This window comes from Candidatus Omnitrophota bacterium, from assembly GCA_028712255.1.
Taxonomy (GTDB): domain Bacteria; phylum Omnitrophota; class Gorgyraeia; order Gygaellales; family Profunditerraquicolaceae; genus UBA6249.
Map to the genome: position 1 here is coordinate 1 of JAQTQJ010000002.1, position 56,873 is coordinate 56,873.

General features: G+C 39.6%; 65 protein-coding genes, 3 tRNA genes and 1 other RNA gene (1 of these 69 running past the window's edge). 62 read left to right on the forward strand and 7 right to left on the reverse strand.

Going from position 1 to position 56,873, the window contains the following annotated elements:
- The first annotated feature begins 52 nt into the window (after positions 1-52).
- The 7 genes from PHC29_01105 to PHC29_01135 all read left to right on the forward strand — a co-directional run bounded on the left by PHC29_01105 (position 53) and on the right by PHC29_01135 (position 4,329).
- Positions 53-229: a hypothetical protein gene (locus tag PHC29_01105; protein ID MDD5108098.1), complete on the forward strand. Its 177-nt coding sequence runs from the start codon at positions 53-55 to the stop codon at positions 227-229.
- On the forward strand, positions 226-633 hold the full coding sequence (locus PHC29_01110; protein MDD5108099.1) for an ACT domain-containing protein: 408 nt from the start codon (positions 226-228) through the stop codon (positions 631-633). The genes PHC29_01105 and PHC29_01110 overlap by 4 nt, the downstream gene beginning before the upstream one ends.
- Positions 634-666: 33 nt before the next feature.
- On the forward strand, positions 667-1,674 hold the full coding sequence (locus PHC29_01115; GenBank protein ID MDD5108100.1) for a bifunctional methionine sulfoxide reductase B/A protein: 1,008 nt from the start codon (positions 667-669) through the stop codon (positions 1,672-1,674).
- A gap of 5 nt (positions 1,675-1,679) precedes the next feature.
- Entirely contained in the window at positions 1,680-1,958 is a 279-nt protein-coding gene (locus PHC29_01120; GenBank protein MDD5108101.1) for an MGMT family protein, read from the forward strand.
- Positions 1,945-2,889, forward strand: coding sequence for a hypothetical protein (locus PHC29_01125; protein ID MDD5108102.1), 945 nt, complete (start codon positions 1,945-1,947; stop codon positions 2,887-2,889). The genes PHC29_01120 and PHC29_01125 overlap by 14 nt, the downstream gene beginning before the upstream one ends.
- A gap of 207 nt (positions 2,890-3,096) precedes the next feature.
- On the forward strand, positions 3,097-3,939 hold the full coding sequence (purU, locus tag PHC29_01130; GenBank protein MDD5108103.1) for a formyltetrahydrofolate deformylase: 843 nt from the start codon (positions 3,097-3,099) through the stop codon (positions 3,937-3,939).
- 15 nt (positions 3,940-3,954) lie between these two features.
- A complete protein-coding gene (locus tag PHC29_01135; GenBank protein MDD5108104.1) occupies positions 3,955-4,329 on the forward strand; it encodes a DUF2934 domain-containing protein in 375 nt (124 codons plus the stop codon).
- 99 nt (positions 4,330-4,428) lie between these two features.
- Here the strand turns inward: PHC29_01135 and PHC29_01140 are convergent, their stop codons facing one another.
- Positions 4,429-4,956, reverse strand: a complete 528-nt coding sequence (locus tag PHC29_01140; GenBank protein ID MDD5108105.1) for a hypothetical protein — start codon at positions 4,954-4,956, stop codon at positions 4,429-4,431.
- 298 nt (positions 4,957-5,254) lie between these two features.
- Positions 5,255-6,289 (reverse strand): polyprenyl synthetase family protein, encoded by a 1,035-nt coding sequence (locus PHC29_01145; protein ID MDD5108106.1) that lies wholly within the window; start codon positions 6,287-6,289, stop codon positions 5,255-5,257.
- 64 nt (positions 6,290-6,353) lie between these two features.
- Here PHC29_01145 and PHC29_01150 point away from each other — a divergent pair, with 64 nt between their 5' ends.
- From PHC29_01150 to alr, 31 genes are all read left to right on the forward strand, one after another.
- Positions 6,354-7,529, forward strand: coding sequence for a hypothetical protein (locus tag PHC29_01150; protein MDD5108107.1), 1,176 nt, complete (start codon positions 6,354-6,356; stop codon positions 7,527-7,529).
- The gene (locus PHC29_01155) at positions 7,529-7,942 is read left to right on the forward strand and encodes a DUF1573 domain-containing protein (GenBank protein ID MDD5108108.1); all 414 of its coding nucleotides are present in this window, start codon (positions 7,529-7,531) and stop codon (positions 7,940-7,942) included. The genes PHC29_01150 and PHC29_01155 overlap by 1 nt, the downstream gene beginning before the upstream one ends.
- Before the next feature lie 18 nt (positions 7,943-7,960).
- Entirely contained in the window at positions 7,961-8,923 is a 963-nt protein-coding gene (locus PHC29_01160; protein ID MDD5108109.1) for a zinc metalloprotease HtpX, read from the forward strand.
- A 120-nt stretch (positions 8,924-9,043) separates the two neighbouring features.
- Positions 9,044-10,501, forward strand: a complete 1,458-nt coding sequence (gene lysS, locus PHC29_01165; GenBank protein MDD5108110.1) for a lysine--tRNA ligase — start codon at positions 9,044-9,046, stop codon at positions 10,499-10,501.
- Positions 10,501-11,712: an ABC transporter permease gene (locus PHC29_01170; GenBank protein ID MDD5108111.1), complete on the forward strand. Its 1,212-nt coding sequence runs from the start codon at positions 10,501-10,503 to the stop codon at positions 11,710-11,712. Before lysS ends, PHC29_01170 begins: the two co-directional genes overlap by 1 nt.
- Positions 11,705-12,385, forward strand: a complete 681-nt coding sequence (locus PHC29_01175) for an ABC transporter ATP-binding protein (protein MDD5108112.1) — start codon at positions 11,705-11,707, stop codon at positions 12,383-12,385. The genes PHC29_01170 and PHC29_01175 overlap by 8 nt, the downstream gene beginning before the upstream one ends.
- 105 nt (positions 12,386-12,490) lie before the next feature.
- Positions 12,491-13,360 (forward strand): branched-chain-amino-acid transaminase, encoded by an 870-nt coding sequence (gene ilvE, locus PHC29_01180; GenBank protein MDD5108113.1) that lies wholly within the window; start codon positions 12,491-12,493, stop codon positions 13,358-13,360.
- A gap of 57 nt (positions 13,361-13,417) precedes the next feature.
- Positions 13,418-13,960 carry a UvrB/UvrC motif-containing protein gene (locus PHC29_01185; protein MDD5108114.1) on the forward strand — a complete coding sequence of 181 codons (543 nt, stop codon included), beginning with the start codon at positions 13,418-13,420 and terminating at the stop codon, positions 13,958-13,960.
- On the forward strand, positions 13,950-15,002 hold the full coding sequence (locus tag PHC29_01190) for a protein arginine kinase (protein MDD5108115.1): 1,053 nt from the start codon (positions 13,950-13,952) through the stop codon (positions 15,000-15,002). Before PHC29_01185 ends, PHC29_01190 begins: the two co-directional genes overlap by 11 nt.
- An 11-nt stretch (positions 15,003-15,013) precedes the next feature.
- Positions 15,014-17,437, forward strand: a complete 2,424-nt coding sequence (locus tag PHC29_01195) for an ATP-dependent Clp protease ATP-binding subunit (protein MDD5108116.1) — start codon at positions 15,014-15,016, stop codon at positions 17,435-17,437.
- A complete protein-coding gene (locus PHC29_01200; protein ID MDD5108117.1) occupies positions 17,437-18,222 on the forward strand; it encodes an ABC transporter permease in 786 nt (261 codons plus the stop codon). The genes PHC29_01195 and PHC29_01200 overlap by 1 nt, the downstream gene beginning before the upstream one ends.
- 51 nt (positions 18,223-18,273) lie before the next feature.
- Positions 18,274-19,035: an ABC transporter ATP-binding protein gene (locus PHC29_01205; protein MDD5108118.1), complete on the forward strand. Its 762-nt coding sequence runs from the start codon at positions 18,274-18,276 to the stop codon at positions 19,033-19,035.
- Between the two features lie 61 nt (positions 19,036-19,096).
- Positions 19,097-19,711, forward strand: coding sequence for an MlaD family protein (locus PHC29_01210; GenBank protein ID MDD5108119.1), 615 nt, complete (start codon positions 19,097-19,099; stop codon positions 19,709-19,711).
- Positions 19,711-21,114 (forward strand): DNA repair protein RadA, encoded by a 1,404-nt coding sequence (gene radA / locus PHC29_01215; GenBank protein ID MDD5108120.1) that lies wholly within the window; start codon positions 19,711-19,713, stop codon positions 21,112-21,114. Before PHC29_01210 ends, radA begins: the two co-directional genes overlap by 1 nt.
- On the forward strand, positions 21,111-22,100 hold the full coding sequence (locus tag PHC29_01220; GenBank protein ID MDD5108121.1) for a PIN domain nuclease: 990 nt from the start codon (positions 21,111-21,113) through the stop codon (positions 22,098-22,100). The genes radA and PHC29_01220 overlap by 4 nt, the downstream gene beginning before the upstream one ends.
- On the forward strand, positions 22,081-22,773 hold the full coding sequence (ispD, locus tag PHC29_01225) for a 2-C-methyl-D-erythritol 4-phosphate cytidylyltransferase (GenBank protein ID MDD5108122.1): 693 nt from the start codon (positions 22,081-22,083) through the stop codon (positions 22,771-22,773). The genes PHC29_01220 and ispD overlap by 20 nt, the downstream gene beginning before the upstream one ends.
- Before the next feature lie 161 nt (positions 22,774-22,934).
- Positions 22,935-23,417: a 2-C-methyl-D-erythritol 2,4-cyclodiphosphate synthase gene (ispF, locus tag PHC29_01230; GenBank protein MDD5108123.1), complete on the forward strand. Its 483-nt coding sequence runs from the start codon at positions 22,935-22,937 to the stop codon at positions 23,415-23,417.
- 53 nt (positions 23,418-23,470) lie between these two features.
- A complete protein-coding gene (cysE, locus tag PHC29_01235; GenBank protein MDD5108124.1) occupies positions 23,471-24,106 on the forward strand; it encodes a serine O-acetyltransferase in 636 nt (211 codons plus the stop codon).
- A 64-nt stretch (positions 24,107-24,170) separates the two neighbouring features.
- Complete coding sequence (cysS, locus tag PHC29_01240; protein ID MDD5108125.1) at positions 24,171-25,631, forward strand: cysteine--tRNA ligase; 1,461 nt, start codon at positions 24,171-24,173, stop codon at positions 25,629-25,631.
- A 125-nt stretch (positions 25,632-25,756) separates the two neighbouring features.
- Positions 25,757-26,143 (forward strand): endonuclease domain-containing protein, encoded by a 387-nt coding sequence (locus tag PHC29_01245; GenBank protein MDD5108126.1) that lies wholly within the window; start codon positions 25,757-25,759, stop codon positions 26,141-26,143.
- Entirely contained in the window at positions 26,140-26,748 is a 609-nt protein-coding gene (gene tmk, locus PHC29_01250; protein ID MDD5108127.1) for a dTMP kinase, read from the forward strand. Before PHC29_01245 ends, tmk begins: the two co-directional genes overlap by 4 nt.
- On the forward strand, positions 26,735-27,694 hold the full coding sequence (gene holB / locus PHC29_01255; GenBank protein ID MDD5108128.1) for a DNA polymerase III subunit delta': 960 nt from the start codon (positions 26,735-26,737) through the stop codon (positions 27,692-27,694). The genes tmk and holB overlap by 14 nt, the downstream gene beginning before the upstream one ends.
- Positions 27,679-28,494, forward strand: coding sequence for a stage 0 sporulation family protein (locus PHC29_01260; protein MDD5108129.1), 816 nt, complete (start codon positions 27,679-27,681; stop codon positions 28,492-28,494). Before holB ends, PHC29_01260 begins: the two co-directional genes overlap by 16 nt.
- On the forward strand, positions 28,484-30,061 hold the full coding sequence (metG, locus tag PHC29_01265; protein ID MDD5108130.1) for a methionine--tRNA ligase: 1,578 nt from the start codon (positions 28,484-28,486) through the stop codon (positions 30,059-30,061). The genes PHC29_01260 and metG overlap by 11 nt, the downstream gene beginning before the upstream one ends.
- An 11-nt stretch (positions 30,062-30,072) precedes the next feature.
- Positions 30,073-30,837, forward strand: coding sequence for a TatD family hydrolase (locus tag PHC29_01270; protein ID MDD5108131.1), 765 nt, complete (start codon positions 30,073-30,075; stop codon positions 30,835-30,837).
- 86 nt (positions 30,838-30,923) lie between these two features.
- Entirely contained in the window at positions 30,924-32,045 is a 1,122-nt protein-coding gene (locus PHC29_01275) for a DUF362 domain-containing protein (protein ID MDD5108132.1), read from the forward strand.
- A 126-nt stretch (positions 32,046-32,171) separates the two neighbouring features.
- The gene (mtnA, locus tag PHC29_01280) at positions 32,172-33,230 is read left to right on the forward strand and encodes an S-methyl-5-thioribose-1-phosphate isomerase (protein MDD5108133.1); all 1,059 of its coding nucleotides are present in this window, start codon (positions 32,172-32,174) and stop codon (positions 33,228-33,230) included.
- A 111-nt stretch (positions 33,231-33,341) separates the two neighbouring features.
- Positions 33,342-34,238, forward strand: coding sequence for a thiamine-phosphate kinase (locus PHC29_01285; GenBank protein MDD5108134.1), 897 nt, complete (start codon positions 33,342-33,344; stop codon positions 34,236-34,238).
- Positions 34,239-34,706, forward strand: coding sequence for a tRNA (adenosine(37)-N6)-threonylcarbamoyltransferase complex ATPase subunit type 1 TsaE (gene tsaE / locus PHC29_01290; protein ID MDD5108135.1), 468 nt, complete (start codon positions 34,239-34,241; stop codon positions 34,704-34,706).
- 54 nt (positions 34,707-34,760) lie between these two features.
- Complete coding sequence (gene tsaB / locus PHC29_01295; GenBank protein MDD5108136.1) at positions 34,761-35,438, forward strand: tRNA (adenosine(37)-N6)-threonylcarbamoyltransferase complex dimerization subunit type 1 TsaB; 678 nt, start codon at positions 34,761-34,763, stop codon at positions 35,436-35,438.
- Positions 35,417-36,538: an alanine racemase gene (gene alr / locus PHC29_01300; protein ID MDD5108137.1), complete on the forward strand. Its 1,122-nt coding sequence runs from the start codon at positions 35,417-35,419 to the stop codon at positions 36,536-36,538. Before tsaB ends, alr begins: the two co-directional genes overlap by 22 nt.
- Before the next feature lie 41 nt (positions 36,539-36,579).
- On the opposite strand, the gene PHC29_01305 is transcribed toward alr, so the two are convergent.
- From PHC29_01305 to PHC29_01315, 3 genes are read right to left on the reverse strand one after another with little or no spacing between them, the layout of a single operon-like run.
- Positions 36,580-37,680, reverse strand: a complete 1,101-nt coding sequence (locus PHC29_01305) for an LptF/LptG family permease (protein MDD5108138.1) — start codon at positions 37,678-37,680, stop codon at positions 36,580-36,582.
- The gene (locus PHC29_01310) at positions 37,668-38,771 is read right to left on the reverse strand and encodes an LptF/LptG family permease (protein MDD5108139.1); all 1,104 of its coding nucleotides are present in this window, start codon (positions 38,769-38,771) and stop codon (positions 37,668-37,670) included. Before PHC29_01310 ends, PHC29_01305 begins: the two co-directional genes overlap by 13 nt.
- Positions 38,772-38,773: 2 nt before the next feature.
- Positions 38,774-39,499, reverse strand: a complete 726-nt coding sequence (locus PHC29_01315; GenBank protein ID MDD5108140.1) for a ComF family protein — start codon at positions 39,497-39,499, stop codon at positions 38,774-38,776.
- A 75-nt stretch (positions 39,500-39,574) separates the two neighbouring features.
- Between PHC29_01315 and pyrE the strand changes: the two genes are divergently transcribed.
- From pyrE to PHC29_01340, 5 genes are read left to right on the forward strand one after another with little or no spacing between them, the layout of a single operon-like run.
- Positions 39,575-40,135, forward strand: a complete 561-nt coding sequence (gene pyrE / locus PHC29_01320; GenBank protein MDD5108141.1) for an orotate phosphoribosyltransferase — start codon at positions 39,575-39,577, stop codon at positions 40,133-40,135.
- An 8-nt stretch (positions 40,136-40,143) separates the two neighbouring features.
- On the forward strand, positions 40,144-41,427 hold the full coding sequence (locus PHC29_01325; GenBank protein ID MDD5108142.1) for an NAD(P)/FAD-dependent oxidoreductase: 1,284 nt from the start codon (positions 40,144-40,146) through the stop codon (positions 41,425-41,427).
- 12 nt (positions 41,428-41,439) lie between these two features.
- Positions 41,440-42,783, forward strand: a complete 1,344-nt coding sequence (locus PHC29_01330; GenBank protein ID MDD5108143.1) for a Maf and M48 domain-containing protein — start codon at positions 41,440-41,442, stop codon at positions 42,781-42,783.
- A complete protein-coding gene (locus PHC29_01335) occupies positions 42,776-43,909 on the forward strand; it encodes a beta-galactosidase (protein MDD5108144.1) in 1,134 nt (377 codons plus the stop codon). Before PHC29_01330 ends, PHC29_01335 begins: the two co-directional genes overlap by 8 nt.
- 31 nt (positions 43,910-43,940) lie before the next feature.
- The gene (locus PHC29_01340; protein MDD5108145.1) at positions 43,941-44,327 is read left to right on the forward strand and encodes a response regulator; all 387 of its coding nucleotides are present in this window, start codon (positions 43,941-43,943) and stop codon (positions 44,325-44,327) included.
- 11 nt (positions 44,328-44,338) lie between these two features.
- Here the strand turns inward: PHC29_01340 and PHC29_01345 are convergent.
- Positions 44,339-44,419 (reverse strand) — tRNA-Leu (locus PHC29_01345).
- A gap of 194 nt (positions 44,420-44,613) precedes the next feature.
- On the opposite strand from PHC29_01345, the gene PHC29_01350 reads away from it, so the two are divergent.
- The 19 genes from PHC29_01350 (at position 44,614) to PHC29_01440 (ending at position 56,591) form a co-directional block, all read left to right on the forward strand.
- Complete coding sequence (locus PHC29_01350; protein ID MDD5108146.1) at positions 44,614-45,570, forward strand: AEC family transporter; 957 nt, start codon at positions 44,614-44,616, stop codon at positions 45,568-45,570.
- Positions 45,567-46,022, forward strand: a complete 456-nt coding sequence (gene smpB / locus PHC29_01355; GenBank protein ID MDD5108147.1) for an SsrA-binding protein SmpB — start codon at positions 45,567-45,569, stop codon at positions 46,020-46,022. The genes PHC29_01350 and smpB overlap by 4 nt, the downstream gene beginning before the upstream one ends.
- Positions 46,023-46,026: 4 nt before the next feature.
- Positions 46,027-46,431: a transfer-messenger RNA gene (ssrA, locus tag PHC29_01360) on the forward strand.
- A gap of 7 nt (positions 46,432-46,438) precedes the next feature.
- Positions 46,439-46,804 carry a PilZ domain-containing protein gene (locus tag PHC29_01365; protein MDD5108148.1) on the forward strand — a complete coding sequence of 122 codons (366 nt, stop codon included), beginning with the start codon at positions 46,439-46,441 and terminating at the stop codon, positions 46,802-46,804.
- Positions 46,805-46,866: 62 nt separating this feature from the next.
- Entirely contained in the window at positions 46,867-47,952 is a 1,086-nt protein-coding gene (locus PHC29_01370) for an N-acetylmuramoyl-L-alanine amidase (protein MDD5108149.1), read from the forward strand.
- Complete coding sequence (murI, locus tag PHC29_01375) at positions 47,949-48,740, forward strand: glutamate racemase (protein MDD5108150.1); 792 nt, start codon at positions 47,949-47,951, stop codon at positions 48,738-48,740. Before PHC29_01370 ends, murI begins: the two co-directional genes overlap by 4 nt.
- A complete protein-coding gene (queD, locus tag PHC29_01380) occupies positions 48,733-49,089 on the forward strand; it encodes a 6-carboxytetrahydropterin synthase QueD (GenBank protein ID MDD5108151.1) in 357 nt (118 codons plus the stop codon). Before murI ends, queD begins: the two co-directional genes overlap by 8 nt.
- A complete protein-coding gene (gene queC / locus PHC29_01385; GenBank protein MDD5108152.1) occupies positions 49,079-49,738 on the forward strand; it encodes a 7-cyano-7-deazaguanine synthase QueC in 660 nt (219 codons plus the stop codon). The genes queD and queC overlap by 11 nt, the downstream gene beginning before the upstream one ends.
- Complete coding sequence (locus PHC29_01390; protein ID MDD5108153.1) at positions 49,735-50,406, forward strand: 7-carboxy-7-deazaguanine synthase QueE; 672 nt, start codon at positions 49,735-49,737, stop codon at positions 50,404-50,406. Before queC ends, PHC29_01390 begins: the two co-directional genes overlap by 4 nt.
- Complete coding sequence (gene queF, locus PHC29_01395) at positions 50,403-50,837, forward strand: preQ(1) synthase (GenBank protein MDD5108154.1); 435 nt, start codon at positions 50,403-50,405, stop codon at positions 50,835-50,837. The genes PHC29_01390 and queF overlap by 4 nt, the downstream gene beginning before the upstream one ends.
- A complete protein-coding gene (locus PHC29_01400) occupies positions 50,834-51,679 on the forward strand; it encodes a fumarate hydratase (protein MDD5108155.1) in 846 nt (281 codons plus the stop codon). The genes queF and PHC29_01400 overlap by 4 nt, the downstream gene beginning before the upstream one ends.
- Positions 51,676-52,176, forward strand: coding sequence for a FumA C-terminus/TtdB family hydratase beta subunit (locus PHC29_01405; protein MDD5108156.1), 501 nt, complete (start codon positions 51,676-51,678; stop codon positions 52,174-52,176). Before PHC29_01400 ends, PHC29_01405 begins: the two co-directional genes overlap by 4 nt.
- Positions 52,166-52,879 carry a ribonuclease PH gene (gene rph / locus PHC29_01410; protein ID MDD5108157.1) on the forward strand — a complete coding sequence of 238 codons (714 nt, stop codon included), beginning with the start codon at positions 52,166-52,168 and terminating at the stop codon, positions 52,877-52,879. Before PHC29_01405 ends, rph begins: the two co-directional genes overlap by 11 nt.
- Positions 52,879-53,487, forward strand: coding sequence for an XTP/dITP diphosphatase (locus PHC29_01415; protein ID MDD5108158.1), 609 nt, complete (start codon positions 52,879-52,881; stop codon positions 53,485-53,487). The genes rph and PHC29_01415 overlap by 1 nt, the downstream gene beginning before the upstream one ends.
- A gap of 115 nt (positions 53,488-53,602) precedes the next feature.
- Positions 53,603-53,845 carry a GIY-YIG nuclease family protein gene (locus PHC29_01420; GenBank protein ID MDD5108159.1) on the forward strand — a complete coding sequence of 81 codons (243 nt, stop codon included), beginning with the start codon at positions 53,603-53,605 and terminating at the stop codon, positions 53,843-53,845.
- A gap of 3 nt (positions 53,846-53,848) precedes the next feature.
- Positions 53,849-53,923, forward strand: a tRNA-Pro gene (locus PHC29_01425).
- 775 nt (positions 53,924-54,698) lie between these two features.
- Positions 54,699-55,925, forward strand: a complete 1,227-nt coding sequence (locus PHC29_01430; protein MDD5108160.1) for a DUF748 domain-containing protein — start codon at positions 54,699-54,701, stop codon at positions 55,923-55,925.
- A gap of 121 nt (positions 55,926-56,046) precedes the next feature.
- Positions 56,047-56,508 carry an HNH endonuclease signature motif containing protein gene (locus PHC29_01435; GenBank protein ID MDD5108161.1) on the forward strand — a complete coding sequence of 154 codons (462 nt, stop codon included), beginning with the start codon at positions 56,047-56,049 and terminating at the stop codon, positions 56,506-56,508.
- A 6-nt stretch (positions 56,509-56,514) separates the two neighbouring features.
- Positions 56,515-56,591, forward strand: a tRNA-His gene (locus PHC29_01440).
- Here the strand turns inward: PHC29_01440 and PHC29_01445 are convergent.
- Positions 56,580-56,873 carry the 3' portion of a hypothetical protein gene (locus tag PHC29_01445; GenBank protein ID MDD5108162.1) on the reverse strand. The gene runs 102 nt beyond the window's last position, so 294 of the gene's 396 nt are visible here — the last part of the coding sequence; its start codon lies beyond the right edge, outside the window — the gene reads right to left on this strand; the stop codon is at positions 56,580-56,582. The genes PHC29_01440 and PHC29_01445 overlap by 12 nt on opposite strands.

Below are 56,873 nucleotides of genomic sequence, written 5' to 3' on the forward strand. Positions count from 1 at the left end.
AAGCTAAAGATTGGTTAATAGAATATAGTTTATAAATAGAAAGGAGGAAACAATGGTAAGGGCAAAAGTAAAAGCGAAGAAAGGTGCAAAATTGGTTTGCGTTCCTTGTGGTAGTGAGGTAATAATAAGTAATTTTGGTGTATCTAGGAAGACTCTTTGGTGCTGTGGCAAAGCAATGCAGAAAAAGAAAGCAAAACCGACTAAAAAAAATAAGAGGAGGCAGGGATGATAAAGAATGCAAGTATCAGTAAAGAGGTTGTGGTTACTGCGGAAAATAAGATTGGGCTGTTGAATAAAATATCAAAATTAGTTGCTGATCATGGTATTAACATTGACGGGGTCGCCGGTTACGCTGCGGATAATCAGGCTAAAATAATGATGGTAACTAGTGATGCCACGCGCGCAGTAGAGGCGCTTTTGTCCGCAGGATTTAAGTCGGCAAAAGAGTCGGAGATAATCATTCTTGAACTGGAGAATAAACCGGGAGCTTTAAGAATCGTGACTGATAAGTTAGCAGCGCAGAATGTAGATATAAGATATCTGTATGGCACCGCTTGTTGTGGAAGCTGCGCGGATAAACTTATATTATCTACCAGCGATAACCTGAAAGCCTTAGTAGCATTTAAAAAATAAGAATAGTGTTGAAAAGGGTATATCGGAGGAATTGTGCGTTATTTAAGAATATTAGCTATATTCTTTTTGTTTCCCTGGTTATTGGGAGGAGTAATGGGGGAGCCGCCTAAAGAAAAAATAAAAATCTTCAATGCGCGCACTAAGCAGATTGAAGAGGTAGAAAAAGTTATCAAAACCAATCAAGAGTGGGAGAAGATTCTTACTCCCGAGCAGTACCATATTATGCGTTTAAAAGGTACTGAAGAACCATTTAAAGAATCCTGTCTTTTGCCGCCCAAAGGAAAGGGTGGAATTTATCAGTGTGCTGGATGCGGGGCAGACTTGTTTATGTATAATGCCAAGTTTGAATCGCAAACGGGATGGCCTAGTTTTTGGGAGCCGGTTTCACAATTGAATATCCGCATTGAAACTGATAATAGTCTTGGGTCGCAGCGTAGCGAAGTGCTCTGCGCCCGTTGTGATGCTCATTTGGGCCATGTTTTTGATGATGGCCCGCTTCCTACGGGGAAACGTTATTGTATTAATGCGCTGGCTTTGAAATTGGCTGAAACTGAAGAGGCTGCATTTGCTGCAGGTTGTTTCTGGGGGACAGAAGCTGTATTTAACCAGGTAAAAGGGGTTATTAATGTCAGCGTTGGTTTTATGGGCGGCCATACAAAGAATCCCAGCTATGAAGAGGTCAGTACTGCTAATACGGGGCATGCTGAAACTGTGCGCATCGAATATGATCCCGGGCAAGTTTCATATGAGAAACTTCTTGATATTTTTTGGAGTATTCATAATCCAACAACGCCAAACAGGCAGGGGCCAGATATCGGCAGCCAGTATCGTTCGATCATTTTTTACTATACCCCTGAACAGGAAAAAGCTTCTTTACTGTCTAAGAAAAAATTAGAAAAAACAGGAGGATTTGTCGGCCCAATCGTGACTGAAATCGCGCCGGCGCAAGAATTTTATAAAGCAGAGGATTATCATCAGAATTATTACCAGAAACACGGTATTAAGCCTACATGCCACATCCCAAGCGGTTTAAAAAAGTAAACATTTTGCGTTTGGATCTCTGTTCTACTTTCCAGAAAGAAGTTTTGCGCGCCGTGCAAGCTATTCCTCGAGGAAAAGTAAGTACCTATAAGCTTATTGCAAAACAAATAGGCAGGCCTAAAGCTGCCAGGGCTGTGGGAAGAGCTTTAGCAACTAACCCTTTTGCGCTAGTTATTCCCTGCCATCGTGTTATCCGTTCTGACGGCTCTTTAGGCGGATATCAGGGTGGGACAAAAATGAAACAAGCTTTACTTCGCAAGGAGGCCAGGCATGAAAAGGATTAGGAAGATATTTTTAATAGTTTTTATCTGTATCTTTGCTTTAGGTATTATTAAGGATCAGATAATTAAAACTGTAGTGATAGTTTCGGCAACGCAACTCCTGGGCTCGCCGGTACATATAAGCGGATTTTCTTTGGGAGTTTTTAAACAATCGGTAAGAATATCAGGATTTAAGATATATAATCCTAAAGGATTTTCAAAAGGCATTCTTGTGGATCTGCCTAAGATAAATGTTGCTTATGATTTAGGGGCATGTTTTAAGCAGAAGCTACATCTGTCTCTTGTTGAAATTGAACTAAAAGAGATGGGATTAGAAAGAAATAGTGCTGGCGAATTAAACGTAGATTCTTTAAAAGTAGTAAAACAATCAAAAAGCCGGGACGCAAAATTCTCCAAACAGATACCTATGCAATTGGATAAGGTTAAGTTTGGGATTGGAAAAATTGTTTTAAAAGATTATAGTTCGGCAGGAGAGGTTATTAAGGTGTATGATGTAAATATAAATAAAGAATATGAAAATATTACTAGCGCTGGGCAGCTTGCAGGGCTGATATTGGTGGAGCCTATGAAATCAGCCGGAATAGAGGGGGCTAAAATTTACGGGGCTGCGATGTTGGCAGGGGTAGCGGTTTTGCCTGTTGCTGTTGCTGCTAAATTTATGGGTAGAGATACTGTCCAAGAGGAGTTAAGAGGAAATTTTGACCATGTATTTGAAGTGAGTTTAAATGTTTTAAAAAGGATGGGCAGGGTTACCGAAGAAGATAAATCAAGAGGAATTCTTAGCGCAGAAGTAGGCGGTGCCCAAGTGTCCTTAGTGGCTACTAAAAAAGCTCACAATAAAACCGGAGTTGTTATATCTGCCCGGCAGTATTTCTTTCCTAAGCCGGAGATAGCAGGCGGGGTTCTTTATAAGATCTCCGAGAAGTTAAGGTAAATTTACCGCCAAACTTATTTAATCCCATAAATTTTTATGCCATTCTATTAGTTTCTTTATTTTTACTTTTAAATCCCCGTTACAAAAATTGTCAAATTTAACATGGTAAATTAGTCTTTAAGCGCTTCAGAAGCTATTTATTGAAAATAATATAATAAATAATATAATAGTAAGGTATAATATCTTTAATGAGGAGGCAGCATTAGTATGCGTAAATTTGTCTTATTGTTTCAATGCCAGGATCGGCTAGGTATCGTTGCCAAGATCTCTGATTTTATATTAAAACATGGCGGTAATATTATTACTGCCGATCAGCATAGTACTGATCCTGAAGGCGGATATTTTTTTATACGTATTGAGTTTATCTTGGATCAGGATCAATATAGCAGAAAAGATTTGTCAGAGGCCTTCGTTGCTGTCGCCAAAGAATTTAATGCGGATTGGAATTTTTATGATCTAGCAGAAACTTTACGCATGGGTATATTTGTATCAGAGCTGGATCATTGTTTAGTAGACCTGTTGTATCTATGGATCTCAGGTGAATTAAACGTCAAGATTCCTTTTGTTCTGAGTAATTATGAAAAACACCGTAAAGTGGTGACTGCTTACAATATTCCATTTTATTATGTACCCGCAGATAAAAATAACCGCCGGGAGCAAGAATTATTATCTTATGCTTCTAGTGCTACGGATTTTTTAGTCTTAGCGCGTTATATGTTGGTACTCTCTCCGGATTTTTTGAAAAAATATAATAAGGATATTATTAATATTCATCATGGTTTTCTGCCATTCTTTAAAGGAGCTGACCCGGCGGCTGAGGCGCTCAAAGAAGGGGTAAAGGTTATTGGCTCAACCGCGCATTTTGTAAATAATGAGCTTGATGAAGGGCCAATTATTGCTCAGGAGGTTGAGCATGTATCGCATAAAGATAACCACCAGGCTTTGGTAAGAAAAGGCAAAAATTTAGAGAAGAAAGCATTGGCAAGTGCGGTGTATAGTTATATTGATTACCGTATTATTAAACACGAAAATAAAACCATAGTTTTCTAACAAAGGAGGGCAGTTATGGCAAAACTATACGTAAAGGCTTTTGGGATCGCTTGTGGTTTGGTGGTGGCCGCGCTTACTTTTATTGTCGGTACATTAAATATGCTTTTTTATTTTGAGTGTGGATTAAGCAGGGCTATGGCGATAGTTTATTTAGGGTATAGGCCAACATTATTTAGCATAATCACGAATTCTTTTTTTGGTTTTATTTTTGCATTCTGCATTGGCGCAGCGGTTGCCTGGTTCTATAACAGGATTATCGAGGAAAGTAGTAAAGATATCGAAGAGAAGATAAAAGCCGCTGCTCGTTCCATTTGGGAAAGCAAGGGTAAGCCTGAAGGCGATTCTTCAGAAAACTGGAAAGAGGCAGAGAAAAGAGTAAGAGGGTTCTAAATCAGGCAGAGAAAAGAGTTTTGATTTTCTGAATCACTTCGTGGATAGTTGACTCTGGGGTAGAGGCCCCTGCAGTAATTCTCACATTTTTAGCGTTACTTAGCCAGTTTTTACGTATTTCTTGGCGGAATTAATCCAGTAGCTATTTTTATTCAAAGGTTTAGCTAGTTCATAAATTCTTTTATTATTGGCACTTGTTTTAGAGCCAATAATAATCATCAGGTCATTCTCAAGCGGCATACTTCTAACTTCCTTTTGTTTCATTCTGGCGGGGTTACAAATAGTGTTGTAAAGCTTTATCTGCTTAATATATTTATGTAGTACATTTAGGATTTTTTGCACGTTATCAAAATTTTGAATTGATTGCACGATAATTCCTGCCCGCTTAATCTTTTTAATTCTTGCTATAGGTATATTCTCAAGTTTATCGATTATAATTGCTTTTGATTTAAGCTGTCCGGTAATCCCAAGTATTTCATCATGTAGCTTATCGCCGATTATAATTACCCGGTAACCGTTATTCTCCAGTTTGCTAGCGATTTTGTGTATTTCTTTTACCATTGGGCATGTTGCGTCAATAATTGTATAGCCAGATCTTTTTGCTTTTTCCAATGTTTTCTGGAACATCCAGGCGCCCGGATTAACAATGTTTTCATTCGTCTTTAAAGAGGCGGTTGATTTTTTTAATTCCGGCGTGCTGGATCTGTTTGATTACCTCTTCGTTATATACAATATCTCCCAGCATAAATATCGGTTTTTTTGTTTTGGCAGTTTCCAGGGCAATAGTGATTGCTTTCCTTACGCCAAAGCAGAATTCCGCTGATTTTCTAAATTGATTTTCAAAAATCTTCTCTTTTATAAAATGGGGACACCCATTTTATATGAATATAGCTGGATAAAAATGGGTGTCCCCATTTTAAAACCGTTAACTTTTAAGGATTGCCTGGGAGAAGCCGTCTAGCGCCTGTTTGTACCCATTATTCATTTTTAAGCCGTCTATTTGAATTAAGGCTTTTGAATATAAGTATTTTATTTGGTTTTGTGAGTAGATTAGCGCACCGGATTGAACAATAATTTTACGGATTTTTTCAATGTCCGCACTTTTTACGGATTTGGATTCTAGGATGCTTTTTATCATAAGTTTTTCTGTTTTGCTTGCTTTACCAAAAGCATACCAGATAAGCAGTGTTTTTTTGGCCTCTAAGATATCGGTTACGTTTGATTTGCCGGTTTCTTTTTCTTTTCCGAATATTCCGATTATGTCATCTTTAATCTGAAAAGCTCGGCCTAAAAGCATGCCATATGAATAAAGTTTTTCGATCTGGCTACTTTTGGCTCCGGCTAGAGTTGCCCCTATTGTAAGCGGAGAGGCAAAAGTATAATTTGCGGTTTTATAGTCATAAATTTTATAGATATCTTTTTGAGAAACTTTTTCTATGGGTTTAGACTCTGATATTAGCTCGATAAATTCTCCGCCACCCGTATATAAGGCTGATAAAATAAGTTTTTTTAAAGCGTCTTCTTTGCGCTTTGCATCTTCTTTAACCGTTAAAAAAACATCAATGGCCATAGCGTAAATAATATCACCGGTAACCACGGCTAAATCTTGTCCGCTAAATTTATCTTTTTCATTTCGGCAAAAATCGTGGTCTAATAAGGCGTGCATAGAGGGTTTACCGCGGCGTGTAGCGGATTTATCGATAATGTCATCATGGACTAACAAAAAGTCATGTAATAGCTCTAAGGATAAGGCGCTTCGGTAAAGCCCGGCGGGGGTTTTTTTGGAAAATCCAAGATACCCAATACAGAATAATACCGGCCTTATTCTTTTGCCATCCCGGCAGATAAATTCTTTTATATTTTTAGAGAGGACAGGAGAGAGCTTGTTTAACGAGTATATTCTGTTAATATTACAGGCGTAATTGCGTAACTCTTTTTCAATACGGATTTTTATTCCCAAAAACATAGGCTTATGTTAACATATAAAGGTTAATTATGCAAATATTTTGGGTATATTTACATTTATGCGTAAAATTTTAACGAAGCATCTATTTTTTCTTTTATTCACTTTTTTACTTCCGGTGGGGTTGTTTGCGCTTGATCAATCCGATCTTCCTAAGCTTATTATTTTCCATTCGGCTGGCTGCCACAATTGTATTAAGGTAAAACAAGAAGTGATGCCTACAATTGAGAATGAATTTAAGGGAAAACTAATTTTTGAATATCGGGATATAGAAAAAATAGAAGATTACAAGATACTTTTGGGCTTACTACAGAATAGTGGCAGTGAACTTAAGTTTGACGTCCCGTTTTTTTATTTAGAAGGTAAATTTTTAAATGCAAAAGGTGCGGTTAAAGATAATTTAAGAAATTTTATTCTTGCCGGACTAAAAGCAAGCCCTTTAAGGGCTCCAGCGGTTCCATTTGATTTGATTTCATATTTTAAGAGTTTTGTTCCGGCGACAATTATTATTGCCGGGCTTGAGGATGGGATTAACCCTTGTGCCTTTACGGTTATTGTATTTTTTATATCTTTTCTTTCCGTTCAGGGCTATCGCCGAAGGGATCTTGTGTTTATCGGCGGCGCATTTATTTTGGCCGTATTTTTAACGTATTTAGGTATTGGCCTGGGGATTTTTAATGTATTATATCATTTTAAGGGCTTTTGGGTGGTTACGCGTTTATTGAATTTAACCATAGGTTTTTTAAGCCTACTTTTTGGAATCTTTGCTGTTTCTGATTTTATTAAATATAAGAAAACAGGTTCTACTGATGAATTGATTTTACAGCTGCCTAAATCAATCAAAGAGCGCATCCATAAAGTAGTCGGGTTTTTTTACCGTAGGAACTCCCAAGAAAAACAAAGTAAAATAAGCCCCGGGCTGAATAAGCTTATCTTTAGCGCGCTAATTAGCGGATTTTTGGTTTCATTGCTTGAAGCGGTTTGTACGGGGCAGGTGTATTTGCCGACGATATCATTTGTTTTAAAAGCCAGTTCTCTTAAGCTTCAAGCATTAGGGTATCTTTTGTTGTATAATACTATGTTTATAATCCCGCTAGTTGTGATTTTTATCTTTGCGCTTCTGGGGACTTCCAGCTTGCAATTTTCAGGTTTTCTAAAAAGAAATCTAGGGATGATAAAGATCTTCATGGCAATTTTATTTTTTAGTTTAGGAGTATTTTTAATCTGGAAGGCTTAATGCAGAAAATTATGAACTTATTTTTAATTAGTTTTTTTATTTTTCAGATTGCGTATGCGCAAGCGCCTATCGGTCAACCTGAAAAGGTTGAGCCTAGCGTAGAAAATAGCGTTGCTAATTCTAATGAATGGGATTTTGGTAAAGTAAAAAGTGGTAAGGTTTTAAAGCACGATTTTTTGTTTAAGAACGAAACTAAGAATGTTTTAAAAATATTGAGTATAAACACCTCCTGCGGATGCACTGCTTCCCAGGCGGATAAGAAGATCTTAGCGCCTAATGAAAGTACGACGGTAAATGTAATTTTCAAGTCTGAAGGGTATTCGGGAGCGGTTAAACAGTCCGTATATGTAAATACTGATAATACCGATCTTCCGATAATAAAATTCACAGTTAAAGCTGAAGTAGTAAAATAATAAGAGGGGATGGTTAATATGTGGTCATTACAATTAAGAATGTGGTTATTGGTAACTCTTTTGTTTGGGGTTATTTATGCCCTGCTGGTTGTTATCGGTAGTAGTTTTTTACATGTGGGAGGTTTTAGTTTCTATTTAATTATTTCACTAGTGATGATGTTTATTCAGTATATGCTGGGGCCTAAGATTGTAGAATGGAGCATGCATGTAAAATACATTAAGCGGGAGGAAAATCCCCGTTTGTTTCAGATGGTTGAGTCTTTGAGCGTGCGTGCGGGTATCCCTATGCCTCGAATCGGCATTGCCCAGATTGATATTCCCAATGCTTTTGCTTTTGGCCGTTCAACCAGAGACGGCCGGGTTTGTGTAACTAACGGGATTATGAATTTGCTCAGTGACGAAGAGCTAAAAGCAGTGCTTGGCCATGAATTAAGCCACCTAAAGAATCACGATGTGCTTACAATTACTTTATTATCGGTAATTCCGATGATTATGTATCGCATTGCCTGGCAGTTTTTGTTTTACGGACGCAGGCGTGATGAGAGGGGAGGTAATACCGTATTAATAGGATTGGCAGCTTTCTTATTTTATTTTGTGACTAATCTTTTGGTACTTTATGCCTCGCGTATCCGGGAATATTTTGCGGACCGTGGCTCGGTGCTTTTGGGAAATCAACCTAAGGCTTTGGCTTCTAGTCTTTACAAGTTAGCATATGGCTCGGCAAGAATGAATCAGGAATCTTTAAAACAAACTGAAGGGCTAAAGGCCTTTTTCATCAATGATCCATCTCAGGGGCGCAAGGAGGTATTGGAGTTGGCACAATTAGATTTGGATAAAAGCGGTACCATTGATGCTTCTGAGTTGGAGGTACTCAAAAAATCGAATATACGTTTAAATTTAGGAGATAAAATGCTTGAGCTTTTAAGCACGCATCCTAACATGCTCAAGCGTATAAAGAAGCTTTCGGAATACAGGGTTTAAATTCCGATAGCGTCAATAAATCAAGGGGACGGTTCTCTTTTTCAAGAGAACCGTCCCCTTGATTTTAACAACCCTTTTTATTTTGACATAACCCCAAATATACTATATAATTACTAAACTATGGACATTAACGAGATTATTCAGCAGAGAATTGCTAAATTAGAGGCACTTGGTGCCAAAAATGTTCCTTTATATCCTGCAAATGTGCCAATACATACTGCTATTGGAGAGGTTTTGAGTAGTTTTGAAGAAGGCAAAAAAGTTACTCTTTGCGGTAGGGTGATGGCTAACCGGGCACATGGTAAAGTAAATTTTATGGATCTTAGGGATACAACTGGTAAGATTCAGCTTTATGTTAAACGGGATATTATTGGGCCAGAAAAATCCGCGTTTCTTGAGCAGTTGGATATTGCCGATATAATTAGCGCAAGCGGTGAGCTTTTTAAGACACATACTGGTGAATTTACGCTTAAGGTTGAAGATTTTATCATATTATCCAAAGCCTTGCGGCCTCTGCCTGAAAAATGGCATGGTTTAAAAGATGTGGAATTGCGTTACAGGCAGCGTTATCTGGATCTAGTTTCCAATGAAGATGTAAAAAAAGTATTTTTATTACGGGCAAAAATTATCCGGGCAATCCGTAGTTTTCTCGAAGAGCGTGGTTTTCTGGAAGTTGAAACTCCGATGATGCATGATATCGCAGGAGGCGCAGCAGGCAGGCCATTTAAGACATTTCACAATGAATATAGTATGGATTTATTTTTAAGGATTGCTCCGGAACTGTATTTAAAAAGGCTCCTGGTTGGTGGCCTTGACCGGGTCTATGAAATTAACCGATCCTTCCGCAATGAAGGCGTATCCACGCGGCATAACCCGGAGTTTACAATGCTAGAGGTTTATCAGGCTTATACTGATTGTGAAGGGATGATTAATTTAACCCAGGATTTAATTTGTCATGTTGCACGGGAAGTTCTGGGAAAAGGGGAGCTGACTTTTCAGGGTAAAACCATTGACCTGAAAACCCCCTGGAATAGGCAGTCATTTGCCGCGTTGGTTAAAAATAAATTTGGAATAGACCCGCAGGATGATCCGGAGCAAATGTTAAAAAAATTGCAGGAAAAAGGATATGCCTTGGATAAAAACCGTTTAAGCCGTTCTCAGATTAATAAAATTGTTGAAGATGAACTGGAGCAGGATTTACAGGCAAATCCCGTATTTATTACGGATTATTTTACCAGCCTTTGTCCTCTGGCAAAGGTAAGAAGAGATAACCCATTGATTTCAGAGAGGTTTGAGCTCTATGTTGCAGGAATGGAAATAGCCAATGCTTATTCTGAGTTGAATGATCCCTTGGAGCAACGTAAGCGTTTTGAAGAAGAGATTAAGGATCTTGTTTCTGAGGAAAAGAAAAACGTAGATGAGGATTATCTTCTGGCTTTAGAGCATGGTATGCCTCCGGCAGGAGGGTTAGGAATAGGTGTTGATAGGCTGGTAATGTTGCTTGCAGACCAGGCATCGATTCGCGATGTGATTTTATTTCCTCTGCTTCGGTCTCAACAAGAAGAGGAAAATAAATAATGTTTTCCGAGTTATGGCTTAGTCAAAGATACTTAAGAGCAGGCAAGAAAGAAAAAATTATCTCGATAACTGCGTTGATTTCGGTTATTGGAATTGCTATCGGAGTAATGGTATTAATTGTAGTTATTTCGGTGATGACTGGTTTTGACCGGTTCCTGGAGGATAAGATGGTAGGCACTAGTGCCCACTTGTCTCTTGAATTTTATGGCGGGTCAAAAGATCCTAATCGTGTAATTGATAAATTAAAGACCTTACCCTATGTTTTGGGCGCGTCTCCTTTTATCAACGGGCAGGCTTTGGTCAAGAATGGAAAATCAATTTTCGGGGTGGAGGTTCGCGGAATAGACCCTAAGTTACAGGTACAAACTTCTAAGATTGATGAATATTTGAAGTTAGGAAGTTATGATTTGACAGGTAATCAAGTGGCGGTTGGGCAGGAGCTTGCTTTACGTTTAGGTTTAGCCATTGGAGATAGTATTAGCTTGATCTCTCCGGTTACTTTAGCTAAAACTGATTTTTATATCAAAGGTATTTTTAATAGCGGGATGTATCTTTATGATTCAAGTTTGATTTTAACCAGTATTAAAGGGGCGCAGGATTTTTATAAAATGCCCGATCTAGTAAGTGGTATTGCGGTTAAAGTAGATAATATCTATAAGGTAGATGATGCCAAGGAGAAGTTATACCGGGACCTGACAGGTTTTGGAACTTACCAGGCGCGTACCTGGATAGATGCAAATAAAAATTTTCTTGAAGCCTTAAAACTTGAAAAGATAGTTATGTTTATTGTTGTGACGATGACTACCGTAGTTGCTGCTTTTGGTATTGTGGGTACTTTGATTATGTCGGTAATGAGCCGGATTAAAGATATTGGTATCTTGCGTTCTGTGGGAGCCAAGACAAAAAGTATCTTGCAGATTTTTATTTTTCAAGGCATGGCCATCGGCCTAATTGGTATCCTCTTAGGATTAATCGGGGGGATAACTTTAGCGTTATCATTAGATAAAGTAGTGGATCTCATATCACGTATTATTGGCAGGAGTTTGATTCCGCAGGATATTTATTATTTTAACCGTATTCCGGTGAATATTAATACCGGCGATATCAGTTTGATTGTAATTTCTGCTTTGTTTATAACATTGTTTGCCAGTATTTATCCGGCATATTATGCTACCAGAATAATTCCTAGCGAGGCTGTGCGGCATGAATAAAGAGATGGTTAAGGTTTGTGGTATTTGTAAAAGTTATCGTGATGCTACAAGTAATTTGGAAGTATTGAAGGACATAAATTTTACTGTTAAAGAAGGCGAATTTTTAGTAATTCAGGGGCCAAGTGGCGCAGGTAAATCTACGCTTTTGCATATTTTAGGAGGTTTGGATAATCCTACGGCAGGCATAGTTTATTTCCAGGGAGCCAGTATTTATGGTTTGGATGAAAACGCAAGAGCCAGTTTTCGTAATCGTAAAGTGGGTTTTGTTTTTCAATTTTTTCATCTTTTACCGGAGTTAAATGCGTTGGAAAATGTTTTACTGCCAAGTATTTTAAAATCCTGGTGGGAGAGAAAAAAGAATCTGGTGCATGCTTTAGAGCTTTTGGAAAGGCTGGGTTTATCCGGTAGGCTCAAGCATCGTCCGCTTGCTTTATCAGGCGGAGAGCAGCAAAGGGTAGCAATTGCCCGAGCGTTGATTAATAAGCCTAAACTTTTGCTTTGCGATGAACCGACAGGTAATTTGGATTCGGAAAACGGAAAGAATATTTTACGCCTTTTAATCGAGCTTAATCAAGACGAGAAGATTACTATTGTTATGGTTACTCATGATAAGGATATTGCTTCTAGTGCAGGCGAGGTTATACATCTGAAGGATGGAGTTTTGTTAAATTAGTGTGTCATTGCGAGGAGCCGTAGGCGACGAAGCAATCTTTATTAGATTGCTTCGCCCTTCGGGCTCGCAATGACACTAATTTGGAAACTACAATTAGGAGGTGGGATGAAAATTTATATCAACGGTAAATTTTATGAAAAAGATAATGCAAAGATCTCTGTTTTTGATCATGGCCTGCTTTATGGGGATGGAGTCTTCGAAGGTATCCGTTCTTATAACCGGCGCGTCTTTAAATTAAAAGAGCATATTGACCGGCTTTTTGAATCTGCCCAAAGTATTATGTTAAAGATTCCTCTAACTAAAGAGCAGATGGTTAAAGCAGTGGTAGAAACAATTAAAGCAAATAAACTAGATAATGCTTATATCCGTTTAGTGGTTACCCGCGGAGAAGGAGATTTGGGGCTTGACCCGCGTAAATGCTATAAAGGGGCAACAATTATCATTATTGCCGATCGCATTGCTTTGTATCCAGAAAAACTATATCGTGAAGGTCTAAGTATTGTTACCGTGCCCACGGTACGCAACTTACCTGAGGCGCTTAATCCTCAGATTAAATCTTTGAATTATCTGAATAATATTCTGGCTAAAATTGAGGCAGGTAATGCCGGATGCGATGAGGCAATTATGCTTGATTCTTTAGGTTATGTGGCTGAATGTACTGGTGATAATATTTTTGTAGCTAAAGCCGGCCATCTCTATACTCCTCCGCAATGTATGGGAACTTTACGCGGGATTACGCGTGACTCAATCTTAGAGATTGCCCGTAAGAATAAAATTGCAGCGCACGAGCATGTGATTACTCGCCATGAAGTTTACATTTCCGATGAGTGTTTCCTTACGGGAACAGCCGCTGAAATTATTCCTGTGGTTAAGGTGGATGGCAGGGTTATTGGAAACGGAAAACCTGGCAAGCTTACACTGGCGCTGATGAAGAAATTTAAACAATTAACCGCTAAAGACGGAATAAAATATTAGAAACTCGGGGACGGTTCTCTAAAACAGAGAACCGTCCCCGGGATTATAAGGATAATTATGCTTTGCGATATTTGTGGGAAAAATCCGGCAACCGTGCATTTAACTGAGATTATTGATGAGCAGATGAATGAGCTGCATTTATGCGAAGAATGCGCCAGAACTAAAAGCGAGGCCATGGAGCAGCAGTTTGGCTTAAGTGATCTATTGGCCGGTATGGTTGATTTTCAAAAACCATCCTCCAATAAAGAAGAGGAGATAGTTAATACTAAATGTCCTGCTTGTGGTTTAAGTTATGTGGATTTTAAGAAGATCGGAAGACTTGGTTGCGGCGAATGTTATAATGTTTTCCGTAAGTATCTGGCGCCTTTATTAAAACGAATACATGGGTCAAATCAACATATTGGCAAGAGTCCTTTGAAGGGGCCAGCGAAGATAAAACCTGCAATCTCTAAAGTCAATAAACAAAGGATAGATTTGGAGGAATTAAAAAAGCAGCTACAGAATGCGATTCAGAAAGAAGCCTTTGAAGAAGCAGCGCGCCTGCGGGATCTGATAAAAGAAATAGAAGCCAAATCAAATAAGGAAAAAAATGCAGATTAATGACCTAATAAATCATACTAGTGAATGGCTTAAGGGTACAGGTCCGAATTCGGATGTGGTTATCTCTAGTAGAATACGCTTGGCAAGGAATCTTAATAATTTTGCTTTCCCTCATTGGGCTAATAAAGCCCAATTGGATGAGATTGTAAATAAAACTAGCCTTGCAATGTCAACAGTCGAATTGCTTAAAAACTCCACGCTTTTTAGATTGGTGGATTTAGACAGCATAGATAAACAGTTTTTAGTCGAAAGACACCTTATGTCTATTGAGCACACCCAGAAAACAGAGCAGAAGGCGGTATTGGTTAATGATGAGGAAAATATTGCGGTGATGATCAATGAAGAGGATCATTTACGCATTCAATTGATGCAATCAGGATTTAATCTTTTTGAGGCCTGGAATATTATTAACAGTATCGATGACTCTTTGGCAAAAATTTTGGATTTTGCCTACTTGGAAGATTTTGGGTATCTTACTGCTTGCCCTACTAATACCGGCACCGGTATGCGCGGTTCAGTGATGCTGCATTTACCGGCGCTGGTAATGAGCCGTCAAATCGAGCGGGTACTGGCGGCAATAGCCAAATTAAGTTTTACTACGCGCGGACTCTATGGTGAAGGCACTCAGGCTAGCGGTAATTTTTTCCAGATTTCTAATCAGGTTTCTTTAGGGCATAGTGAAAATGAGATTATTGAGAATATCAACGGTCTCATCCGGCAGATTATCGAGCAGGAGACGCAGGCAAGAGAGATTATACTTTCTAAAAGTAAGGATCTTTTGGAGGACAGGGTTAACCGCAGCCTTGGTATTTTAAAAAGCGCCCGTATCATTACCAGCCAAGAGACAATTGAATTGTTGTCTATGGTCAGGTTGGGAAGCGATTTGGGGATGGTTAAAGATATTGACCGCCGTACGATTAACGAACTTTTTATTATTACCCAGCCGGCGCACTTGCAAAAATTGGAGAATAAGAAACTTTCATCACCAGAGAGAGATTTAAAGAGGGCAGAGTTAATTCGAAAGAAACTTAATCTATTATAAGGGGACTAACTATGTTTAATCGTTTTACTGAGAGAGCAAGAAAAGTAATTATTTTGGCAAAGGAAGAGGCAAGGCGTTTTAATCATGATTATATCGGTACCGAGCATATATTATTGGGATTGATTCGCGAAGGGGAGGGAGTGGCTGCTGCGGTATTACAGAAGTTAGATATTTCTTTAGAAAATATCAGGATTGAGATTGAGAAACTGGTGCAGCCTGGCCCGACTACCCAAATTATCGGGGATATTCCTTTTACTCCGCGGGCAAAGAAAGCTTTAGAGCTAGCTGCAGAAGAAGCCCGCTCACTTGGGCATAATTATATCGGTACTGAACATCTCCTGTTGGGCTTAATCCGCGAAGGTGAAGGTATTGCTTCGCAGGTATTGTTAAATTTAGGCATGGATTTAAATTCCGTGCGTAATGAGGTAATGGGTCTTTTGGGTTCTTCTCTGCCGGGAATGGGTTCTGGTGGCGGCGCTGCTGCGGCAAAATCAAAAACTCCTGCCCTTGATGCTTTTGGCCGGGATCTTACGGCGTTGGCTCGGGATAATAAGTTGGATCCGGTGATTAACCGTAAACAAGAAATTGAAAGAGTGATTCAAATCTTAAGCCGTAGGACTAAAAACAATCCGGTGCTTTTAGGCGAAGCTGGAGTCGGTAAAACCGCTATTGTTGAGGGGCTAGCCCAATCAATTATAGCCGGTAATGTTCCTGAGATCTTAAGGGGTAAACGTTTAATAGTTTTGGATTTAGCATTGATGGTTGCCGGGACTAAATACCGCGGACAGTTTGAGGAAAGAATCAAAGCAATTATGGAAGAGATTAAACGTTCGCAGGATATAATTATTTTTATCGATGAATTGCATACTTTAGTGGGTGCCGGAGCCGCAGAAGGGGCAATCGATGCTTCTAATATTATGAAGCCCGCGCTTTCACGCGGAGAAATGCAATGTATCGGCGCAACTACTATGGATGAGTACCGTAAATATATTGAAAAAGACGCTGCCTTAGAGCGTAGATTTCAAACGATTATGGTTGAGCCGCCTAATATTGAACAGACGATTGAGATTTTAAAGGGCCTGCGTGATAAATATGAAGCCCACCATAGAGTTACCTTTAAGGATGAGGCTCTGGAGGCTGCGGCAAAATTATCCGATCGATATATTTCTGGAAGATTTATGCCGGATAAAGCCATTGATTTAATTGATGAAGCAGGATCGCGCGCGCGTTTAAATGTCTTGATTGTTCCTGATGACATAAAGAAGATAGAGGCCAATGTCGAATCATTAAGGAAAGAAAAAGAGGCTTATATCAAGAGCCAGGATTTTGAAAAAGCTGCCTCCCTTAGGGATCAGGAGCGTATTGCCCGTCAGGAATTGGAAAAATTAAATAAGGAGTGGAGCCAGGCCAAAGATAAAATGCGGCCGGAGGTTACCGAGGAGGATATTGCCAAGATTCTGGCGCAGTGGACGGGGATTCCAATTTTTAGGCTGGAAGAAAAAGAAAGCGAAAAACTTCTCAAAATCGAAGAAGAATTACATAAGCGGGTGGTTGGCCAGAATGAAGCAATAGAAGCAATTGCTCATGCGGTAAGGCGATCAAGGGCGGGGATTAAAGATCCCAGACGGCCAATAGGCTCATTTATATTCTTGGGGCCTACCGGTGTCGGAAAAACTCTGCTTGCCCGGGCTTTAGCTGAATTTATGTTTGGTGACGAAGACGCGTTGTTACAGCTGGATATGTCTGAGTATATGGAGAAGTTTAATGTTTCCCGCCTGATTGGTGCTCCTCCAGGATATGTCGGATACGAGGAGGGAGGCCAGCTTACGGAACGAGTTCGCCGCAGGCCTTATGCGGTTATACTTTTGGATGAAATTGAAAAAGCGCATCCGGATGTTTTTAATTTACTGCTGCAGGTTTTTGAAGAGGGCCGGCTTACTGACAGCTTTGGCCGAAAAGTGGATTTTAAAAATACGATTATTATTATGACCTCTAATGTCGGCGCGGAATTAATCCGTAAGACCGGTTCTCTTGGATTTAGAGCGCAGAAGGAGGAGGCAACTTATGAGGATATGAAGGATAAGTTACTTGAGTCGGTTAAGCATGCTTTTAAACCGGAGTTTTTAAATCGCGTTGATGATATTATAGTTTTTAGGCAGTTAGTCAAAGAGGATCTTTCAGCCATCATCGATATTGAGATCGGTTATGTTATCCAGCGCCTAAAGGATCAAAATCTAACTTTAGAGGTTACCAGGGAGGCTAAGGATCTTTTGATTGAAAAAGGATTTGATCCGGTTTTTGGCGCTCGGCCCTTAAAAAGGACTATTCAAAGATTCCTGGAAGATCCGTTGGCAGGAGAGATTATCTCTAAAAAATATAAGGAGGGCTCTTCGATCAAAGTAACGCGTAAAAATGAAGAGCTAGTTTTTGAATAATGTTTACATTATTTTTTATAGATCTAGGCCGTAGAATAATTTCTTTTATGTATTTTTTTGGTGGTTTAGCCAATTTAACCGCGCAGACTGTATATTTGACGTTTAAGCCTCCGTATAAGTATGGCCATATAATCGAGCAATCCAAGAAAACCGGTTATGAAAGCTTTCCAATTGTTTCGGTGGTTGCTCTTTTTATTGGTTTTATTTTTGCGTTGCAGTCGGCGTATTTTATGCAGAAGTTAGGCTCAGAGATGTATATTGCTAGCCTCGTAGCCTTAGCTATTGTGCGCGAATTAGGCCCGGTAATTACGGCCTTGGTTGTTGCAGGCCGAGTTGGGGCCTCCCATACTGCCGAACTTGGATCCATGCAGGTTACCGAACAGATTGATGCTTTGGAGACTCTGGCGACTAATCCTGTAAAATATCTGGTCGTCCCGCGTTTTGTGGCTTTGAGCCTGATGCTTCCCATTCTTACGTTATATGCCAATATTATCGGCATAATGGGAAGTTACCTTATTTGCGTCCTAAAACTTGGGATTACCAGCAGTATGTATATGAACATAACTTTTAACGCGCTGCTCTATAAAGATTTATTTACCGGATTATTTAAAGCCTGGATTTTTGGGATGATTATTGCTTTGGTAAGCTGCTATGAAGGTTTTAATGTTGAGGGCGGGGCAGAGGGAGTTGGTAAAGCAACTACACGTTCGGTCGTGATTACATTCTTGATGATAATTGCAGCCGACTGTCTTTTTACAGCGGTGTTTTATTTTATTTTTCCTTAAAACCAGGGGACGGTTCTCTTTTTTTATAAGAGAACCGTCCCCCAGATTCCAATGATAGAAATACTGAATTTAAAAAAGAAATTCAATAATAACTTAGTTTTAAGCGGGCTAACTTTAAAAGTGGAAACCGGCCACACCTGCGTAATTATCGGAAGAAGCGGTTGCGGAAAATCAGTATTACTTAAACATATAGTTGGGTTATTAAGGCCGGACAGCGGTAAAGTTTTAGTAGATGGCAAGGAAGTTGCCGTTTTGAAAGAATTAGAATTAACCGTCTTGCGTTCTAAAATCAGTATGGTATTTCAGGGAGGAGCGCTTTTTGATTCGATGAATGTTGCTGAAAATGTTGGTTTTAGTTTATTTGAACATACACATATTGATCAGAAAGAAATCTTAGACCGGGTAGAAGAGTCTTTATCTTTGGTAGGTTTAGGAGGCATTGGTAATCTTATGCCTTCGGAATTAAGCGGAGGCATGAAGAAGCGTGTGGCTTTAGCGCGGGCAATTTGCATAAAACCTGAGATTCTTCTTTATGATGAGCCGACAACAGGAGTGGACCCTATTACCGCAGATAGTATTAATGAGCTTATTCGTTCATTACATGACAAATTGAAGGTTACTTCTTTTGTAGTTACGCATGATATGAAAAGCGCCTATCATATCGCTGACAAGATTGCTATGATGTATAAAGGAAAAATAGTTTTAGAGGGGACTCCTGAAGAGATTCAGAAGACCACCGATCCGGTAGTGCATCAGTTTATTAATGGGCTTTCTAAAGGCCCCATAACCGAATCAACTGATACTTTTAAATAAACCACTTGGCGCTTAAAGGAATTGCGCGGGGGTGAGCCCTTTTGGGCGAGGAGGCAATAAAATGGTTTTCGGAAAAACTAAATTAGAGTTAAAGGTTGGTATTTTTGTTTTTATAGGCCTGGTAATTTTAGTTATTTTTATATTATCGATTGGAGGATTTAAAACCTGGAGCTCCGGGTATCGGATTAATATCAATTTTAATTTTGTCAATGGAATTAAGGTTGGTGCGCCGGTGCGTTTTGCCGGAGTCGATGTTGGGGCGGTTAAAAGAATCAAATTGGAATTTGTGCCGCAAGAAAACCGTTCGAATGTACAGCTAGAAGTTTGGATCAGGAGTATTATTAAAATTCCTTCGGATTCCACTGTTTGGGTTAATACTCTGGGTTTATTGGGTGAAAAATATGTCGAAATAATACCAGGGGCAGATTATGTTAATTCTCTTACCGATAACCAATCCTTGACCGGGATCGATCCACTACCTATACATGAGATATTTAACAGGGCCGAGAATATAATGCGTAATTTAGATGAAGGGCTTGCCCAAATCAGGAATAAAGAGGGTTCATTAGGCAAGCTTGTTTATGATGATAAACTTTATAATGAATTGGAAGCCTTAGTTACCGATGTACGTAAGAATCCTTGGAAGCTATTTTTCAAAACTAAAGAGAAGAAATAATAATGAAAACAAAAACGGTTTTTAGCTGTTCAAGTTGCGGGTATCAATCACCGAAATGGCTGGGTAAGTGCCCGGATTGTAACAGCTGGAATTCTTTTTGCGAAGAGGATTATACTCTCCCATCTAGTGGCATTAAGGAAAGGACATCTCTGTATAAAGATGGCCCAGTACTTTTAAGGGATGTTGTAGTTAAAGATGAAGACAGGTTAAAGACTAATATTGTTGAATTGGATCGGGTTCTGGGAGGAGGGATTGTGAAGGGGTCGGTAATTTTAATCGGTGGAGACCCCGGGGTTGGTAAATCTACTATTTCTTTACAGGTTTCCAATCATTTGACTAAGCAGGGCATAGGCGTGCTTTATGTGAGCGGTGAAGAAAGCGTGGCTCAAACTAAGTTACGCGCAAAACGCCTTGGTGAATCAGGCTCAGACAATCTTTATATTGTTAATCAGACGGATTTATCCTTAATTGTCGAATACATAAGAAAATTAAAACCACTTGTTGTAATTATTGATTCAATCCAGGTTATTTTTGATTCTGGAATTAGTTCTTCTCCGGGAAGTGTCAGCCAAGTAAGAGAGTGTGCTGGAATCCTGACGCAGTTAGCCAAAACTACCGGTACCTCAATTTTTATTATCGGCCATGTCACTAAAGAAGGCACTTTGGCCGGCCCACGTGTTTTAGAACATATCGTGGATACGGTGCTATATTTTGAGGGGGATCGTTTTGCGATTTACAGAATATTACGAGCGGTAAAAAACAGGTTTGGTTCAACTAATGAAATCGGCGTGTTTGAAATGGGGCTGCAGGGTTTGTCGGAAGTAAAAAATCCATCCGAGATTTTTCTTTCTGAGCGGCCGAGCAATGTATCTGGTACGATTGTAACTTCGATTCTGGAGGGAACGCGCCCTCTTTTGGTAGAAATTCAGTCGTTGGTTTCAAGGAGTTCTTTTGGCTATGCGCGCAGGCGAGCGCAAGGTTTTGATTTTAACCGGCTTTCGCTATTGGTAGCTGTTTTGGAAAAACGCATGGGCCTTGCCCTTGAGGCAGAGGATATATTTGTTAATGTTGCTGGAGGTATAAAAATAGAAGATCCGGCAGCGGATTTAGCGGTAAGTGCGGTAATTGCCTCAAGTTTTCGGGAGCAGGTGGTTATGCCCAAGACAGTAGTTTTGGGAGAGGTAGGTTTAAGCGGCGAGATCAGGAGTATTTCACAGGTAACTACGCGTATAAATGAAGCCCAAAAGTTAGGTTTTAAACATTGTATATTGCCAAAAAACGGTACTAAGAATTTAGTAGTTAAAACAACAGATATGGAGATTATTCCTGTTTCTACTTTGAAAGAGGCTTTAGATATTATTTTAGGTTCGTCGGTTAAACTGCAAGGAGAGATTAAGAAATGAATCTATTATTAGCGCGGCTTTTATTTATCTTAGGTAGTATGGCTATTGGTTACCAGACTGTGGTATTAAATGGTTCTGGTTTAATCGGTATGATAATCGGTGCTTTAGTGGCGTTGGTAATGATTATTATCGAAGCAGGCCTGCGCAAGGTTTCGGTAAGTGGGCTATCCAGCGCAGTATTTGGATTAATTTTAGGTTTGATTATGGCAAAGCTGGTGGGGGATGCTTTTAGCCTTACTCCTATGGATCCAATTATACTTTCCAGGATCAGGGTAGGGTTGACTTTAATTTTTTGTTATCTTGGCATGGTGATGGCTTTGCGGGGAAAAGATGAATTTAATATTATTATTCCGTATGTGCGCCTAAGAAGGCAGGATCAGTCGCAGGATGTAGTGCTGCTGGATACTAGTGTGATTATCGACGGCAGAATTGTAGATATATGTAAGACTCGTTTCTTAGGAGGCAAAATCATTATTCCTAAATTTGTGCTTAGGGAATTACAGCAGATTGCTGATTCAACTGATTCGATTAAACGCCAAAGAGGCAGGCGTGGCCTTGAGATTCTTAATGTTATCCAGAATGAATCAGGGATGGATATTACTATTCATGAGCAGGATTTTACCGAGACTAGCGAAGTTGACGCTAAGTTAGTTTTGTTGGCTAAATTGCTTGAGGCTAAAATTCTTACCGTTGATTTTAATCTAAACCGTGTAGCCAGTATCCAGGGGATTAAAGTTTTAAATATTAATGAACTGGCAAATGCCTTAAAGCCTGTAGTTTTTCCAGGTGAGGAGATGCATATTAAGCTAATCAAAGAAGGCAAGGAGCATAATCAGGCAGTAGGTTACCTTGATGATGGCACAATGGTTGTAGTTGAAGATGCCCGCCGGTTGATTGGCCAAGATGTCAAGGTGGCGGTAACTTCGGTTTTACAGACTCAAGCCGGCAGGATGATTTTTACAAAGCTTGAAAAAAATAATGCTTAGCGCAGTTATTTTGGCTGCAGGATCCGGAAGGCGGCTTAATGCGCCGGTAGAGAAACCTTTGGTAGGAATTGGTGGGAAACCGGTAATATTTTATTCTCTGGCGTTGTTTGACAAACATCTGGATATAGATGAAATTATTGTAGTTGTTAACGCCCAAAATAAGCAAGCAATAGCCAAGGTTATTAAGAAGTATTCATTTAAAAAAATAAAGGCTTTATGTTTGGGCGGTAGGCGCAGGCAGGATTCAGTGTATGCGGGCATTAAGGCGGCTAGCTTAAGTTGTGATTGGATATTAATTCATGATTGTGCACGGCCATTCGTTAGTAGTAAACTCATTACTAAGGTTGTTTCGGCAGCAGAAAAAACTAAAGCGGCTATTTTAGGAGTACCGGTTAAAGCAACCATTAAAAGTATTAAAAATGGAGGTATCGTCGATAGAACACTAGACAGAAATAATTTATGGGAGATCCAGACTCCCCAGGTTTTTAAAAAAGAGTTAATCCTTAAGGCATATAATAGATACATAAAAGAAGATTTTACTGATGATGCTTCTCTGGTTGAAAAATTGGGCGCAAAGGTAAAGATTGTCCAGGGAAGTTGTGAAAATATAAAAATTACAACCAAAGAAGATCTCCTGTTTGCAAAAGTAATTGTTAAGAATAGACTGTTGTGAAATATTATTTTTTGTCATCCTGACCCTGAACGAAGTGAAGGGGGGGAAGGATCTCGTTACTGATGAGATTCTTCGGCCGGAGCCTGCACTGAGCGAAGCGAATGTGGCCTCAGAATGACGCAAGATTAGTAATTTTGTAACAGTTCAAGGAAAGGGTGCTGATGCAATATAAAGTTGGTATAGGTTACGATATTCATCGTTTAATTGAAGGCAGGCCTCTGTTTTTAGGGGCAGTTGAAATCCCTTATTTTAAAGGCCTTTTGGGACATTCCGACGGCGATGCTTTGATACATGCGCTTTGTGATGCCTTATTGGGCGCCTTGGCATTGGGCGATATTGGAGAGCATTTTCCAGATACTGACCCTAAGTATCAGGGAATCGCAAGTAGTAAGTTGCTGATGAGTGTTAAAGGATTGGTGGAAAAAAGCGGCTATAAAATCAATAATCTTGATTTAATTATTATTGCCCAGGAACCAACGCTTATTCCATTTAAGAAACAGATGAGGGAAAAGATTTGTGCCCTTTTGGATATTACGGAAGAGGCTGTAAATATAAAGGCCAAAACAAACGAGGGATTGGGCGCGGTGGGAAACAAGGAGGCAATTGCCTGTTATGCGGTAGTTTCTTTGGTCAAAGGAGGATAGAGATGCTTTCTATTATTATAAATATATTAATTATATTGTTAGCGCTTATTTTGATTAAGCTTGCGCTTATTTCCATAATTTTTTATGCAGACATAAGGGCGGCGCAAAGAAGAGACCCTGCGGCAAAAAGTTTTATGGAGGTAATTTTTCTGTATCCAGGGCTGCATGCTTTGATCTATTATCGTATCGCGCATTTTTTATATCAGGCGCATTTATTTTTTCTGGCGCGCCTTTTATCGCAAATCGCCAGGTTTTCTACCGGTATTGAGATTCACCCCGGAGCAAAAATCGGCAAAAGGTTTTTTATTGATCATGGTTTAGGTGTAGTGATCGGAGAGACTGCGGTTATCGGAGATGATGTTCTGCTTTATCAAGGGTCAACTTTAGGCGGTACGGGGATTGTTAAGGGGAAACGCCATCCTACTGTTGGTAATAATGTGGTAGTCGGAGCAGGAGCGAAAGTCTTGGGTAATATTACTATCGGAGATAATTCTTATATAGGGGCAAATGCGGTGGTAATCAAAGATGTTCCTGCCAACTCCACGGTGGTAGGCGTTCCCGGGAGGATTACTAAGCAGGACGGTAAAAAAATAGATGTAAGCCTGGATCATATGCATACATTGGATCCGATCATGCAGTCAATCGAAGAGCTGCAGGATAGGATTAAAGAGTTAGAAAAGAATAAATAAGTTTTAAGCCGTAAGCTTAAAGCTTATAACTTACAACTTATAGCTTATTTTGGCTTTAATAATCATGCCTATTTTTATATATAATTCCCTCACAAGAAAAAAAGAAGAGTTTGTTCCTTTAAATCATCCGAAAGTAAATATCTATACTTGCGGCGTAACCGTTTATGACGATAGCCATATCGGGCATGCACGAAGTCTTTATATCTTCGATATAATCAGGAGATATTTAAAATACAGAGGTTTTGATGTTAAGTTTGTGCGCAACATTACCGATGTTGATGATAAAATTATCAACCGCGCAAACGAACTTAAAGTGCACTGGCAGGAATTGGTAAAAAAATATATCGGCAGGTATTACCAAGATTTGGCGGCACTTGGTATTGAAAAAGGAGATTTTGAACCGCAGGCAACCGAGAATATCCCCGATATGGTTAGGTATATACAAACATTAATTGATAAAGGTTATGCTTATGCAGCAGGCGGCGATGTATATTTTAATGTGAGGAAATTTTCCGGCTATGGTTTGTTATCCGGGCAAAGCATAGATCAAATGGAAACCGGAGTCAGGATCGGCCCTTCGGAACTAAAGCATGATTCTCTGGATTTTGCGTTATGGAAAAAATCAAAAACTGGGGAGCCGTCCTGGGATAGTCCTTGGAGCCAAGGCAGGCCAGGTTGGCATATTGAATGTTCCGTAATGTCGCAGAAATTTTTGAAGACAGATACGCTTGATATACACGCTGGCGGAAGAGACTTGATTTTTCCGCATCATGAAAATGAAATCGCCCAGGCTGAGGCACTCACCGGTAAACAGTTTGCCAAATACTGGATACATCACGGACTGCTGACAATTAATGGCCAGAAAATGTCCAAGTCGCTGGGGAATTTTGTTACGATAAAAGATGCATTAAGAAAATATCATCCCGATGTTTTAAAGTTGTTTTATCTTCAAGCTCATTATTCTAGTCCTATCGATTTCTCTGAGAAAAAGATGACTGAAGAAAAGCATCGATATATATCTTTTGTGCGCTTAAATGATATTTATAAAGAGTATAGAGCAAAGAATTTGAAAAAGGTACTAAGATTAAAAGATGTAGATATCGTAACCGTAAAAGAATATGAACATAAGTTTGAGAGTGCGATGGACGATGATTTTAATACACCACAAGTTTTAGCCGTTTTGGAACAGTTAAAGTCATATGCATATCATCTTCATGCCGATGATATAGTTAAGAATTGGCCTCAATTTAAATATTCGGTAGATACAATGAATCGTTTACTTCGTGATATTTTCGGTATGCATCCCGATATGGCCGACCTTATGGTGGATTCGAGATTCAGGGATATAATTGATGAAAATCTTAAAGATACTAAAATAATAGATGAAATGGTTAAAGAGCGTACGAGATTAAAGAAAGAAAAGAGTTTTACCGAGGCAGATAAGATTAGGAAAGATTTAGAAGTAAAAGGTATTATATTAGAAGATAGGAAAGACGGTAAAACAGTTTGGAGATGGAATTTCTAGCAGATGGTCGAAGTTATAAAGGATCAAGACGCTGTTGGTATTTTTTTATGAATGCATCGGGTTTAAGAGCGTTGATTTTGTAGCGTATCCCCCTCCCCTTGTGGGAGGGGAAAGGGGCGGGGTAGGTGAAGGGCAAATTGACATCCACTGCCAGGAAGTTAAGGAATAATTCCACAGAAACTGAAAAATGCCTCTGGCAGGCGCTTCGTTACCATGGGCTTGGGGTTAAGTTTCGCAGGCAGGCTGTTATCGGCCGGTATATCGTTGATTTTGTATGTTTTGAAAAGAAATTGATTATTGAAGTTGACGGTGGACAGCATTCATCATCACAGGAAGATATTGAACGTGATCAATGGCTGCTTAAGCAGGGGTTCAAGATTTTAAGGTTTTGGAATCATGATGTGCTTGGCAATCAAGAGGGAGTTTTATCTAAGATAGTTGATTCTTTAAAATTGCCCCCTCCCTATCCCTCCCCACAAGGGGGAGGGTATCTCAATGGGATAAAATTATGAAAGGTAAATTCATTACATTCGAAGGGTCTGAGGGCTGCGGGAAGAGTACGCAGTCAAAAATGCTCTTTGACTGTCTTTTAGCAAAGGGGTTAAAGGTGATTTATCTTCGCGAGCCCGGAGGTGTCAATGTAAGTGAAATGATTAGGGAGATATTGCTTAATCCTAAAAATAAGATATCTGCCGAAGCCGAGACTTTGCTTTATATGGCTGCCCGCGCTCAAGTAGTTGAAGAGATTATTAAACCTGCGCTTATGGCGGAAAAAATAGTTATTTGCGATAGATTCATGGATTCAACTATTTGTTATCAGGGTTATGGATTAGGCATAGATATAAAATTAATTAAATCCATCGGTAATTTTGCTACTAGCGGTATAAGCCCTGATTTAACTATTTTTTTGGATCTACCTGTTAAAAGTGGGCTTAAATATCGGCATAAGTGCAAAGATCGTATCGAACAACGCTCTATCGGCTATCATGAGAAGGTGAGGAAAGGGTATCTTAGGCTTGTTAATAATGAGCCAGGAAGAATTAAGATAGTTAAGGTAGAAGAGAATAAATTTGAAACTCAAGCTAAAGTCAGGGAGATTGTGAATGCACTTTTCTGATATTTTAGGGCACAAAAAATCCTTAAACATAATCAATGCTTATATAGAAGGATCAAGCTTTTCCGGCGGATTTATCTTTAGCGGACCGGAAGGAATTGGTAAAAGAATGGTTGCCCAAGTTTGCGCTCAAAAATTAAATTGTACGGCTCAAAATGATAAACCATGCGGCTTATGTGTTGCCTGCCGCAAAATTGAAAAGCTAGAGCATCCCGATCTACATATTATCCAAAATGGCCAGTCGCAGATAAAAATTGAGGATATTCGTGGTATTTTGCGGGAGGCCAATTTTCGCCCGTATGAGGGATCGATGAAGATTTTTATTATCGATAACGCGCATAAGCTTAATATAGAGGCGGCAAACTCACTGCTTAAAACGCTGGAGGAGCCACCCAAAGATGTATTGATTATTTTAATAACGCATAAACCACAGAATATCATTAAAACTATTAGTTCTCGCTGTAAGCAAATAAAATTTTCTCCACTCGTAAGGGGGGAGCTTGAAACCATTTTGATTAAGGATTATTCTTTGGACAAGGCTGCTGCGCATTTCCTTAGTTTTTATTCCGAAGGCAGATTAGGCCTGGCTTTGAGATTAAAGGACTCTTTGTATCTGGCTCAAAAAAATAAGATATTTGATTCTTTTGTACTTTCTTCAAAGCCCCTTGAGCCTAATTTGATGGGGCAAAATAAGGAAGAGCTGCGTTCTTGTTTAAATATTCTTGCTTCCTGGTTCAGGGATATATATCTAATTAAGGCAGGATGTCCAGATAAAGAAATAATACATTTGGATAGGATTGGCGATTTATCAAAAATACACCTAAGATTTTCATTTAAACAGCTCGATGATATTATGGCGACTATATCGGATAGCTCGCTGTATTTGGAAAAAAATATTAACAGTAAGTTACTCTTACACAACTTAGGAGCATTATGGCAGAGAACATGATTTTGGTACAGCTTAGGAATTCCGGCTTGGTTGGCCTGTATCAAGCAGGGAATTTAATTTTAAAAGCCGGTGATTGTGTGATTGTTGAGCATGACAGGGGATTAGATTACGGGAGTGTTGTTTTACCAGGGCATGCCCGTTGTTGTGCTACTACTGAGGAGGGGGCAAAAGAGCCAGCGAAGAGGATAATTCGTCTGGCTAAGGAAAGCGATCTTAAGCAGATTGAAGATAATTTATCTAAAGCTAAGGAAGCATATAATGTTTGCGAGAAAAAAATCCTTGAGCATAAACTGGATATGAAATTAGTAAAGGCAGAGTATTCCTTTGACCGCTCAAAAATCTTGTTTTATTTTACTTCAGACGGCAGGGTAGATTTTCGTAACTTAGTCAAAGATTTGGCCAAGATGTTTAAGGCGCGTATTGAATTAAGGCAGATTGGGGTAAGGGATGAGGCCAGGCTTTTTGGTGGATATGGTTCATGCGGCCGGGAACTTTGCTGTAAAAAATTCCTGAAGGATTTTGAGCCGGTAACTATTAAAATGGCTAAAGAAGAAGGGCTGCCTTTGAATCCGCCTAAGATTTCTGGTCTCTGCGGCAGGCTTATGTGCTGCCTCTCTTATGAATATGAAACCTATAAGTTACTTTCTAAAGGCTTGCCGCATGAAGGAGAACATATAAGCACACAGCAAGGCAAGGGTAAGGTCATTAGTGTAAATGTTTTTAAGCGCATAGTCGGTGTTGAGCTTGAAGAGGGCGGTTATTTAGAAGTAAGTTATAAAGAAAAAGAGCATGGCAAATAAATTTTATATCACTACTCCTATTTATTATGTGAATGCATCCCCGCATATCGGCCATTCATATACAAATATTGCCGCAGACACCCTTGCCCGCTATAACCGTAATATTCTAGGAAAAGAAAATGTCTGGTTTCTTACCGGGACCGATGAACACGGCCAAAAAATAAAGAAAGCTGCCGATGATGCAGGGCTTTCACCAATTGAATTTGTCGATAAAGTAGTACTGCAGTTTAGGGATCTATGGAAGAAGCTTGAGATATCCAATGACGATTTCATCCGCACGACTCAAGGCAAGCATATTAAGTGCGTACAAAAGGCGCTTCAGATTGTATATGACAAAGGGGATATTTATGAAGGTAAATATGAAGGCTGGTATTGTACTCCTTGTGAGACATTCTGGCCCCTTTCGCAAATTACTGATAAGCCGCACGGCAATGGTTTGGCCTCCACTGGCCAAAGCCATAGCCTTTGTCCGGATTGTAAACGGCCACTTGAAAAAATAGTTGAAACTAATTTTTTCTTCAAATTATCAAAATATCAAGATTGGCTGATTAAATACATTAAAGATACTGATAATAATCCAGAGCGTATTCATTATATCCAACCGGCTTCCAGAAGGAATGAAGTCTTGGGTTTTTTAGAGAATAATAAACTGGAAGATCTTTGTATTTCCCGCCCCATAGAACGGCTCAGCTGGGGTATACCTTTACCTTTTAGCGCAAAGCATGTTACTTATGTTTGGTTTGATGCCCTGATTAATTATATCAGCGCGGTTGGGGAGTTTGACGCGCAAAATATCTATCGCTCCGCTTGGTGGGATAAGGATGTAAGGGTTGTACATTTGGTAGGTAAAGATATTTTAAGGCATCATGCTGTTTACTGGCCGATTATGTTGGAGGCTCTGGGTATAAGGCAGCCGGACACAATATTTGCTCATGGCTGGTGGATGATTAACGAAGATAAAATGTCCAAGTCACGCGGTAATATGGTTAATCCAGTTGAAATGGTAGATAAATTTGGCATAGACGTATACCGTTATTTTCTTCTGCGTGATGTGCCATTTGGTTTAGATGGTAATTTTTCAGAAGAAGCTATAATTAAAAGATTCAACGGTGATTTAGCCAATGATTTAGGCAATCTGATATATCGCACACTAACGATGATCGAGAAATATTATTCGGGTAAAATACCGGATTTGGATATTTATAATACTGGTTATGATGTTAGTGGCCAGAATATAAAAGATACGATAAAAAATCTGCATCAAGCAGTTTATGCTTCTTTAAATTGGGGTAATGATTTTAGCCTGGCACTTGAGAAAATTTGGGAGGTTATAGGTATAACAAATAAGTATGTTGAAGAGACCAAGCCCTGGAACCTGGTAAAAGAGGGTAAGGTTGAGCAGTTGCAAGCTTTTATCTGTTTATTAGTTGAGGCGATTAGAAAAATTGGCATAGAGATTGCTCCTTTTATGCCAAAGACCGCAGAATCTATTTTTTTGCAATTAGGCGGCAAAGAGATTAAAAAAGGAGCGCCTTTATTCCCTCGTATTGAAACCAAAAAGAAATAAATTTGTTTTTTATGCTTATCGATACTCATTGCCATCTTGATTTTCCTGCATTCAACGTGGACCGCGACGCGGTTATCCAGCGGGCAACCGATGCGGGAATAGCCTATTTTATAAATATCGGCGCTACTCTTGAATCTTCAATTGCTTCCTGTGAATTAGCCAAAAAATATACGCAAATTTATGCCAGCGTGGGTGTGCATCCGCATGATGCAGATGGTTTTGATGTTCGAGCAGAAAATAAATTAAGGGAGCTTGCGCAAAGTAACAAGGTCGTTGCTATCGGTGAAACAGGCCTTGATTATTATCGCAATTTGTCTAACCCGGATAATCAGAAAGAAGCGTTTATTAAACAAATTGAATTAGCCAAAGAATTAAAATTGCCATTGGTGATTCACTGCCGCCAGGCTGAAGCTGATGTTATACAGATTATAAAAAGCGCTTTGCCTTTGGCTGCTGTGGTGCATTGTTTTTCCGGAGATGAAAAATTTTTACAAGAATGCCTGGAATGCGGATTCTTTATCTCTTTTACCTGTAATATTACTTACAAAAAGGCTCAAAACTTAAGGGAGATGGTTCACTTAGCTCCCCTTGATAGATTGATGTTGGAAACCGATGCCCCATATTTGTCCCCGGAAGGATTCCGAGGGTTACGTAATGAGCCGCTTCAGATAAAATTATTGGCAGAGGAGGTTAGCCGGATAAAAGGGGTTAGTTTTGGGGAGATTGCAAACAAAACAAGCCAAAACGCAAAGAAATTCTTTAATTTAAAGGAATAAAAGGAACCGTTTCTATTTTTTAGAACGGAACTCGAAAAAATAGAAACGGTCCCTTTTATTAGAGAACCGTCCCCTTGATATTTAAAATGAATGCTAAAGTTTCTATAGTTAGATGTGGTAGTTATGAACCAAAAGCCGTCCAACAGGCAATAAGTGATATGCTTGGTTTTTTAGGCGGAATCACAGCTTTTATTAAACCGGGTTCCTTAGTACTGGTAAAACCAAATCTTCTGATGGCTAAGGAGCCGGAGAGCGGCATTACTACGCATCCGGAAGTCGTCAGGGCGGTTATCCGTATATTAAAAGAAATAAATTGCAAGATTATCATTGGTGACGGGCCAAGCGTCTGGGGTAAATATGTGGAAAATGTAGATGGTGTTTATGATATTACCGGGATAAAGAAGGTTTGTCAGGATGAAGGGGTTGGCCTGGTAATTTTCGATAAGCGCAGGATGCGTGATAAATTTCCGTTGACCACCTGGCTAGATGATTGCGATTATTTAGTGAACTTGCCTAAATTTAAAACTCATGAATTTACTTTACTTACCGGCTCAATCAAAAATCTTTTTGGTTTGGTTTCCGGAACCTACAAAACCGAACTGCATAAAAATTATTTTGAGCCTGCGGAATTTGCCAAGATTCTTGTAGATATATATGAACAAGCTAAACCTGCTCTAACGATTATCGATGGGATCTTAGCCATGGAGGGAGATGGCCCGGCAACTAGCGGCAAAACTCGCCAGCTTGGCCTTTTATTGGGCGGTTCTGATTGTGTGGCGCTGGATACGATTATGGCTAAAATAATGGGGATTACTAATCAGGAGATTTTATCGACAAAAGAAGCAGCAAGGCGCGGCCTGGGAGAAAATCAGGTACGTAGAATTAAAATAGAAGGAGAGGATATTAATAAATTGAATATTCGGCCGTTTATCATGCCGACAAATTCTATAATGATAAGCAGGCTGCCGGCGCCGATTAAAAAAATGCTTAAGCCTTTGATTCGGTATTATCCATATTGCCTTAATGCAAAATGTATCCGTTGTGGGCATTGCGTTGAGGTTTGCCCGCGCCGATGCATTAAGCTAAAAAAGAACGGTGTTCGTTTTGATTATAAAAATTGTATTGCCTGTTTTTGTTGCCAGGAGACTTGTCCACAAGCGGCAATTAAAGTGAAAAAGAGTATCTTGGCTAAGCTCATAGGGTTATAATGTTAGCGGGTTATTATTCGTCATTCTGAGGAGCCCCGCCAAAGGCGGGACGACGAAGAATCTTAGAAGCGAGATCCTTCGGGCCTATGGCCCTCAGGATGACAGCCACCCACTAATAAAATGAATATGAATATCATAACTATAGACTGGAAGAATAATAAAATCAGGTTAATTGATCAAACTAAATTGCCTCTTGAGTTAGTATATATTGATATTGATAACTTAAAAAGTTTATGGAGCGCAATTAAAGAGCTAAAGGTGCGCGGAGCTCCGGCATTGGGAGCGGCTGCCGGTTTAGGGATGTATCTGGGAATAAAAGATTATCCGGGCTCTGATTGGGGAAGTTTTAACCGTAAATTAAAAACAGTAGCTAAATATATTGCAAGTAGCCGTCCAACAGCCAGGAATTTATTCTGGGGTATTGAGAGGATATGCGAAGTTGTTTTAAAGAATAAAAATAAACCTATTCTTGAGATTAAACAAATAATTTTTTCTGAAGCCAAAAAAATTATGCGTGAGGATATGATCTCTTGCCGTAAAATGGGCGACTATGGCGCCAAACTGTTAAAGAACCATGATACAGTTTTAACAATCTGTAATGCTGGGATTCTTGCCACAATCGATTACGGTACTGCTTTGGGGGTTATTTATTCTGCCGCAAAGCTGGGTAAAAAAATAAAAGTTTTCTCTTGTGAAACTCGCCCTCTTTTACAGGGGTCACGTTTATCTGCCTGGGAATTGCATAAACAAGGCGTGGATGTTACAATGATTGCCGATAATACCGCAGCGCATCTTATGCATAAAGGAGAAGTAGACGCGGTAATTGCCGGAGCAGACCGGATTGCCTCAAACGGCGATTCCGCCAATAAAATCGGAACTTTTAACTTAGCAATTTTGGCTAAATACCATAAAATTCCTTTCTATATCGTAGCTCCCAAGAGTACCTTTGACCTGAAAATTAAAAACGGGCATGGTATTGAAATTGAGATGCGCACAAGAGAAGAAGTAGTCAAGATTCTCCTAAAAAAAGATACTGCTCCTTTTGGTGTGAAAGTGTTAAATCCCGCTTTTGATGTTACACCATCTTCGTTAATTAGTGGCATTATTACTGATTATGGAGTTATTCGGAGGCCGTATGTTTTAAATATTAAGAAAATTTTAAAAGGCAAGACTATCGCGAAATGAAATTTGTATTGTCATTCTGAGGGAGCGAAGCGACCGAAGAATCCAGATCCTTCGCCCTTCGGGCTCAGGATGACGGAAAATGGTATTTTACAACAGTGCCAAGGTAGATAAATGCAATTAAATAAAATTGGTGAATTTGGTTTAATTGAAAGGTTTCAGAGGATGATTAAAACTAATTCTTCTGTAATCCAGGGTAGCGGTGATGATTGCGCGGTTTTAAAGCTGGATAAGTTTAATTACCAGTTGTTTACTACCGATATGATAATTGAGGGGATAGATTTTAAAAAAAATGAAAATCTCAAGCTTGTAGGCAGAAAGTCCCTGGCTATCTCAATCAGCGATATTGCCGCCTGCGGTGGTATTCCTATGCATGCGGTAGTTGCCCTTGGCCTGCCGCAAAATATGCAGGTTAAACAGGTTGACCTATTGTCTAGGGGTATATTTGATTTGGCGAAAAAATTTAATATTAATATTGTCGGAGGGGATATCAGCGTCTCGGATAAATTGATTATTAATGTGAGTATGTTGGGCAGTGTTGAAAAAGATAAACTTTGCTTGCGCCTTGGCGCAAAAATAGGCGATATTATTATGGTTACCGGTGAGTTTGGCGGTTCGATAAAAGGGAAGCATCTAAAATTCATTCCTCGCCTGAAGGAGGCGCGTTTTTTAGTGAATAATTTTAAAATTAATTCAATGATTGATGTTTCTGACGGGTTAATCCAGGATTTAGGGCATATTTTAGAACAGAGTTTGGTGGGAGCGGTTTTATATGAGAGCCTTATTCCGCAAAGCAAGGAGGCCAAAGGGCTAGAGGATGCGCTTTATTCAGGTGAGGAGTTTGAATTGGTTTTTACGGCGTCAAGAGATCAGGCAAAAAAAATTATTCAAAATTCTAAATATTATTTTAAAGTTATCGGTGAAATTATGCCGGTATCATTTGGTTTAAAAATGATTAATCTTAAGGATAAATACTCTAAGATCAGGCTGCAGGGGTTTAAACATTTTTAAATGGAAAAAATATCTACTTCGGTTAATCAAACATTAAAAATAGGCAGTAAACTGGCAGGCTATCTTCGCGGAGGTGAAATTATTCTTTTATCCGGTTGCCTCGGTGCAGGCAAGACGGTTCTGGCTAAAGGGATTGCTCAGGGATTAGGGATTAACAAAGATTTTGTAATTAGCCCGACTTTTGTCCTCTTGCGCGTACATAAAGGTAAGCATCTGCTGCAGCATTTTGATCTTTACCGTTTGAAATCTATCGAGGATATTTTTGCTTTAGGATATGAAGAATATTTTTACTCGCAGGCCGTAACGCTTATTGAATGGCCCCAACGGTTGAAATTTCTCTTGCCAAAGGAATTTTTAAAGATTATTCTATCTGTGAAAACTAAAAATAAAAGGCTAATTAAATTCATCGCAAAAGGAAGAAAGCATAAAGAATTATTGGAGAAAATTCATGAATCCCGCACCTTCTAGAAATTTAACTATTAAAGCCGTATGGTTTGATGAATTAAGTAAGAAAGAAGGTGCATGATGAAGATACTGGGTATTGATACTACTACTAAAATTCTCTGCCTTGGGGTTTATATAGACGGAAGGCTTTACGAATATAATCTCGAAGTAGGAAGGCACCTTTCAGAGTTATTGGTTCCGACTATCCTAAGAGTAGTAACGGCAGTAGGATTAAAAATTGCGGATATCGATTATTTTGCCTGCGGTCTTGGCCCGGGGTCTTTTACCGGCATGCGCATAGGGTTGGCTACGATAAAAGGATTAAGCATTGTAAGGAATAAACCGGTTATCGGGGTATCCTCGTTGGATATTTTGGCTAAGAACACAGACTCGACAGAGCGCTTAATTGTTACTGCTCTTGATGCCAGGCGCAACTTTATTTATTGCAGTTCTTATAAATATGAAAAGGGTTGCCTTAAACGTAAAAGTGGATATTTACTTTTAGGCCTGGATGAATTTCTAAAAAAATTTGACAATAAGCCAATAGTTTTAGGAGACGCCATATCTTTGTATGGCGATAAAATATCAACTCGTATAAAAGGCGCAATTCTTCTGGATAAGGATTATTGGCCCCTTAAGGCGCATAATCTTATGGAACTTGCCCTTATGAAAATTCAAGCCAAGCAATTTACTTCGGCTCTCAATGTAAAACCAATTTATTTATACCCAAAAGAATGTCAAATAAAGAAAAAATAGGTTATCGGCCCACTTGGGCAGAGGTAAACCTTAATAATTTAGAGCATAATTTTAAAGAGGTTAAATCTTGCCTTGGTCTCCAGACAAAAATCCTGGTTACCGTAAAAGCTGATTCCTATGGCCACGGATTAATTGCTGTATCAAAAAGATTATCTGATTGTAATGTAGATTACTTAGGAGTTGCCTCGATTGATGAAGGGATTAAATTAAGAAAGGCCGGTATAAAGACGCCGATCTTACTTCTTGGCCTGATCCTGAAAAAAGATATCCAGCCGCTTTTTACCTATCAGCTTACTCCGACTGTTTGTGATAAAGAACTGGCATCTGCTATAAACAGCAAAGCCGCTAAGCTAAAAGAAAAAAAAGCGTTGCATATCAAAGTAGACACCGGAATGGGTAGAATTGGAGTCTTACATGATGAGGCGTTTTGTTTAGTAAGGCAGGTGCATAAGCTTAAAAATATTATCATTGAAGGCGTCTTTACGCATTTTGCCTTCGCGGATATTAACCGTGAATTTACAGATTACCAAATCAGTTTATTTAATAAGTTGATCATTGATTTAAAGAAAAGCGGTATAGTTATTCCGCTGGTGCATGCCGCCAATAGTATCGGGTTAATTGATTATAAACATAGTCACTTTACGATGGTTAGGCCGGGGTTAGTAATTTACGGGTTACATCCAAAGGGTGGCTTGAGTATAAAATTAAAACCGGTCTTGAGTTTAAAGACGCGTATCATTTTTATTAAGAAGCTCAAAAAAGGAAACAGTATAAGCTATGCAGGTACTTATATAACTAATCGCACAAGCAATATTGTTACTTTACCTATTGGTTATGGTGATGGATATCCTCGCAATCTTTCTAATTTAGCTCCGCTTTTGATTTCAGGAAAGCGATTTCATATCGCAGGCCGGATTTGTATGGACCAGGTTATGGTTGATGTGGGAAATTTTAAACCGAAAATCGGAGATGAAGTGGTTCTAATCGGCAGGCAGGGTAAGCAAAAAGTTACCGCTGAGGAGCTTGCGGATTTATCCGGTACGATTTCCTACGAGATTGTCTGTGGCTTAGGCAGCCGCATTCCTAGGATTTATAAATAAAGGGGACGGTTCTCTTGAAGAAGAGAACCGTCCCCTTTATTTTATGGTAATCTTGCTATAAGATAGAGGCTGGTGGATAAAACGATTATGTGGCTTAGTGATGCAGCTAGAAATGGCATAAGTAACCCGGATTTTCCAATCGCCAGGCATATGGCGTCTAAGACGTAATAGAGGAATCCTACGCTAATTGATATTCCGATAGCCGACATTCCCGTGGCACGTTTATGCATCAAGAGAGAAAAAGGAATTCCTAAGAGGATAATTATTATACTTGTAAACGGAGAAGTAAAACGTTGGTAAAGGTCTACTTTTAAGTTTCGGATTACTCCGGTTGCTCCGCTTTTAGAAAGCCTCCAGATATAATTTTGCATCTGGCGTATGTTCATTTGTTCCGGTTTTTGTCTTAACGATGCCATGTCCTCCGGGGTTTCTGGTATGGCCATAATTTCTTCTTCCATATAAAGCGGCTCATCGATTACCTGTCCATTTTGGTCAAAACTATATGTAATAGTCTGAAAAAACCTCCATAATCCGTCCCGATACGCTCCTTTTGAAGCGATGATCTTACTGGTTAAGTTTTGGTTTTGATCATGTTCTAAAATAGTGATTCCTTCCATAGTTTTTTTACTGGGTGAAAATTTACTGATAAAAAATAATCTATTCCTTAGGCCGTACATGGAAAGGTTTACAATTTCGTCAGACTTTTGTAGTTTACTTTTTAGCGAGCCTTCATCAATTTGGGCTTTAATTTTCTGGTTCTCAGCTAAAGAGGAGGGAACAAACCTGTCGCTTACCCAAAATACCGCAAAGCTAATAAGTAGGCCAAAAATCAGAGCATTTCTGGCGATATCAAATATACCTAGCCCACTTGAACGCATGGCAATAATTTCATTATTGTGATTGAGTTTTCCGAATGTGTAAACTGTGCTTAAGAGGCAGGCAAAAGGAGAGACCTGCACAAACATTATCGGTAAATATGAAAAATAGTAGCGTATTAAGAGTAAAAGTGTGGTTTGGTGTTTTATTATTTCATCCAGGTTTGTAAGCAGGTCGATGACAACATAAAGGAATAGGAAAACAAAGATACAGGAAATAAATATAGAGACAATCGATTTTAAAATGTAGCGGTCTAAGATGCGCATAGTTTATAGGTCAAGTATCCTGCTACGGCAGTAAAGATAATATTTGGAAGCCAGCAGGCAAGGGCCGCAGGAAGAATTCCCTCCATTGCCAGCGCCACTAGGCCAATATACAAAGGATAGTAGCAGACAATAACTAATACAGCGATTCCGATGTTAATAGATTTTTCGCGCCTGCGCGTAATAATTCCCAGTGAAGACCCCAGGAGCATAAATACTAAGCAAGTGAATGCAAGGGCTAATTTTTCGTGGATTTTAGTGATTAGTGGAGCCGGGCTGATTCCCTCGCTTTTTAATTTTTTTGCCTCTCTTTTTAATTCTTTAATTGTCATCTCTTTGTATTTTTTATCTACGACCTTATCCTGCATTTGTGCCATATCCAGGTTCATAAAGTAAGTGCGGAAATTAAGTTTATAAAAGTTAGTAGGGTTTTCCGGATCGGGCTCATCGCTTGTACCGTCGATAAGTTTCAATTTAATGATATTCTTTCCGGGTATGGTAATAAATTCTCCTGCCTTGGCGACAATCGTGCGTGTAGGCTTATCATCTCCTTGAGGTTCATAGATGCGGATATTATTTAGGCGGTTTTTCTTTTGATCCACATGATAGATAAAAAGAATATATTTTTGAAAGGAATCGATAAATACGCCTTCCTCAAAAGCTGCGGTGGGATTTTTTATCCCCATTTCTTGTAGAACCCTGCGGTAAGCAAAATGCGCATATGAGGCAGCCTGGTCATTAAAAACTGCCAGAGCTAAACTTAAGGCTAGGCCGATGGCCAATAAAGGCAGAATTAATTTAAACAGGTTTACGCCGCTGGCGCGGATAGCAATTACTTCGTTATCTCCGGATAACCTGCCCAAAGCAAGCAATATCGCTACCAGTATTGATATGGGTAAGGTATAGGTGACGATGTAGGGGGTAAGATAGATAAAAATTTGTATAACACTAAATAAATCGACACCTTTATTAATGACTAAGTCGGCAATACGTTTTAAGTTACCGATTAATACCATAACGAATGTCAATACTCCAAGGCATAAGAGAAGCGGCCCAACAAATTCCCTTAAGATGTAATTACGCAATATTTTCATATTTAGTTAGCTAAAGTCATAAGAAGCACCATTTTTGCCCCGGCTTCCTTTAGGCTTTTGGCTGCTTCGTTTGAGGTGGAACCGGTAGTTAAGACATCGTCGATTAACAGTAAATTCATATTTTTAATTAAATCCGGCTTAGCAACTAAGAAACTCATTTCTACGTTTTGACGGCGTTGCTGTGGAGTTAATTCTGTCTGAGTTTTGGTTGCTTTCCTGCGGATGAGTATATCACTTGCTATTTTTTTGTTAAATTCACCTGCAACCTGCTGAGCTAAGAGATTGGCTTGGTTGAATTCTCTTTCCCTTTGACGGCTTTTATGCAACGGGACAGGAATAATGAAATCAAGATATTCAATAGGCAGGTTATAATCCCTGATGAATGTATTCATGATGGATCCCAGAGGTTTTTTAAGGTAATCTTTACCGTTATATTTGAATTCATGTATCAATTTTTTTATTACTCCTGTATATACACATGGGCAAAACGCGCGGTCAAAATAAAATTTTGCGTTTGAACAATGTAAACAGGTATTTTTATCTATCGCTTTTATGTCCAAATGCCTGCCGCATGTTGCGCAGAAAGGAGGCAGGTTTTTTTCGATTCTTACCCAGCAGCTAGCGCAGATTGAGCCCTGTTCTTCTGTTAAATTTATCCTGTTTCCGCAGCTCAAACAGCAGTTTGGGTAAATTAAATCCTTTAATCCTTTAAGCAAACCGGACAGCATAAAGCTATAATAACAATGAAAATAAGCTTTGTCAAAGTAATTGACAGCCAGCTTTGGCGATAGTAGAATAACATTATGAAAAACTTAAAAACCATGCAATTAAAAGATAAATTATTTGAATTATTGAATAAAGAGGCTTTAAAAAGAGGAAAATTTGTGCTTTCTTCAGGTAAAAAAAGCAATTATTACCTTGATGGCCGGGTAATTACTTTGGATCCTGAAGGTGCCTATCTGGTTGCCGATATAATATTGGATATGGTTAAAGATGAAGCTTTGGATGCTATCGGCGGGCCGACTTTAGGAGCTGATCCTATTGTAGGGGCATTGGCTGCTTTAAGTTATATCAATAAACAGCCAATTAAAACTTTTATTGTGCGTAAACAGGCAAAAGAGCATGGAACGCAGAGGCAGGTGGAAGGTCCGGAATTAAAAAAAGGCCAACGTGTGATTCTTATAGATGATGTAGCTACTAGTGGAAAAGCAATCCTGGAAGCCAAACAGGCTTTGGATAAAATAGGAGTAGTCGCCGAGAAGGCAATTGTGATTGTTGACCGCAACCAAGGGGCTGCTGAAAATTTAGCTAAAGCAGGTTTGAAGCTAGAGTCAATTTTTAAGATCGCCGATTTCGGTCTCTAGATATTCTTGTGAAAAAAATAAAAATTGTAGTAGTTGGAGCAGGGCCGTCAGGGATGATGGCGGCAATCCATGCAGCATCTTTAGGCCGGGAGGTCATCCTTCTTGAAAGGAAGGCTACCTTAGGCAATAAACTTCTCTTAAGCGGCAAAGGCCGCTGCAATCTCACTAATACCGAAGAGCTGCAATATTTTCTGAAACGTTTCTCTAACGGAGATTTTTTAAGAGATGCATTTAAGAAATTCTTTTCCCCAGAATTAATCTCCTTTTTTGAGGAACGCGGTTTAAAGTTAAAAGTTGAGCGTCAAATGCGCGTATTCCCTCAGAGTGACCGATCATCTAGTGTCTTAGACATATTAAAAAAAGAATTAATTAAACAAAAAGTAGAAATCATTTGTAAAAGTAAAGTAGTTGATTTGCTTGTTGCTAATGGCGCAGCCAGAGGAGTGCGCTTAGAGGATCAAAAAGATATTGCGGCTGACCGGATAATTTTAGCCGGGGGAGGGGCAAGTTACAGTTTTACCGGTTCCGACGCATCACTAATAAATATCGCCAAGAGATTCGGGCATACGATTGTTCCTCTAAAAGCAGGTTTAGTGCCGCTTGATGTGAAACAAAGTTATCTTAAAAAAATAGAAGGCCTCACTTTGCGTAATATCAGGTTTTCCGCCAAAGTCCTTGGCGGATCCGCCACGATTTGTGGCGGAAAATTTTCCGATGGTAAAACACAGATTAACTCTGAAATAGGAGAACTGGTTTTTACGTCGACCGGAATATCCGGGCCGCTTGTAATTTCTTTAAGCGGCAAGGTAAGCGATTTATTGGGGCCAGGCAAAAAAGTTTATGTGGATATAGATCTAAAACCGGCATTATCGATTGAGCAGTTGGATGGGCGCTTGCTTAGAGAGTTTAAATCCAACTCCAAAAAAATTATTCAGAATATGCTCAAAGAATTATTGCCTTTACGTTTAATTAAAGTTTTTACAAATATTACAGGAATCAACCCGCTTAAAAAATGCAGCCAGATTACGCAAGGCGAAAGGCAAAAGATCATTTCCTTGCTTAAAGGTTTTCGCATGGAGATTTCTGGTCCCCGTCCCATTGAAGAAGGTATGGTTACCCGGGGAGGAGTGAGTCTAAAGGAAATAAACCCGCGCACTATGGAATCACGCCTGATTAAGGGATTATATTTCTGCGGAGAGATGATTGATATAGACGCGGATACCGGCGGATTTAACCTTCAGGCAGCTTTTTCGACGGGGTATTTGGCGGGGGAGAGCGTGGCGATAAGTTAAGCAAATGATAGTATGAAAATCTATTTAGCATCAAAATCAAAAGCCAGAAAAAAATTGTTAGATAAGTTTGGCTTGAAATTCAAAGCCTTTCCTTCTAAAGTCAAAGAAGTAAATAAACGCGGTAATTTATCTTATGCGCAATTAGTTAAGAATAATGCGCGCAATAAGGCCAAAGATGTAGCTTCGAAAGTAAAAGAGGGCATTATTATTGCCGCCGATACTATTTGCGTACAGAATGGGTTGATATTTGGCAAACCTAAAAATATTCAAGATGCCCGTCGAATGCTTAAAAAACTATCCAGCGCCCCGCAGTGGCTTTATACTGGGATAGCAGTGATCAAAAAAGACAAAAGCACAGAAAAGTTAGTATTAGATTATGAAAAAACAAAAGTCCATATGGACAGATTAAACGATAAAGAAATCAGTAAATATTTTAAACAGGTATCTCCAATGGATAAAGCAGGGAGTTTTGATATACAGGGGAAGGGGGCGTTTTTTATTAAGAAGATAGATGGCTGTTTTTATAACGTCGTAGGTTTGCCTTTACGAAAACTTTATCATATCTTTAAAAGGTTTGGGGTACTCTCTGTAATCTGTTTTGTCTTATTGCTTTGTGGCTGTTCTACCGAGTATAATCTTGTCACTAAACAGGAGGAGCAATATTATTACAGTACAGATAAAGAAGTGGCGATGGGACAGGCGATTAACCGCCAGGTAGAAAAAGAATTAAAATTCTCTAATGACCCTTTGCAGAAAAAACGCCTGGAGGATATCGGTAAGAAGATCGTCGCAGTAAGCGATAGAAAAGAGATCGATTATTATTTTCAGGTTTTGCAGGATGATACCGTGAATGCCGTTTCTTTGCCCGGAGGCTACATCTACGTAAATACCGGATTATTGGATAAAGTTTCTAGTGATGATGAGTTGGCTTGCGTTTTGGCGCACGAAGTCGGCCATATCGTTGCCCGGCATTCTATTAAAAAACTTCAGGCAATGCAAAGCTTTTCTATATTAAGATTGTTGGTAGCTGTAGCTCCTACTGGCGGCTCAGGAGAAATCGGTAATGCCGCCGATATTGCTTTTACCCAATTTCTCCTTGGATATAGCCGGGAGGATGAGTTGCTGGCGGATCAATTGGGGGCCCGTTATGCTAAGCGGGCCGGCTATGATCCGCACGCGATGATTACTTTTTTAAATAAACTGCAGGATATAAACCGTAGGATGCCACTTCAGGAACAATCATATTTTAAAACCCACCCCTATGTTCCTGACAGGATTAGAATTGTTAAGCAGGAAATTGGCGAGCCAATTAAATTTAGCGATTATATCAATATTGAACAGAAGCCGCATGAATAAGTTAATTTGTTCTTTAGCGATAATTTTATTAGTTTTTATTTATTTTTATGCAGGCCTACCTGTTGGGCGGGTAGGGAAAATTTTACCGCAAGAAAAATTGGATAAAGATTTAATAAAATTAAATAAAATAAATATGGATAATCCTTTCGGGGTTCTTGAATTTCTACATTGGAATCATTCTTGGAATAATTACAAATATCCCAGCAATCTTGACCTAGAAAAGGCCGTCTCTCTGATGCAAAGTGCCGGAGTTGGTTGGATAAGATTGGATTTCCTATGGGAAGATATCGAGCCGGCTGAGGGTAACTTTGATTTTGCAAAATATGATAATATTGTTAAATTAGTTAGGAGTAAAGGAATCTATATTCTAGGTATATTGCATTACAGTACAGGTTGGGCTTCCTCATGCAGAGAATGGAATTGTCCGCCTAAAGATAACACTTTATTTATTAATTACACAAACAAAGTTATCCAACGCTATAAGGAACAGATTAAATACTGGGAGATTTGGAATGAGCCGGATTCTGTTACCTATTGGAAACAACAGGATGGCCTTAAGTCTTACTGCGTTTTATTAAAAGAAGTATATCTTGCGGCTAAGAAAATTGATCCGGATTGTAAAATTTTAAATGGCGGCCTTGCTAATGGGCTCTCAAGTATCAACCATCTTTATGATAACGGCGCAAAAGATTATTTTGACATATTAAACCTGCATTTTTTTCAAAACCCATTATTCGGGAACAATGCCATGAGAGCTATAGCCACTTTCCCTAAGCTTGCTTATAAGATAATGGTGCGTAACGGGGATGCAAATAAGAAAATATGGATAACTGAAATTGGTTGTCCGGGAGTAAGGACGGGATTACAAACAAATAACTGGTGGCTGGGAGATAATCCCAGTGAATCTGAGCAGTCCAGGTGGCTTAAAGATGTGTATATTGAATTGTTAAAAAATCCGCGGGTAGAGAAGATTTTTTGGGCATTTTTCCGGGATACTAAAGATCACTGGAAAAATGGAGTGGATTATTTTGGTTTAGTGCGTTGGGATTATTCGTGTAAACCTTCTTTTAAGGCTTATCAAGAATGTTTTAAAGAATGGAAAAGAGATAAGAATTTAAAAAAATAATGGTATACTTAAAGTAAGGGGGGTGATTTTCTTGAAAAAGAAAATAATGATAATTGATGATGAAGAGAATTTCGCCTTATTACTTAAAATACGCCTTGAGTATTCCGGTAGTTACGAAGTTATGGCTGCCACCGAGGCAAAAGATATAATTGAACGTATCCATGTTTTTAAGCCGGATGTTATTCTGTTAGATTTACTTATGCCTGGTATCGGAGGGTTGGATGTTTGCGAAATGCTTAATAATGACCCTTTTGGCCAGGCTATTCCGATAATAGTAGTTTCGGGATTAGATAAAAGTGCGGATAAGATTGAGGCTTTTAAATTGGGAATTACTGATTATTTTGTTAAGCCTGTTGATGATGCCAAGCTTATTGAAGCGATAGAAAAAGCTATAAAATCTAAATCAGAGCAATCCTAAGTTTTAATTAGTGCGGAGGAAGAGACTTGAACTCTTATGGGTTGCCCCACACGCTTCTGAGACGTGCGCGTCTGCCATTCCGCCACCCCCGCAAAAATCAGATTTAAGTATATCTTAGCTCACTAATCCTGTCAACCGGTTAAAACTAGGGGACGGTTCTGCTTTTCTCGAGGCTAACGCTAGAAAAGTAGAACCGTCCTCTTGATTTAAATGAATTGCGGCTGCGTTTTTTTGCTGTTATAATACGAGTTTACTAAGGAGCCTGCCTGCCGGCAGGGAGAAAAGAGTGTTTTTGGAACATTTTAAGATTACCGGTTTTGCTATGGCCCAGATATTTATTTTGGGGGCTTTAGGTTATATTTTGGTGAGGAAAAATATGCTTTCCCACTCCGGCCTTGACGCTTTAAGCCGTTTGGTGATACAGGTTATTTTTCCAGCGATGATTTTTACTCAGTTGATGCAGAATTTTAGCTTTAGTCTTTATCCGAATTGGTGGATTTTCCCTCTGGTTAGCCTAGTAATCACTGCTTGTGGACTGTTGGTAGGTTTCTTTTTACTCAAGCTTATTAAATTAAAAAATCATAAATTGCAATTTTTAAGCCTTGTAGGTTTTCAGAACTCCGGGTATTTACCTTTGGCGATGGTAGCATCGATATTTTCAGGTCAACAGATGAGCAGTATTTTTATTTATATATTTCTATTTCTATTGGGTTTTGATCTGGTGGCTTGGTCATTGGGAATGTATATGCTTACCTACGATAAAGAGGCAAAGTTTAAACTTCAGCATATTTTTAGCCCCCCGGTAATTGCAAATTTATCGACCCTCGCTCTTATCGCGCTGGGTTTAAATAAATTTATTCCGGCTGTTTTATCGAAGCCTATTCAAATGGTGAGTAATTGCGCTTTGCCTTTGGCTTTAATTGTCGTCGGGGGAAATGTCGCTTTAGTGCAGCTGAAGAATATTGATAAAAAAACTGTCTTCTTTTTCCTTCTGGGGAAGTTGATTATTCTGCCGGCATTAGGCATATGGGTGGTACTTAAATTGGGGCTACCGCAATTATTTGGTTTTTTAATCGTTATGCAGCTAGCTATGCCTTCGGCGACTTCTTTATCGGTGATTATTCGCCATTACAATAAAGAAGATGCTTTGATTAGCCAAGGAGTATTTTTTAGCCACGTCATTAGCCTGGTTACTATACCGTTATTTTTAGGTTTATATTTATCGCTGGTTGTGCTAAAATGAGTAAGATTATTATAACTAACCGCAAAGCCTATAGGGATTATGAAGTTCTGGAGTCTATAGAAAGCGGCATCGAGCTTAAGGGCTCAGAAGTAAAATCCCTGCGCGCAGGGAAAATTAATTTAGACGATAGCTTTGCTCGTCCTGAGAAAGAAGAACTTTTCTTATATAACGCCCATATTAGCCATTATACAGAGGCTAGTTATTTAAATGTTGATCCGGACCGGCCTCGTAAGCTTCTTTTGCATAAGAATCAGATTCAAAGAATTATTGGAAAACTTACCCAAAAAGGCCTGACTCTAGTTCCATTAAAGATCTATTTCAATGACCGGGGTTTTGTTAAGGTGGATTTAGCGCTTTGTCGTGGAAAGAAACTTTATGATAAGCGAGCAAGTATTAAGCGCAGGGAAACAGACCGTGAAATGCGCAGGGCAGTAAAGAGTAGAAGAAAATAGGTATGGGGGTGAAAGGGTTCGACTTAAGATATGTCGGATAAAAGCAGCATGCCGCGGACGCATGGTTAGCCGCGTTAATAATCCGTGCACAATTCAAACGCAAACACGACAGTGTCACGTTTAGGAACATTTGTCCAGCCGTCTTTTGCGGCTAGACCGATGTTTCTTCCAGCCTACTGCCCTAATTAAGGCAGTAGCCTCTAACCGTCCAGCCTACGGGATGGATTAGGGCCTTGGTAGGATAGTCTCGGCGGTTAGCCTTCCAAACTGGGATGAAATCGAAAAGGCTGCGCTTTGCAAATCCTGCCTTATAGAAGTTGCAAAGCTAAGACAAATTATAAGGCTAAGCATGTAGCGGCTTCTATTCGATTACTTAGGGACGGCGGTTCAATTCCGCCCACCTCCACCAAAAGTTTATGGAAGAAAAACGTAAATCAATCAGAATTAGTAAACCGCTTCTTCTCAGGTTGAAGGACGCAGCCGGAAAATCTCAAATCCTTTATATTAGTAATATTAATCAGGAAGGGATTTGTTTTATCAGCCAGGTTCAGCTTCCGGAAGGAGGGTATGTTGAAGTGTCTTTAAAGCTTCCTGTCCTGCCGCATGAATGGCTTGATTGCAGGTGTAAAGTTTTAGAATCCAAAGACATAACAAAATTTCCCGGAGCTTTTATCAGTGGTTTCCGTAACCGCGTAAAATTTGATTCTATTTCTGAACAGACGATGATATTCATTAAAGACTACTGCGATTTTGCCGTTAAACAGAACAGAGCGCATCTTTGAAGAGGCGTAAGTAAGGAAAATAACAAAAGGCCGATACCGGCACCCATAAGTCAATAGTTGCTATGATGATTAAAAAATTAAATATATTATTTTTCTTAGCCATACTTTTAATCTCTGGTTGCGTCACGGTTCCTACTGGCGAGAATATCGCGACGTATTCAATAGGCGGGAAAACTTATTATCCTTTGGTCAGTTTATGTGATTTACGCGGCGTCCAGATGCAGTATGAGCCGCTCACGCGCACTACCTATCTGAACAGAGATGCTAATTCCGTAAATCTAAGGGCGCAAGATACTTTGGTCTTAGTTAATAATAACGTAATGCATTTAAATTCTCCCATTGATATCTATCAAGGCACGATTGTGGTGCCTCAACAATTTAAGGAACAGGTTTTTGATGTATTATTTAGTCAAGCTACTATGGCCTATCACCGCCGGCCGGGTACAGGTAAAATAAAATTAACTAAGGTGGTTATCGATGCCGGCCATGGAGGCAATGATCCTGGGGCAATTGGTAGAAGTGGTTTGAGAGAGAAAGATGTAAATTTAGATATTGCCAAAAGATTAAGTAATCTTTTAAGGGCAGAAGGTGTTGTGACAGTGCTTACCCGTTCAAGTGACAGGTTTATTTCGTTATCCGGCCGGGTCAATATCGCCAATAAATCAGGGGCAGATTTATTTATCAGTATTCATTCTAATGCTGCGCGTAGCCGTTCGTTGAACGGTTTTGAAGTTTATTATGTTGCTCCCAGTGTAAGTGATTCTAAGCGCGCTGCCCTTACGGCAAGGAGCGCTTCATTAAATTTAAAAGACGCTGTTTTTGCCGGCAGCAATCAGGATTTAAAGGCGATTGTCTGGGATATGATTTATACCAATAGCCGGGCCGAATCAATAGAGCTATCCCGCTCTGTATGTAAGATTATGGATGGTTGTATTGATGCTAATATTTTAGGGGTAAAAAATGCGCGTTTTCAAGTATTAAAAGGGATTAGGATGCCCGGTGTATTGATTGAGGTTGGTTTTGTCTCTAATTCAAATGAAGAAAGATTGTTGAAGACTGGCGCATATCGTCAAAAATTAGCCGAAGGTATATTGGAAGGCCTGCGGGATTATTCACAAGATATGGCATTAGTAGAGTTATTAAAATGAGTTCAATCGGAGTTTTTGATTCAGGGGTAGGAGGGCTTACGGTAGCCAGGGAGATAATTCGCCAGCTGCCTAATGAAAATATAGTTTATTTCGGTGACACTGCCCGTGTCCCTTACGGGATTAAATCACCGCAGACGGTTATCCGTTTTTCGATTGAGAATATTTTATTTTTATTAAAACAGGATGTTAAGCTTATTTGTGTTGCTTGTAATACAGCGTCTAGCTTTGCTCTTCCGGTAATAAAAAATCATTTCCGCGCTCCAATTATCGGTGTCATTACTCCCGGAGTAAGAGAGGCAGTTTATGCCTCGCAGAATAAGCGCATCGGGGTAATCGGGACCAAAGGCACAATCAAAAGCCGTACTTACGAAATAGAGATTAAGCAGCTTGATCCTAAGGCTAAAGTTACCGTCGTAGCCTGTCCTTTGTTTGTTCCTTTTGTTGAAGAGGGTTGGCTTAGCGGTGAAGTTGTTTTGAGTGTGGCCAAAGAGTATTTGAAACCGCTTCGAGAGGCTGGGGTGGATACAGTAATTTTAGGCTGCACGCATTATCCTTTGCTAAAACCGGTGATTCAGGAAATATTAGGTAAAAATGTTACTTTAATTGATTCTGCTAAACAGGTTGCTTTTGAGGTCAAGAAAATTTTAGCCAGCGAAGATATGCTTAATCGCGGTAAGGGTGGTAAGCACAAATTTTATGTCAGCGATAACCCGGAGTGGTTTAGTTCCTTGGCTCAGAGATTTATGGGTAGAAAATTAACTAACGTTAAGAAGGTGGATAATGTATAGTTTAAAAATAGAAGGTACTTTTAGTTCCGCGCATAATTTAAGAGGCTACAAAGGTAAATGTGAGGATTTGCATGGCCATAACTGGCGCATAGAGGCAATCGTTAAATCAGAGAAACTAAATAATATCGGTATAGTGGTAGATTTTAAAGAACTGAAGAAGAAATTAAATGCTGTTTTGGAAGAGTTGGACCATAAATATCTAAATAAACTAGCTTATTTTAAAAAAGTAAACCCAACAAGCGAGAATATCGCAAAATATCTTTATAAGAAACTTGCAACCAAAATTCCCTTATTGAGTTCTGTGACTGTTTGGGAGAATTCTACCAGTTGCGCTACTTATGAAGAATAAATTTCCCAAGCAGGCGGTGGTGCTGCTGTCGGGTGGCCTGGATTCGGCAACGGTTTTATATTTTGCCAAGGCACTTGGCTACACCTGCTACTGTTTAATTTTTGATTATGGACAGCTCCATAAAAAAGAAATCAATTGTGCTGTTAATGTCGCCAAAGCAAGCCGATCAATATATCGAATTTTAAAAATCGATTTTCCCTGGAAAGGCTCAGCGCTCTTAGATAAGAAAATAAAAGTTCCGGATAAAATTACTAAAGGTATTCCGGCCACTTACGTGCCGGCGCGTAACATTATATTTTTAAGTTTTGCTTTGTCATTTGCCGAAACAATTAATGCGCAGGCGATTTTTATTGGAGCGCACGCGCAGGATTATTCCGGATATCCTGATTGCCGGCCTGAGTTTTTTAGGGCTTTTGTTAAAATGGCCAAAGCTGGTACTTTAGGCGCAGGCAAGATTAAAATTTTAGCTCCGTTGTTAAACCGGAAGAAAGCGCAGATTATAAGCCTGGGGCTTAAACTTAATGTACCTTATAAATTAACTTGGTCATGTTATCGTGGGGCAAAAATGCCTTGTGGAAAATGTGATAGTTGCCATTATCGTGCAAAAGGTTTTAAAGAGGCGGGTTTAGTCGATCCGTTAATCGATTGAAGGCCAGGATTTCCGAGATATTTGATAGCGTGCAGGGAGAAGGGCTGTATTTGGGTGAAAAACAGATCTTTGTGCGTTTTTTTAATTGTAACTTAAGCTGTACTTACTGTGATACTAAACCAGACCGGTTTATAGAATATGAACCGCATGAACTTTTTGAAGAGATTAAGCTTTACCGTGATAAATACCATTCTGTTTCATTCACCGGAGGGGAACCGCTTTTATATAAAGATTTTTTAAAAGAGATATTGAAACTTACTTCAAAGCACGGCCATAAGCATTATTTAGAGACAAACGGCACATTATTTTTTGAGTTGGAGGATATAATCGACCGCATAGATATCGTGGCTATGGATCTAAAGTTTCCAAGTTCAAGCGGAATGGGAAATCTTTGGAATATGCACAGGAAGTTTCTTAAGGTTGCTGTTAATAAAGAAGTGTTCCTTAAAGCAATTATTTGCCTGGCTACGCAAAAAGAAGATTTGATGGAGGCACTGAGCCTGATTAGGGAGGTAAGCCCTTCCAGTGTTTTAGTTTTACAGCCGAACAGTTATGAAAATCAAGATGTTTTGAATGTAAAACTGTCGCAGTTTAGAGAGATAGCCAGCCGGCATAAAGTTACAGCGTGTGTTATACCACAGATTCATAAAATAGTGGGGTTACGATGAAAAATAAACGAGGAAAAATGTCTGCCATAAATGGTGGCGGAAAGAAATCCGATTACGAAGGTTTACAGAGAAATATTCGAAAATTTAAAACTCCTTCTATTGAAGTTTGGCTTAATCAATACGCGGATAAGCTTTATACGATTGACCTGGATATTCCGGAGTTTACTTGTATCTGTCCAAAAACGGGCTTACCGGATTTTGCGACTATTCGGATAGAATATTCTCCGGCTAAATTCTGCGTAGAGTTAAAATCTTTTAAGATGTATACTATATCTTTTCGCAATTTAGGGATTTTTCATGAGCATTTAATTAATAAAATGCTTGAGGATTTTGTGGCTGTGGTCAGGCCGCGCTGGTTAAAGATTAGTGGAATTTTTAATCCTCGGGGCGGTATTACTACGACTGTCTCAAGAGAATATAAAGCTAAATGAGAGAAATTAAAGCAACTCAAATAAGTGTGGCTGTTACTGAATTAGTGCGTCGCGCTAATTTTCTTTTGCGTAAGGATGTTTTATCTGCTTTATGTCGCGCTTATCGATTAGAAAAAAATAAGCGTTCAAAAGCAATCCTTAAGGCGATACTGGATAATGCCGCTTATGCTAAGCAAAAAAACTTAGCTATTTGTCAGGATACCGGTATGCCGGTTGTGTTTGCCGATGTTGGACAGGATGTAAAAATATCCGGAGATTTGAAAACAGCGATAAATAAGGGAGTCAAAGACGGATATAAAAAATATGCCTTAAGAAATTCCATTGTCGTTGATCCTCTTTTAAGAGGAAAATCTAAGTTTTCACCGTGCGTAATCCATACGGATGTAGTTAAAGGAAATAAAATTAAATTAACGGTTTTACCTAAAGGTTTTGGCTGTGAGAATAAATCGCAATTAAAAATGTTTAAGCCTACAGCCAGCACAGAGGAGATCGCCAAATTTATAATTGATGCAGTAAAAAACGCAGGTCCTGATGCTTGTCCTCCATATGTTGTCGGTGTGGGTATTGGAGGAACGGCAGATTACGCTGCTTTATTGGCTAAAAAGGCGCTTTTGAAAAGGATTAGACTACAGAGGGGACTGTCCCCGCAGGGGACTGTCCCCGGTTTTGAGCGGAAACTGTTATTTGAGATAAATAATCTTAATATCGGCCCGATGGGCCTGGGCGGTAAGACTACAGCTTTGGCGGTAAATATTGCAACATACCCGACACATATTGCCGGGTTACCGGTGAGTGTAAATATCAGCTGTCACGCCTTAAGAAGCGCCTCAGTAATTTTATGAAAAAATTCAATACTTTAAAAGCCGGCCAACAGATTTATTTTAACGGGACAATTTATACAGCCCGAGACCAGGCGCATAAAAGAATGTTTGAGGCAATTAAAAAAGGAAAGCGGCTGCCTTTTGAATTAAAAGGAGCAATTATTTATTATTGCGGCCCAACGCAGGCACCCAAGGGAAAAATTATCGGTTCCTGCGGTCCGACGACTAGTTCGCGTATGGATGAGTTTACTCCGTTATTGCTGACTAAAGGATTAAGCGCAACGATTGGCAAAGGAAGCCGTTCTAGAGAAGTAAGAGATGCGATAAAAAAACACAGAGGAGTTTATTTTGTGACTTACGCCGGCTGCGGTGCGTTATTAAGTAAATATGTTAAGAAGGCTAAAACAATTGCTTACCGTGATTTAGGCCCGGAGGCAATCTTAAAATTAGAAGTAAAGGATTTTCCTTTGATTGTGGCAATTGATGCTAACGGAGGGGATATTTATGATGCGTATTGACGGACGCGGTAATGACAAAATCAGAAAAGTTAACATAACCAGAAATTATATTAAATTTCCGGAAGGCTCTTGTTTAATAGAATTAGGGAATACCAAAGTAATCTGTACTGCATCCGTTGATGAATTTGTCCCGCCGTTTTTAAGGGGCTCAGGCACAGGCTGGGTTACCGCCGAGTACGGAATGCTCCCTCGTTCATGCGGAACGCGTATCCCGCGCGGAAAAGATTCCGGCCGCACTTATGAAATTCAGCGTTTAATCGGCAGATCCCTTCGGGCAATTACCGAGATGAAGTATTTAGGTGAGCGTACCATTTGGATTGATTGTGATGTTATTCAAGGTGACGGCGGTACGCGTACCGCTTCAATTACCGGAAGTTTCATTGCTTTAGTTGATGCTTTACAAAAACTTAAAAAAGATGGCAAGATTAGTAAGGTTCCCGTACAGGATTATGTTGCCGCAACCAGCGTTGGGATGCTAAATGGAGATTTGTTGTTAGATTTGTGTTATGAGGAGGATTCTAAAGCCGAAGTAGATATGAATGTGATTATGACTGGTTCGGGTGAATTTATCGAAGTGCAGGGTAATGCGGAACGCAAGCCTTTTTCCAAAGAAAAAATGGATACAATGCTTGATTTCGCCAAAAAAGGAATTGAAGAACTTTTTAGTGTTCAGAGAAAACTTGTCGGAGACATATTGCTATAATGAAGTTAGTAGTTGCTACACGAAACAAAAAGAAGTTGCTTGAGATAAAAGAAATTTTAAAGGGGATGGATTTAACTTTATTGTCCCTTGACACCTATAAAAATTCTCCGAGAGTAGTTGAGAATGGCAAGACTTTCAAGGAGAATGCGGTAAAGAAAGCGGTGAAATTAGCTCGATTTACAGGCGAGCTTTGCTTGGGCGAAGATTCCGGCTTGTGCGTCGACGCTCTGGATGGAGCTCCGGGGATTTATTCAGCGCGTTTCTCAGGGAAAGATAAAAGCGATATTAAGAATAATTTTAAATTACTTAAGTTACTTAAAGATATACCTTGGCAAAAAAGAAAAGCCCATTATGTTTGCGCTGTAGCGCTAGCCGATAAGCAGGAATTGATAGAAGTAGTTGAGGGAAGATGCAATGGTTTAATTGCCTTTGAACCTAAAGGCGCTGCCGGATTTGGATATGATCCGGTATTTTATATTCCAAAATATAAGAAGACATTCGCTCAAACGGGAGAAAAAATCAAGCATAAAATGAGCCACCGTTACCATGCTTTAAAAAAAGCCAAGCGGATAATCCAGAAATATATTGTTAAGCAAGTAGAGAGTTGATATAATAAAAGTTTACGCAATACGGGGCGTGGCTCAGTTTGGCTAGAGCGTCCGCCATTAGAACGTTGGCGGACGAGCGCCAAAGATTCAGTGGCGCTCGCCTGTTTTGATGATTATGTTTGTTTACGTATTAAGAAGTAAAAAAGATAAAAGTCTCTATATAGGCTCAACAAAAAATGTAGATCAAAGGTTTAATAGCCATAATAGAGGAGAAAGTTTATCTACAAAATCGAAAAGACCGTGGGTATTAACTAGGGTTGAGGAATATAATAGTGATTCTTTAGCGTTAAAACGGGAAAAGTTTTTAAAAAGCGGTGAAGGTAGAAGGGTTCTTAAGAATCTAACTTTGTTTAAGTAATAACGGGGAGTGGCTCAGTTTGGCTAGAGCGCTTGCTTTGGGAGCAAGAGGTCGTGAGTTCAAGTCTCACCTCCCCGACATGTTAACGTATTGTATTTGGCTAGAGCGTCCGCCATTAGAACGTTGGCGGACGAGCGCCAAAGATTCAGTGGCGCTCGCTTGCTTTGGGAGCAAGAGGTCGTGAGTTCAAGTCTCACCTCCCCGACATGTTAACGTATTGTATTTGGCTAGAGCGTCCGCCATTAGAACGTTGGCGGACGAGCGCCAAAGATTCAGTGGCGCTCGCTTGCTTTGGGAGCAAGAGGTCACAGATTCAAGTCCTGTCGCCCCGATAAAATGTTTCGGGTAAGACCTCGCCAATGTTTAGTGGTGGGTCGCCCCGACTTTGAAAAATTAAATGCGCCTGTAGCTCAAATGGATAGAGCACCTGCCTTCCAAAGGAGCCTCTATGGGGAAATAAAACTCATAGAGTGCATGTGGCTGTATGCAAGGAAATCCTTATTTTTTAAGGATCACTTGCAGGCAACCCCCGCTATAAGCGGGGAGAGTCCTCAGAGACTATACGCCACACACCTGTAAAGGTGAAGACATAGTCCAGACCGCAACAAGTGTTTCTGGCCGGAGTAATCCGGTGCGGTAAGCTAAGCCGGTTGTTGGCCGTTCGATTCGGCCCAGGCGCATTTAAATAGTATAAAGAATCGAACGGAAGGGGGTGTGGGGGAAAAGTGATGTCCCCCACGCTTTCGGGGTGACAGCGAACGAAGTGAGCGCCATAGGGGCAGAGCCCCTATGGGGAGCGATCCGCCATAGGCGGAGCGCGACAAGTTCGATTCGGCCCAGGCGCATAAAATTTATGGAAAACTGGAAAAAAATATTCACAATTATCGCAATTGTTGTTATCTTTTTTAGCTTTGCCTATGCCTTTCTCTTAGTGGAAGCTAAAAATATAATTGCAGAAAAGATTGCACAGGTAACCGGCCACTCTACCACTATAAGTAAGCTGGATATTAAACCGCCGCTAAATCTTGAGATAAGAGACCTGGAGATCCAAGGCCTGCTGAAGGCTGGTTATATTTATATATCGCCGAGCATTCCTAACCTTTTATTTGGCAGAATTGCTCTTAATAAAGTTAAAATTGTAGGACCGCAGCTTACTTATCAGCGTTTAGCTGTGCCTGTTCCAGTACAAGAGAGCAGTATCTTGGTTGTGGAAACTGTACCTGCGGCTGTTGCGCCTGCGCCTGTTATAACGCCTGCTCCTGCCGCCGCTGCGCAGCATAAAGTTTTGCCCGTAACCATAAAAAGCCTGAAAGTTTATTCTGGTAAGTTAGATTTTATCGATTCAACAGCAAAAAGCGGGGTCATAAAAGTTATGGTTAAGGATATTTACTTTTACCTAACTAATTTATCTACTGTTGTTAAGGATTCCGTAACTAATTTTAGTTTAAAAGGCAATATTTCTTGGAATAGCGGTGAGCCTGACGGCAGGCTCCTTGCGCAGGGATGGATAAATGTTTATAAGAAGGATATGTTGGCTACTTTAAAGATTGAAAATATCGACGCCATTGTTTTTTATCCTTATTATTCAACTTGGGTGGATTTGGAGAAGGCGCGCATTGATAAGGCTAAGTTAAATTTCAGCAGTAATATTAAAGGGGTAAATAATGATGTTGCGGCGGTTTGCCACTTAGAATTAGCTGATATCGTGCGTAAGGTGCGGGCTCCTGAGGAGCCGCAGCAAAAGGCAGAGCGCCTGACTGACGCGGTGCTGGATATGTTTAAAAACATGAATCAAGGAAAAGTAGTTTTGGATTTTACTCTGCATACAAAAATGGATCAGCCGGTTTTTGGGTTTGGCGATATAAAATCCGCGTTTGAGGGAAAACTTATGCAGGGCAGGGCTCAAGCCGGCTTGCGGCCTCAAGACATGTTGCTATTTCCGGCTAAGATGCTGCAGAACGGAATTAAGAGCGGAGTAGATTTCTCTAGCGCCGCGGTTGACGGAGTATTTGCTGTGGGTAATGGAATAAAGGAATTTTTTGAAGACGTTATAAATAAACCGGCTCCGGCGGCAAATTAGTTGTTTATAGAGATTTTCGTGGGTATAGCTTAGTTGTTTGCTCAGCGGTAGAGTCAGAGCGGTAGACTGTGGGCTATTTCATTATTTTGATAAACTTATTGTTCTTTGATATAATTAAATCATGCCAAATCAAAAATGTAAGATTTGCGGTAAAGAATTCTATACAAAGCCTTTTCATGTGAAGAAAGGTTGGGGTAAATATTGTTCTATAAAATGTCGTTCTAAATCTCAATTTAATGGAAAATGGGTCAAATGCGTTAACTGCGGAAGGAAAATTTATAGGACCCCGCGTGATTATAGAAAATCAAAAAGCAAAAGATTTTTTTGTTCAGTAGGTTGCCATTGTTCATGGGAAAATAAAAACGTGCGTTGTGGCGTTAATGCGCCAAATTGGATTGCTGGAGAAAATGCTTATAGGGATATAATGAGAAGGTCCGGTATAGTAAAAAAATGTAATAAATGCGGAATAGATGATAAAAGAATTTTGGCAGTCCATCATAAAGACGGGAATAGAAAAAATAATGTAATAGAAAATTTAGAATGGCTCTGTCGCAATTGTCATTTTATTGTTCATTGGTATTAGTTTTTGGTGGGTATAGCTCAGCTGGATAGAGCACCTGACTGTGGCTCAGGTTGTCGCGAGTTCGAATCTCGTTACCCACCCCATTTTTTATTTTGAGCATATAAAGCCTCCCAACTGGCCGTAGAATCAACGAGTTGCGTCGGTTCTAATCTGTTGTGGAGGCTTTGTACGTCAGGTGCCACACATTCGAACATGGCAAGGCACTTTTCCTGCTCAAATTGCAGTTTCTTGCCGTGTAAGACGAGTTTTGTGCCCAGACACGAGAGAACATACCGCTTGTCCTCTAAAGTGCCCGTGTCGAACCGTTTCTTGGCCGTTTGCGCGAACATAAACGCCTTATCCGCCCGATCCAGCCACGTTTCAGC

Bases quoted from the DNA above. Each gene is read 5' to 3' on its own strand.
- queD (MDD5108151.1), top strand. From the start codon at position 48,733: ATGTATAGTTTAAAAATAGAAGGTACTTTTAGTTCCGCGCATAATTTA.
- PHC29_01185 (MDD5108114.1), top strand. From the start codon at position 13,418: ATGCTTTGCGATATTTGTGGGAAAAATCCGGCAACCGTGCATTTAACT.
- murI (MDD5108150.1), top strand. From the start codon at position 47,949: ATGAGTTCAATCGGAGTTTTTGATTCAGGGGTAGGAGGGCTTACGGTA.
- PHC29_01415 (MDD5108158.1), top strand. From the start codon at position 52,879: ATGAAGTTAGTAGTTGCTACACGAAACAAAAAGAAGTTGCTTGAGATA.
- PHC29_01435 (MDD5108161.1), top strand. From the start codon at position 56,047: ATGCCAAATCAAAAATGTAAGATTTGCGGTAAAGAATTCTATACAAAG.
- tsaE (MDD5108135.1), top strand. From the start codon at position 34,239: ATGGAAAAAATATCTACTTCGGTTAATCAAACATTAAAAATAGGCAGT.
- mtnA (MDD5108133.1), top strand. From the start codon at position 32,172: ATGAATATCATAACTATAGACTGGAAGAATAATAAAATCAGGTTAATT.
- PHC29_01420 (MDD5108159.1), top strand. From the start codon at position 53,603: ATGTTTGTTTACGTATTAAGAAGTAAAAAAGATAAAAGTCTCTATATA.
- PHC29_01335 (MDD5108144.1), top strand. From the start codon at position 42,776: ATGAATAAGTTAATTTGTTCTTTAGCGATAATTTTATTAGTTTTTATT.
- PHC29_01400 (MDD5108155.1), top strand. From the start codon at position 50,834: ATGAGAGAAATTAAAGCAACTCAAATAAGTGTGGCTGTTACTGAATTA.
- PHC29_01170 (MDD5108111.1), top strand. From the start codon at position 10,501: ATGTTTTCCGAGTTATGGCTTAGTCAAAGATACTTAAGAGCAGGCAAG.
- PHC29_01220 (MDD5108121.1), top strand. From the start codon at position 21,111: ATGAATCTATTATTAGCGCGGCTTTTATTTATCTTAGGTAGTATGGCT.
- rph (MDD5108157.1), top strand. From the start codon at position 52,166: ATGCGTATTGACGGACGCGGTAATGACAAAATCAGAAAAGTTAACATA.
- PHC29_01210 (MDD5108119.1), top strand. From the start codon at position 19,097: ATGGTTTTCGGAAAAACTAAATTAGAGTTAAAGGTTGGTATTTTTGTT.
- alr (MDD5108137.1), top strand. From the start codon at position 35,417: ATGTCAAATAAAGAAAAAATAGGTTATCGGCCCACTTGGGCAGAGGTA.
- PHC29_01140 (MDD5108105.1), bottom strand. From the start codon at position 4,956: ATGTTCCAGAAAACATTGGAAAAAGCAAAAAGATCTGGCTATACAATT.
- tsaB (MDD5108136.1), top strand. From the start codon at position 34,761: ATGATGAAGATACTGGGTATTGATACTACTACTAAAATTCTCTGCCTT.
- PHC29_01125 (MDD5108102.1), top strand. From the start codon at position 1,945: ATGAAAAGGATTAGGAAGATATTTTTAATAGTTTTTATCTGTATCTTT.
- PHC29_01285 (MDD5108134.1), top strand. From the start codon at position 33,342: ATGCAATTAAATAAAATTGGTGAATTTGGTTTAATTGAAAGGTTTCAG.
- PHC29_01190 (MDD5108115.1), top strand. From the start codon at position 13,950: ATGCAGATTAATGACCTAATAAATCATACTAGTGAATGGCTTAAGGGT.
- PHC29_01275 (MDD5108132.1), top strand. From the start codon at position 30,924: ATGAATGCTAAAGTTTCTATAGTTAGATGTGGTAGTTATGAACCAAAA.
- PHC29_01150 (MDD5108107.1), top strand. From the start codon at position 6,354: ATGCGTAAAATTTTAACGAAGCATCTATTTTTTCTTTTATTCACTTTT.
- PHC29_01135 (MDD5108104.1), top strand. From the start codon at position 3,955: ATGGCAAAACTATACGTAAAGGCTTTTGGGATCGCTTGTGGTTTGGTG.
- PHC29_01260 (MDD5108129.1), top strand. From the start codon at position 27,679: ATGGCAGAGAACATGATTTTGGTACAGCTTAGGAATTCCGGCTTGGTT.
- PHC29_01105 (MDD5108098.1), top strand. From the start codon at position 53: ATGGTAAGGGCAAAAGTAAAAGCGAAGAAAGGTGCAAAATTGGTTTGC.
- PHC29_01195 (MDD5108116.1), top strand. From the start codon at position 15,014: ATGTTTAATCGTTTTACTGAGAGAGCAAGAAAAGTAATTATTTTGGCA.
- queC (MDD5108152.1), top strand. From the start codon at position 49,079: ATGAAGAATAAATTTCCCAAGCAGGCGGTGGTGCTGCTGTCGGGTGGC.
- smpB (MDD5108147.1), top strand. From the start codon at position 45,567: ATGAGTAAGATTATTATAACTAACCGCAAAGCCTATAGGGATTATGAA.
- PHC29_01365 (MDD5108148.1), top strand. From the start codon at position 46,439: ATGGAAGAAAAACGTAAATCAATCAGAATTAGTAAACCGCTTCTTCTC.
- lysS (MDD5108110.1), top strand. From the start codon at position 9,044: ATGGACATTAACGAGATTATTCAGCAGAGAATTGCTAAATTAGAGGCA.
- ispF (MDD5108123.1), top strand. From the start codon at position 22,935: ATGCAATATAAAGTTGGTATAGGTTACGATATTCATCGTTTAATTGAA.
- PHC29_01205 (MDD5108118.1), top strand. From the start codon at position 18,274: ATGATAGAAATACTGAATTTAAAAAAGAAATTCAATAATAACTTAGTT.
- purU (MDD5108103.1), top strand. From the start codon at position 3,097: ATGCGTAAATTTGTCTTATTGTTTCAATGCCAGGATCGGCTAGGTATC.
- PHC29_01155 (MDD5108108.1), top strand. From the start codon at position 7,529: ATGCAGAAAATTATGAACTTATTTTTAATTAGTTTTTTTATTTTTCAG.
- PHC29_01200 (MDD5108117.1), top strand. From the start codon at position 17,437: ATGTTTACATTATTTTTTATAGATCTAGGCCGTAGAATAATTTCTTTT.
- ilvE (MDD5108113.1), top strand. From the start codon at position 12,491: ATGAAAATTTATATCAACGGTAAATTTTATGAAAAAGATAATGCAAAG.
- tmk (MDD5108127.1), top strand. From the start codon at position 26,140: ATGAAAGGTAAATTCATTACATTCGAAGGGTCTGAGGGCTGCGGGAAG.
- metG (MDD5108130.1), top strand. From the start codon at position 28,484: ATGGCAAATAAATTTTATATCACTACTCCTATTTATTATGTGAATGCA.
- PHC29_01330 (MDD5108143.1), top strand. From the start codon at position 41,440: ATGAAAATCTATTTAGCATCAAAATCAAAAGCCAGAAAAAAATTGTTA.
- PHC29_01310 (MDD5108139.1), bottom strand. From the start codon at position 38,771: ATGAAAATATTGCGTAATTACATCTTAAGGGAATTTGTTGGGCCGCTT.
- holB (MDD5108128.1), top strand. From the start codon at position 26,735: ATGCACTTTTCTGATATTTTAGGGCACAAAAAATCCTTAAACATAATC.
- queF (MDD5108154.1), top strand. From the start codon at position 50,403: ATGAAAAATAAACGAGGAAAAATGTCTGCCATAAATGGTGGCGGAAAG.
- PHC29_01305 (MDD5108138.1), bottom strand. From the start codon at position 37,680: ATGCGCATCTTAGACCGCTACATTTTAAAATCGATTGTCTCTATATTT.
- PHC29_01270 (MDD5108131.1), top strand. From the start codon at position 30,073: ATGCTTATCGATACTCATTGCCATCTTGATTTTCCTGCATTCAACGTG.
- pyrE (MDD5108141.1), top strand. From the start codon at position 39,575: ATGAAAAACTTAAAAACCATGCAATTAAAAGATAAATTATTTGAATTA.
- PHC29_01405 (MDD5108156.1), top strand. From the start codon at position 51,676: ATGAAAAAATTCAATACTTTAAAAGCCGGCCAACAGATTTATTTTAAC.
- PHC29_01175 (MDD5108112.1), top strand. From the start codon at position 11,705: ATGAATAAAGAGATGGTTAAGGTTTGTGGTATTTGTAAAAGTTATCGT.
- cysS (MDD5108125.1), top strand. From the start codon at position 24,171: ATGCCTATTTTTATATATAATTCCCTCACAAGAAAAAAAGAAGAGTTT.
- PHC29_01110 (MDD5108099.1), top strand. From the start codon at position 226: ATGATAAAGAATGCAAGTATCAGTAAAGAGGTTGTGGTTACTGCGGAA.
- PHC29_01315 (MDD5108140.1), bottom strand. From the start codon at position 39,499: ATGCTGTCCGGTTTGCTTAAAGGATTAAAGGATTTAATTTACCCAAAC.
- PHC29_01370 (MDD5108149.1), top strand. From the start codon at position 46,867: ATGATGATTAAAAAATTAAATATATTATTTTTCTTAGCCATACTTTTA.
- PHC29_01160 (MDD5108109.1), top strand. From the start codon at position 7,961: ATGTGGTCATTACAATTAAGAATGTGGTTATTGGTAACTCTTTTGTTT.
- PHC29_01430 (MDD5108160.1), top strand. From the start codon at position 54,699: ATGGAAAACTGGAAAAAAATATTCACAATTATCGCAATTGTTGTTATC.